The following is a 56,809-nucleotide window of genomic DNA, read 5'->3' on the forward strand; positions in this document are numbered from 1 at the left end:
GTCGAATTCCGCGGCAATGTGCAGACGCGGCTGAAAAAGCTCGCCGATGGTGTGGCCGAATGTACCTTCCTCGCCGTGGCCGGTCTGAACCGTTTGGGCATGCAACACGTCCCCGCCACGCCGATCGACGATACGCTGATGCTGCCCGCGGTGGCGCAAGGGGCCATTGGCATCGAACGCCGCGCCGGTGACCTTGATACCGAAGCCATGCTCGCCGCGATCCACGACACCCCCACGGGCCAACGTCTGGCCGCCGAGCGCGCCTTTCTGCTCACGCTTGACGGATCCTGCGAGACACCGATCGCCGGGCTGGCCACGCTGGACGGCGACACGCTCCACCTGCGCGGCCAGGTCCTGCGCCCCGACGGGTCAGAGGCGATTGCCGGCGACCGCAGCGGCCCTATTGCGCAAGGCGGCCAGATGGGCGTCGATCTGGCGCAGGACCTGCTGGCCCAGGCAGGCCCCGGCTTCTTCGACTGGCACGTCAAAGGATAACATCCAAAATATATTCGCGCTCTGTTTGAAACTAAGCGCAGCATGGCCCCGTTGCTTCGGCATGATCACCAAATGATCACGATATAAACCGAGGAGACCACCATGACTTTCGCTAAAAAGATGATGACCGCAACCGCAGCTCTGGCCCTGACTGCTGGTGCGGCTTTCGCCGACGAGATGAAGAACCCCATGGTCGGTGGTGCTGAAATGTTCGCCGACAAGAACATCGTTGAAAACGCCGTGAACTCTGCCGACCACACCACATTGGTTGCTGCTGTGAAAGCGGCCGGTCTGGTTGATACCCTCGCAGGCGAAGGCCCCTTCACCGTGTTCGCCCCCACCAACGCCGGTTTCGACCGTCTTGAGCCAGGCACCGTCGAAATGCTGGTCAAGCCCGAGAACAAAGAGCGTCTGACCGAAATCCTCACCTGCCACGTGGTCGGCAAGGCCGTGATGGCTGACGCGCTGCAGGGCATGATCAAGGACGACGGCGGCGAGCACCCCGTGCCGACACTGGGCGGCTGCACGCTGCAAGCCTCCTACGCCGATGATGGCCGCGTGATCCTGACGGACGAGAACGGCAATACGGCCTTCATCGAAATCGCGGATGTCAAACAGTCCAACGGTGTGATCCACGTTATCGACGGCGTGATGCTGCCAAAGCAATAAGCTGATACCGGTTTAGACGAAAAGGCCCCCGACCTGCACGGTCGGGGGCCTTCTTCATTCCAAATGGCAGCTATCCCGGGGGAGCCCGCAGGGCGGGGGCTGGCCCCCTAGATCCACTTCGCTAAAGGCGGCAGGCTCATGAGAACCGCATTGGCGTCATGGCCCGTTTCCAGCCCGAATTTCGTACCGCGGTCATAGACAAGGTTATATTCCGCATAAAGCCCGCGATGTACCAGCTGCGCTTCTTTGTCTGCCTCTGACCAGTCTTGCGTGATCCGCTTTTGCACCAGCGGCAGATAGGCGGGCAGGAAGGCGCGGCCGATATCCTGTGTCAGGGCAAAATCCGCCTCCCAATCGCCTGTCGCGTGATCATCCATAAAAATACCGCCGACCCCGCGCGCGCGGTGACGGTGCGGGATATAGAAATACTCATCCGCCCAGGCCTTCAGCCGCGGGTAGAGATCGCTGCCATGAGGGTCCAGATGCGCCTTTTGCACGGCGTGGAAATGCGCGGTGTCTTCGTCATATTCGATGCAGGGGTTCAGATCGGACCCGCCCCCGAACCAGCTGGCATGGGGGGTCCAGAACAGGCGGGTGTTCATATGGACCGCCGGGGCATGCGGGTTCTGCATATGCGCGACCAGACTGATGCCCGACGCCCAGAACCGCGGGTCTTCGGCCATACCGGGGATGCCCTTGCGCGCCGCCATCGCGACTTGCGCACGCTCTCCCAAGGTGCCGAACACCGTAGAGACGTTGACGCCGACCTTTTCGAACACACGCCCGCCGCGCATCACACTCATCAGACCACCGCCCGCGTCACTGCCGTCGTCGCTGCTGCGTTTGGTCGGGGTCACCTCGAACGTGCCGGGCGCGGCATCAGACAGCGGGCCCTCGGCGTGGTCACGCTCCAGCGTCTCGAATGCCTCCACGATCTGGTCGCGCAGGCTGCGGAACCACTCAGCGGCGCGGGTCTTCTCCGCCTCGAAATCAACGGTCATGCGCAAAGCCTTTCGTTACTGCGTATTTTAGTGTGCCGGCGCGTCCACCGCGTCCAGCAAGGACCGCCCCCCGTCCACAACGATCACTTCGCCGGTCAAGAAACTGGAGCTGTCGGCGGCAAGATACTGGATCGTGTCGGCCAGCTCTGACGGCGATGCGATGCGCCCCAGAGGCGTGTGGTTGCGGATGTCGTCGCGCCACTCGCGGTTCTCGGCGCAGGACGCTTTCAGCGACCCGCTCATCACCGACCCGAAAGCCACGGCGTTCACCCGGATGCGATGCGGGGCCAGCGTCAGCGCCATCGACCGTGTCATCTGCTCAAGCGCGGCCGCCGCCATGGAATAGGCCATCAACTCGGGCCGTGTGTGCCGCGAGGTGGTCGAGCTGAGGTTGACGATGCTGCCCACGCTGCCGTCTTCCTTGCCCTCGGATTGTTTGATCATGCGTTTGGCGACCTGCTGCGTCAGCTGCATCGCGGTCATCACGTTTTCCTGCCACAGGGTTTCAACGCTGGTGTCATCATTGTCCAGCGCATCCGTCGGCAGGAACTGCCGCGAGGCATTGACCAACACGTCGACCTCGTCAAAGGCGTCAATGGTGGCAGAGACGAGGTTCGCAATCGTCAGCCGTTGCCGCAGATCGCCCGCGAAAAAGCGGATGTTGCCGTCGTCCTTGGCATCGCCCAGCTGTTCGACCAGCGCTTTCTCGTCGATGTCGGCACACATCACATTTGCGCCCTTGTCGGCGAATTGCCGGGCAATCGCCAAACCGATGCCGTTCGCGGCCCCGGTGACGATGACGCTTTTGCCAGAGATTGAGAATGACATAAATCGTTCCTTAATCAGGCGCGGCCCGCCTATCGGCGTTTGCGCAAAGGCCGTGCCGCGTGAAACAGTTTGAACCGCGCATCGCCGCCGATTTCCTCGACATGGGCGAAACGGGTTTTCAGCTCTGCCTCATAGGGCAGATGACGGTTCGCGACCATCCACAGCTTGCCTTGCGGCGACAGGATGCGTGCTGCCGTGGCAACAAACGCCTGCCCGATCTGCGGTTCAGCCGCGCGACCGATGTGGAAGGGCGGGTTCATGATCACGCTGTCCATGCGGTGGGGCGGCTCCCAGCTTGTGGCATCCTCCCATGCAAAGGACGCGCGATCATCGGTGACATTGCGGCGCGCACATTCCAGCGCCATATGTCCCGCTTCAACAAGGTAAAGGTTCTTGATGTCAGGCCGTGTCAGCGCGTGGGCCGACAAAAAGCCCCAACCGGCCCCCAGATCGGCAACCTCGGACCCGAGCTTCTCGGGCAAGGCGTCCACCAGCAGCGCCGAGGCCAGATCGACACCATCGGCGGAAAAGACCCCCGGCGCAGTCCAGAACCCGCCTTCGGTCAGCTCCGGCCCCTGACGCCAGTCGGAAAAGAACTCCGCCGCCGGTTCCGAGATCCAGAACATCTTGCCGTGGGCCTTCGAGATCGGGCCCTGCACGGTCACACGGTCGCGCATCTCGCGCAGGACACTATCGGCACCGTCGGTCTTTTGCCCGTCGATCACAACGATCCCGTCGCAGACCTCGCAGGCGGCGGCAATCACGGCGCGGGCTTCGGCCTTGGCGCGTGGCAGGCAGACGATACAGGCCGCATAGCGGTCCTTGATGGTGCGCACGACATCATAACCGCGCGCGGCCCATGCGTCATAATCCGGTTTGAAATCATGGATAATCTGCACGCGGTCCTTGTCCAGACCTGGCAAATCACTGTCACGGGGGGGCTGAAAGACGGCAATCGTCCCTTCAGCTGGCAACTCAAGACCACCGCCGTCAAGCGCCAGTTGCAGACGTGCATCAATCACGTGTTATTCTTCTTTTTCCATGGTGCATTGCAGCGGGTGCTGGTGACGCCGGGCGAAGTCCATCACCTGCGCGACTTTGGTTTCCGCGATCTCGTGGCTGAACACGCCCACGACCGCCAGCCCTTTTTTATGCACGGTCAACATGATCTCGAAGGCTTGGGCATGGTTCAGCCCGAAGAAGCGTTCAAGCACGATCACCACAAATTCCATCGGGGTGAAATCGTCGTTCAACAGCATCACCTTGTACAAAGGCGGCCGCTTGGTCTTTGGTTTGGTCTTGGTCAACAGATCGGTTTCGTCGTCGTCCCGGTCTTTGCCCGCCATCATAAGATCATCAAGGCGCATTGCTGCTCCTGCCTGAGAAGTCGTTTCAAGTGAGTCGTGTAGGCGTCTATATAACCCTAAAGCAGAATTAGAAAAGAGGGCGCGCCAAAGATGGGCAATCCGCTAACGACCATCGGTTTTGATGCCGATGACACTTTATGGCACAACGAACGCTTCTTTGCTTTGACACAGGTCAAATTCGCGGAACTTCTTGCCGATTACACCGACCGCGACAGCCTGATGGACCGGCTGCTGGAGGCAGAGCGGCGCAACATCCCCCACTATGGCTTTGGCATCAAGGGGTTCACCCTCTCGATGATCGAAACCGCGATAGAGGTCACCGAAGGCCGCGTGCCGGCCGATGTCATCTCCGAACTGCTGGCGGCGGGGCGGGATATGCTGGCCCATCCGGTCGAACTGCTGCCCGATGTGCGCGAAACCCTCGAAATCCTGCAAGACGACTATCGGCTGGTGCTGGTGACCAAGGGCGATCTGCTGGATCAGGAACGCAAGCTCGCTGAATCCGGGCTGCGTGATATGTTCACCGCGATTGAAATCGTGTCGGACAAGACCCCGCAAACCTACCAGCGCATCTTTGATACCCACGGCGACGGTCCGGCCCGCGGCATGATGATCGGGAACTCCATGAAATCGGACGTGGTGCCGATGATCCACGCGGGCGGGCATGGCGTCTATATCCCCCACGGCGTCACCTGGGCCCTAGAGCACGCCCCCGCCCCGAGTGATTCGCCCCGCTTCCACCAGATCACGCGCCTGTCCGAAGTGGCAGAACTGCTGCCCTGATCGCCGCTGTATTCTCGCCTTACCTTCGCTGCGTTGTCGCCCAACTCTTGCCACATTCCCGCCACAATCGCCCCTATAGTGGCGGAGTTTTGGGCACACGCTAAATGTGCTGCGCGGAAATCGCCGCTTTTCCGGGCTGCACCACATCGAACGCCTTTATCGAAAACACGTCCTATGGTAACCTTACCTTAATAATAATGGTCAGTTGAAAAATCGACGGCCGAGGCAGAGCAAAGGCAGTTATGATGAGAGTGCGGCGTGTGCAGCCAGCCCGGTATGGGCTATTTATTCTTGCGGCTATATGGATCTTGCTGATCCTGCCGCTCAGCGCAATGGCGGCCCCCTACGCTGCCTATGTGATCGACGCCCGAACCGGCGAAGTGTTGCACTCCCGAAACGCGGATACCCGTCTGCACCCGGCCTCCCTCACCAAAATGATGACACTTTATATCGCATTCGAGGCGATTAAACGTGGTGAGATCTCGCTCGACAGTAAGGTCAAGATCACCAGCCACGCGGCGTCCGAACCGCCCAGCAAATTGGGGCTGAAATCGGGCCAGACCATCGCCCTGCGCTACCTGATCCGCGCTGCGGCCGTCAAATCTGCCAATGACGCCGCCACCGCCATCGGGGAAGCCATCGAAGGGTCCGAAGCCAAGTTCGCCCGCCGCATGAACCGCACTGCCAAGGCGCTTGGCATGACCAACACCACCTTCAAGAACGCCCACGGCCTGACCGAATCCGGTCACATGTCGACCGCACATGACATGACCATCATGGGCCGCCACCTGCTGTATGATCACCCCGAATACTACAACCTGTTCTCGCGCATCACTGCCGATGCGGGCGTGCGCAAGGTCAGCCACACCAACCGTCGCTTCCTGTCGTCCTACAAAGGCGCCGACGGGATCAAGACCGGCTACACCCGCGCCGCTGGCTTCAACCTCACCGCCTCGGCCGAACGGGGCAATGAACGCATTATCGTGACCGTCTTCGGCGGCACCTCCACCAGCGCGCGGAACGCCAAAGTGGCCGAGCTGATGGATCTGGGCTTCCGCCGCGCCCCCTCCAGCGCACCGCTGAAAAAACCCTCCAAACCCGCTTACGCCGATGTCGAAGATACGCCCGTCGCGTCTGACGGGGCCGCGGGCAAGGTCATCCGCCTCGTGGGGGCCGTCACCACTTCCAAACGTCCCACATTGCGTCCGGGCCACCAGCCTCAGGTCGTGGTTGCCACCGCCGAGGTGCCCCAAGCGACCTCGCCGATCCTGAACTCGGACATCACCGCCGCGCTGAAAGAGGCGCAGAAAACCGCGCCGCCCGTCGTCGCAGAGGCCCCTGCCCCGACACCGGAACCCGCAGCAGAGGCGGAAACCCTGCTCGCCTCGGTCTCGGTCCGGCCCACGCTGCGCCCCTCGGCTGCCGCATCGCTGGTTGAAACCGCCGCGGTCAAACAGGTCACCCCCAAAGCGCCCCCCGCCCCCGAAGTCATCACCCGCGTGTCGACATCTGGCGGGCGTCACTGGGGCGTGAATGTGGGCCGCTACCCCAGCCGCTATGCCGCCGAGAAAGTGTTGCTGAAAACCGCATTGTCCGAAATCTCGACCCTCGACGGCAGCCTGCGCAAAGTCGTGCGTCGCCCGCAAGGGTTCGACGCCAACTTCCTTGGCATGACCCGCGAGACAGCCGATCTAGCCTGTCGCCGTCTGGTCGCCCGCAATGTGAACTGCTTTATGATCGGGCCAAGCTCTTAAGCTTGGCCTGCTCAGGTCGTCGCCTGTAACAAGGTGCGCGTATAGTCTGACTGCGGATTGTCATACAGCGTATCGACATCGCCGTATTCGACCACATCCCCCCGCTTCATCACCATCACCTTATGCGACATCGCGCGCACGACCTTCAGGTCGTGGCTGATGAACAGGTAGGCCAGCCCGTATTTGCGCTGCAGATTGCGCAGCAGGTCCACGATCTGCACCTGCACGGTCATATCCAGCGCCGAGGTCGGCTCGTCCAGCACCAGCAGCTTGGGCCGCAGCACCATCGCCCGCGCAATCGCGATCCGCTGACGTTGCCCGCCGGAAAACTCGTGCGGATAGCGGTCCATCGTGGCCGGGTCCAAACCCACCTCGATCATCACATCGCGTACCAGTTCGCGCGGATTGCGGTCGGGGTCCACCTTATGCACGCTTAGCCCTTCGGCGATGATCTGCATACAGGTCATCCGCGGCGACAGGCTGCCGAACGGATCCTGAAACACGATCTGCATATCCTTGCGCAACCGCCGCAACTGCCGCGTGGACCAACTGCGCACGTCCTGCCCCATAAAGCTGATCCCCCCTTCAGAGGAGATCAACCGCATGATCGCCAACGCCAGCGTCGTCTTGCCCGACCCGGATTCACCCACGATACCAAGGGTTTCCCCCGCGCGCACCGACAGCGACGCGTCGTTTACCGCCTTCACGTGGTCCACCGTCTTGCGCATGAACCCCTTCTGGATCGGGAACCAGACCTTCAGATGATCGGTGCTGGCGATCACCTCGGCATCGGGGGCAACCGGGTCCGGTCGGCCCGACGGCTCCGCCCCCAAAAGCTTGATCGTGTAGGGGTGCTGCGGGTTGTCAAAAATCTCGTGCGTGGGGCCGTGTTCGACAATCTCGCCCTGTTTCATCACGCAGACGCGGTCGGCAATGCGGCGCACGATGCCCAGATCATGGGTGATGAACAGCAGGCCCATGCCCTCGCTGTCTTTCAGCTCTTTCAGCAGGTCCAGTATCTGCGCCTGAATGGTCACGTCCAAGGCCGTCGTCGGCTCATCCGCGATCAGCACATCGGGCTTGTTGGCCAACGCCATCGCGATCATCACCCGTTGCCGTTGCCCACCCGACAGCTGATGCGGGTACGCACCCAACCGGCTTTCCGCATCCACGATCCCGACCTTGTCCAGCAGTTCAAGGATACGCGCCCGCGCCTCGGCCCCTGCTACGCCCTGATGCAGCGCCAGCGATTCCGCCAGCTGCTTTTCGATCGTATGCAGCGGGTTCAGCGAGGTCATCGGCTCTTGAAAGATAAAGCTGATGTCATTGCCACGCACCTTGCGCAGCAGCTTGTCGCTCGCCCCGACCATCTGCTGCCCGTCATACAGCACCGACCCCGACACCTCGGCACTGTCGCCCAACAGCGATACGGTGCTCAGGGCCGATACGGATTTACCCGAGCCGGACTCCCCCACCAGCGCCACGGTCTCCCCGCGCTGCACGGCAAAGCTCACGCCCTTGACCGCATGGGTCAACGCGCCTTCCTGACGGAAGGAGACGCGCAGGTCATCCACTTGCAGCACCGCGGCGTTCTGGGTCGAAGGCGTCATGAGAACGTCTTTCTCGGGTCAAAGGCGTCGCGGATCCCTTCAAAGATAAAGATCAGCAGCGACAGCATGATGGCAAAGGTGAAGAACGCGGTGAACGCCAGCCAAGGCGCTTGCAGGTTCTGCTTGGCTTGCAACGTCAGCTCGCCCAGGGACGGGGCCGACGACGGCAGGCCGAAGCCCAGAAAATCAAGGATCGCAAGCGTGCTGATCGTGCCGGTGATGATAAACGGCAGCATCGTCAGCATCGCGACCATCGCATTGGGCAGCATGTGGCGGAACATGATCGTCATATTCCCCACCCCAAGCGCGCGCGCCGCACGCACATATTCAAGGTTCCGCGCGCGCAGGAATTCGGCCCGCACCACACCCACCAGCGACGTCCAACTGAACAGCACCAGCAAGAACACCAGTAGCCAGAAACTGCGTCCCAGAATGGCAAACATGATGATGATCACATAAAGCGACGGGGTCGAGGTCCAGATCTCGATCACGCGCTGGAAGATCAGATCCGTCCAGCCGCCAAAGAACCCCTGCACCGCCCCCGCGATGATCCCGATCAACGATGCGGCCCCCGTCACAATCAGGGTAAAGATGATCGACAGCCGGAAGCCATGAATGACCCGCGCCAGCACGTCGCGTTTGGTGCCATCGGTGCCCAGCAGGTTCTGCCCGTTCGGCGGCAGCGGGGCCGCGCCGGGCCGGTCCACGGCGGTGTCAAAGCTATAGGGGATGGGCGGCCAGATCGACCAGCCCGCCGCAATCGCCTCGCCCGCGACCTCGCCATCCTGCGCATCCTCGATGATCCCCTCGGGGTCGTCCAGACAGTCGATCAGCCCGCCCGAGGCGATCAGACATTGCACTTCGGGGTCGCGGTACACCGCTTCGGTCAGGAAATCGCCGCCGAAGGCCGTCTCGGGGTAGAACTTGAAGATCGGCATGTAATAGTCGCCGCGATAGTTCACGAGGATCGGTTTGTCGTTGGCCACAAATTCAGCGAACAGCGAGATGCCAAACAGGATCGCGAATATCCAAAGGCTCCAATAGGCGCGACGGTTACGGGTAAAGTTACGCCAGCGGCGTTGGTTCAGCGGGGATAGCGCCATCGGGTTCAGCCCTCGCGTTTTTCAAAGTCGATGCGCGGGTCGACGACCACATACATCAGGTCAGACAGGATACCGACCAGCAGACCGATAAGGCCAAAGATGAACAGCGTCCCGAAGACGATCGGATAATCCCGCGCAACCGCCGCCTCGAACCCCAGACGGCCCAGCCCATCAAGGCTAAAGATCGTCTCGATGATCAGCGAGCCGCCAAAGAACACACCGATGAACACCGCTGGAAAGCCCGCGATCACGATCAGCATCGCGTTGCGGAAGACGTGGCCGTACAACACCTTACGCTCCGACAGGCCCTTGGCCCGCGCCGTGACGACATATTGCTTCTTGATCTCGTCCAGAAAGCTGTTCTTGGTCAGCAAGGTCAGCGTCGCAAAGGCCGAGATGGTCGAGGCCAGCACCGGCAGCGTGATGTGCCAGAAGTAATCCGCGACCTTGCCCAAGGGGCTCAGCTGGTCAAAGTTATCCGAGGTCAGCCCCCGCAGCGGAAATATCTGCCAGTAGGACCCGCCCGCGAACAGCACCAGCAGCAGGATCGCGAACAGAAAGCCCGGGATCGCATAGGCGGCGATAATCGCGCCCGATGTCCATGTATCAAAGGCCGTGCCATCCTTGACCGCCTTGCGGATGCCAAGGGGGATCGACACCAGATAGGCAATCAACGTGGACCACAGCCCCAGCGTGATCGACACGGGCAGCTTTTCCTTGATCAACTCGATCACGCTGATCGACCGGAAATAGCTGTCGCCGAAATCGAACCGCATGTAGTTCCACAGCATGTTCACGAACCGCTCTACCGGCGGTTTGTCAAAGCCGAATTCTTTCTCGAGCTCTGCGATGAATTCGGGCGGCAGGCCCCGTGCGCCAACGTAATTCTCGTTGCCGCCGGTATCTGCGGCATTCCCCGCATCCGATCCCCCGCCAGAGAACCCTTCGAACACGTCACCACCGCCCTGAATACGCGCGATCGCCTGCTCAACAGGGCCACCCGGCACAAACTGCACCAGTGCAAAGTTGATCAGCATGATCCCAAGCAACGTCGGTATGATCAGCAACAGCCGTCGAAGAATATATGCGCCCATGGCCGGCGTTTACCTCAGTGCGCCCGCAGCGCGCAAGGCGTCTGCTTTATCTGCATTGTACCACCAGAAATCGAGGTAACCCAAAGCGTAAGGCGGCTGCGTCTCGGGGTGTTCGTACTGGTCGTAATAGGCGGTCCAGAAACTGTCGTTATACCAGGTCGGGATCATGAAAAATTCATAGCGCAGTGCCCGATCCAGCGCCATCAGGCTGGCGTCCTCTTCCTCTTTCGTGTCGGCCGCCAGCGACGCGGTCACAATCGCGTCCACCAGCGGGCTGGCAAGCCCTGCAGGGTTGAACAGCGAATAGGCCGCCGCCTCTGACCCATAGCGTTGTTCCAGCCCGGTGCCTGTGCCCAGAAATGCCCCGTAGCTGTCATAGACCATGTCGTAATCGCGGTCCCGTTCGCGGGCCGTGTATTGGGAACTGTCGACTTTCTCGAGCACGGCATCAATGCCCATGTTCTGCAAATTCGACATAAAGTTTTCAATCACCGCCGACAGCGTCGCCGACCCCGAGGAGTTCAGCAAGAACCGCAACTGCAAGGGTTTGCCCTGCGCATTATAGCGTTTCCCGTCATCGCCCACGGCCCAACCGGCCTCGTCCAGCAGCTTCATCGCGCGGCGCAGGTTGCGACGGTCCGACAGGCGGCTCGCGTCCGACGTATGCGGCATCACCGCATCTTCCGTCAGCAGTTCGGGCGGCACGACATCGCCAAGGCTTTCCAGCAGTGCCAGTTCCGCCCCTTGGGGCGTGCCCGTGGCCATCAGCGGGGTATCCTGCGTAAACGACGCACGCGGCTTAAACAGCCCGTATTGCAGCGATTCATTGGTCCATTCAAAGTTGAACCCCAGGGCCACGGCCTCGCGCACGCGCTTGTCCTGCAAGACCTCGCGGCCAAGGTTGAACACGATGCCCGAGGGCGTGGGAGGCGACCCGTCGGGGATATCCTCTTTGACCACCTGCCCTGCGGTCACCTTGGGGAAGTCATAGGATGATGCCCATTGTTTCGAGCTGCCCTCGGTGCGGAAGGTATATTCACCCGCCTTGAAGGCCTCGAACGCGGAATTCTCGTCGCCGAAGTATTCGACGCGGATTTTATCGAAATTGTTGCGGCCCACATTGAACGGCAAGTCCTTGCCCCAGTAATCGGGGTTGCGTTTATACACGATGCGACGGTTCACATCGATGCTGTCGATCATATAGGGGCCGGACCCGGGCGAAGTTTCCAGCCGCGATTCGTCAAGCCGCGCGCCGGTTTCCTCGTACCATTTTTTCGACCACGCCGGCACGCCGCCGACCTGTTCGATCAGGCTGCGCCGGGACACGCCGGGGCTGAAATAGAATTTAATGGTGTAATCGTCGATCACCTCGACCTTGGGGATCAGCTTGCGCACTGCATCGGCATAGGATTTCAGCCCCTGATCCAGCAGCAGGTTGTGGCTAAAGGCGATGTCATGGGCCGTCACCGGGTCACCGGTCGAGAATTTCGCGTCTTTACGCATGTGGAACACCACCCAGTCCTTGCTCTCGGGGTATTCAAGGCTCTCGCACAGCAGGCAATAGGCTTCGCCGTAAACATCCGCGGGCACGATCTCTCCGCCGACGCCCTCGCCAAGCAGGCTTTCATACATCACCGTGCTCAACGCACCGCCACGGCCCTTGCGCGAATAGGGGTTCATCGAATCAAACGTCCCGAGGGTAGAGATTGAAATCTCGCCGCCTTTGGGGGCGTCGGGGTTCACATAGTCGAAATGGGTGTAATCGGCGGGGTATTTCAGATCCCCGTAAAAGGAATAGCCATGCGCGGTGATGATCTTGTTACTGCCCTGCGCGGCGTCATCCTGCCCCCAAGCGGCACCGCCCAGCATCGCGGCCCCGAAAACAAGCAAGGCCGCGCCAGCGACGCGCAGCATGGGGGTTTGCGATTTTGTGTCAGCACGGGCATGGGTCCGGGGCATCGGGCGTATCCTTTATAACAACAGGCGATAGACAAGGGTCGTCGCGGCAGATCACTGCCGGATACACGCTAACGGCCCGACCGCCCAAGTTACAAGTTGCGAATATGTTACCTGACTGAAAACAGGGCACTTCACAGCAAAAGGCCGCCCACGAGGGGGCGGCCTTGCAATCGGAATATGGGGTGGATCAGTTGTCCAGGCTGTCGAGATAGGCGATCACATTCGCCCGGTCTTCGATCTTGGGCAGACCCGCGAAGCCCATCGTGGTGCCTGGCGCGAAACCGGCAGGCTTGGTCAGGAAGGCGTTCAGGTTCTCGGGGGTCCATGTCTCTGCCGATTTCTCAAGCGCGCCGGAGTAGGACGCATACCCGTCAGCGGAATCAACCGGACGCCCGACAACACCGTAGAGGTAGGGACCAACCGCATTCGCACCGTCTTCAGCCTTGTGACAGGCGGAACATTTGCGGAAAACCTTTTCACCCTTGGCCGGATCAGCGGCCGCCATGATCTCGGCGAAATCGACTTCTTCAGCGGGCTCACCGCCACCAGAGGCGTCTGCCACTTCAATGACATAGCCTTGTTCGCCATGCGCTTCGGCATGATAAAGCTCTTCGCCCGCGAATTTGCCAAGCAGAAGGACAAGCCAAGCGCCAAACAGGCCGGCAGCGATTTTGGTAACGGTCATTGTATCGAACATGCGTGAAGGTCCATCGTTGGTATTCGGGCATCGTATTGCAGGCGTATCTATTGCTTTCCCTTCGTCGGGGCAAGGTGTAGTTACCGCGACCAAACGCCATAATTGGCAACGGCTTGAAGAAGGATGCCCCTGATGACCAGTAAAACCGCGCCGCGCATCGCTTTTCAAGGTGCTTTGGGGGCCTATAGCCACGAAGCCTGCCTGCAAGCCCGCCCCGACATGATCCCGGTGCCCTGCATGACCTTCGAAGGGGTGATCCGCGCCGTGCGCGAAGGCCGCGCCGATCTGGCGATGCTGCCGGTCGAAAACTCGACTTACGGGCGGGTTGCGGACATCCACCGGCTGTTACCGCAAAGCGGGCTGCGCATCATTGCAGAGGCCTTCGTGCGCGTGCGCATCAGCCTGATGGCCCATGACGGCGTGAAGCTCGAAGACATCAAACATGTGCGCGCGCATATGGTGCTGATCCCGCAGGCGCGCAGCTGGCTCGACGCCCATGGCATCACCTCAGAGGCAGCGGCAGACAGCGCAGGGGCTGCGGCGGATCTTGCAGTGTCGGAGGAACGCGATGTCGGTGTGCTGGCAAGCGAGGTCGCGGCGGATATTCACGGGCTCAAGGTGCTGGCCCGCGACATCGAGGATCTGGACCATAACACAACCCGCTTCTTGCTGATGTCGCCCGATCTGGACCAGACCCGCCGTGCGGAAAACATGCTGACCACCTTTGTCTTTCAGGTGCGCAACATCCCGGCGGCGCTTTACAAGGCCATGGGCGGTTTCGCGACCAATGGCGTCAACATGACCAAGCTGGAAAGCTACATGGCGGGCGGGTCGTTCACGGCGACACAGTTCTATGCCGATATCGAAGGCCACCCCGAAGACCCCGCCGTCGCCCGCGCGCTGGAGGAGTTGGCGCATTTCACCAACTTCATCGATATTCTGGGCGTCTACCCCGCGCATCCTGACCGTCACGGCCAGTAAACACGGCAACCGCCACCCCCCCCCCTAGCGGGGTTTGTGGTAGCGGTCTTCCATGTCCTTGGCATAGTCGCCGACACGTTTCTTGAACTTCTTGGTCAGCGAATTCTTGGCCAGTTTCAACGACTGCACCAGCAGACGGGCCGACAGGTTTTGCGGCTTGAGCTCTAGCGCGACCATGATGCGGGTGCGGCTGCGTGACAGGGCGACGAGATCAAAGCTCATGTCGCCGGTCAGCCCCTGCGAACGGGTGTTCAGCTTCATTTCGGTCGGGCGGTCAAAACGGTCCATCTCGACCTGAAGCTCGCGCCGTTTGCCGCGCATGTCAAAGGCAGCTTCCCACTGCATCCCCGGCCCCGCTTCCGCCAGCCGGTCCACGCGCTGCACCTCTGCGCCGCGGCGCATGGCGGCGCGTTCGAACTGGTCAAATTCGCACAGCATGTCGAATACCGCATCAATCGGCGCGTCGATGTCTTCTTTGGTGGAAAATTTCATGTTCTGCCTTGTTCGTCGTCTTTCCCGAAGGTTGCCTTAATCCAGCGTATCCGCAAGCCAGTTTTCCAGCAGGAAATGCGCAATCGCCCCCTTTCGGGCCGGTTTGATCTTGGGGTGTTGCCCGGCAAAGACATCCATCATGTCCTCTTTCGACACCCATAGGGCCTCTTCGATCTCTTTGGGGTCGATGGTGATCTCGTGGCTTGTCGCCTCTCCGGCGCAGCCGAACATGAGCGACGCGGGAAACGGCCAAGGCTGGCTGGCAAGATAGCTGACCTGACCGACCTGCACGCCCGCCTCTTCAAATACCTCGCGGCGCACGGCGGCTTCGAGCGTTTCACCCGGTTCGACAAACCCCGCCAAAAGCGAGAACATCCCCTCGGGCCAGCCCGGCGACCGCCCCATCAGGACAGAGTTGCCGTGGGTAATCAGCATGATCACAACCGGATCGGTGCGCGGAAAATGCGACGCGCGACACGCGGGGCAGTTGCGTTGCCAGCCTGCGTCATTCACCACGGTTTCAAAGCCGCAGCGGGCGCAGTAGCCGTGATTTTCGTGCCACGCCAGAATGGCCTTGCCGGTCGCCGCCAGTTCGGCGTCACGCGGACTGAGCCACGTCATCACGCGGCGCATTTCGACGAAAGCATAGTCGGGCGGCAACATCGGGTGGCGCTGTTCGCTTTGATCCACGAAAGACCCCAGCTGGCGCGGGTCGAAGTCATCGGGCATCCACGGCGACAGGTCATAGGCAAACCGCGCGGCCCCCTCTTCGCGCCCCAGCAAGATCGGGGCAGAGCCGGCATCCGCCAGAACGGGGTGATCCAGCGGCAAACGCACAACAGACGCGGGGCGCGCGGGGTCGATCAGAATCTTGCCCCGCCAGAACAGAATGGCGCGGGCGGCGTCATCGGCGCGCAATGCGGCCACGGCCTCCTTGTCGGCGCGAACCTCTCCGGCGCGGTCAAGCGCTGACCCTCCGAAAGTGACCGTCTCGGCGTGCTTCATGCGTATCCTCCCGTTTGCGTGCACCATGCCTATTGGCCAAACCGCGCGATGCCAAGGCTGCATGGCGCCGTGCCCGATAAAAACGCCCGGGACAAAAACGCCTTTGGGCCCGTCTTGCATCCCATCCGGCCCTATACTATATGGGCGGTGAGAGGTTGGTGCGGGCAGGTGCCTCGCCAACCCGGTCAGATCCGGAAGGAAGCAGCCGTAACGAGACCCACTTGGGTCGTTATCAGCCTCTCACCCCAGCGTATTTTGCCCCGCAAAATACGCGTCGCCCCGCAGGGTCATCCAAAGGATGGCCTGAGAGGGGCAGCCCACCCCGCCATAATATAGATGCTTATCGTCCCTGCCCCGCAGCGCCTCCATGCGTTTGGTTATCGGCATTTCGGCACGGCCACAGACAACAGGTCAGGTTACCCATGGGTAACTTAACCTGTTGTTTATACTAATTATTTTTACGTTATAGCACCGGACGCTGTTACAGCTGCTCTGCCGCGAAAGTGTCGCATTGGCCGACCTGACCGCTGTCGAACCCGCGCTGGAACCAGCTTGAACGCTGCTCGGACGTGCCGTGGGTAAAGGTGTGCGGCTGGGGGACGCGACCGGCCTGACGTTGCAGGTGGTCATCGCCGATCTTGCGCGCGGCGTTCAATGCCTCGTCCAGATCGCCCCGCTCCATCAGACCTTTGACGTTCTTGGCCCAGATGCCCGAAAAACAATCGGCCATCAGCTCGAGCCGCACGGTCAGGGCGTTCGCCTCGGCCGTAGAGGATTGGCGGCGCAGCGCGTCGACCTTGGGCAGGATGCCCAGTTCGTTCTGGACGTGGTGGGCGACCTCGTGGGCAATCACATAGGCGGCGGCGAAATCCCCGCCTGCCCCCATGCGCTGCGCCAGAAGATCAAAGAATTGCGTGTCGATATAAGCTTTTTCGTCCGCAGGGCAGTAGAACGGCCCCGTCGCGCCAGAGGCCCCGCCACAGGCACTTTGCGTGACGTTGGAAAAGACAACGAGCTTGGGCGGCACGTATTCGCGACCCAACTGCTGTGGGAAAATCTCGCCCCAGACATCTTCGGTGGTGGCCAGCACCTGCGCGGTGAACTGCGTGGCCTGCGCGTCAGAGTCAGAGACCGGCGCGCCCTGCTGGGTTTGCGGCGCGCCGCCCCCGTTCAGCAAGGGCGATACGTCGATGCCGGTGAAATAGCCGATCGCCAGCACCGCCAAGACGCCGACGATCCCCAGACCGCCCGCACGCCCGGCACCGCCCCCGCGCCCGCCGCGGCGGACCTCAACGTTTTTGCTTCTTCTGATGCCGCGCAACCGCATAAATTTGTCCCCGCTATGTCAAATATTATTGTCAGCGTAACGCGCGACGCGCAGAATAGTTCAATGAATAAAAGCAATGAACTGGCCGAGAACCGCACCGACTGGGCCGAAGACCGCACGATTTTGGCGAACGAGCGCACCTTTGCAGGATGGATGCGCACGGGGATGGCGTCGCTTGCGGTGGCGATCGGGCTTAAGGCGGTGTTCGGTGATTTTGACCCGACATGGGCCGCGAAAGGCGTGGCGACGATCTTTGTCGTCGCGGCGGTCTATATCTTCTGGGCGGCCCATGATGCGGCGACCAAGACGCTGGACCGGCTGAACGACCACCATGCCAATGCGCAACCCAATGCGCGGATTAAGACGCTGGCGGTGATTTTCAGCTTTGCCTCGGTTGCGGTTGGCGGCATCCTTTGGATGCTCTAGGTTCAGGGCTTCAATCGAATCTTGCAGGATCGTCATGACAGCACCCTCTGCCTATCGCGTATTGGCCCGCAAATACCGGCCTGAAACCTTTGCCGATCTGGTCGGGCAGGACGCGATGGTGCGCACGCTGAAAAACGCGTTCGAGGCGGATCGCATTGCGCAGGCGTTTATCATGACCGGCATCCGCGGGACCGGTAAAACGACGACAGCACGGATCATCGCCAAGGGGATGAACTGCATCGGGCCGGACGGGAATGGCGGGCCGACGACGGAACCCTGCGGGGTCTGCGAACATTGCGTCGCCATCATGGAGGGCCGCCACGTCGACGTGATGGAGATGGACGCCGCATCGAACACCGGCGTCGGCAATATCCGCGAGATTATCGACAGCGTGCATTACCGCGCGGCCTCGGCCCGGTACAAAGTCTACATCATCGATGAGGTGCACATGCTGTCGACCGGCGCGTTCAACGCGTTGCTCAAGACGCTTGAGGAACCGCCCGAGCACGTCAAATTCATCTTCGCCACGACCGAGATCCGCAAGGTGCCCGTGACCGTTCTGTCGCGCTGCCAACGGTTCGACCTGCGTCGGATCGAACCCGAGGTGATGATCGCGCTGATGCGCAAGATCGCCACCGCCGAAGGGGCCGAGATTGCGGACGATGCGCTGGCGCTGATCACCCGTGCCGCCGAAGGGTCCGCGCGCGATGCCACGTCCTTGCTGGATCAGGCGATCAGCCACGGGGCGGGCGAAACAACGGCGGTGCAGGTGCGTGCGATGCTGGGGCTGGCGGATCGCGGGCGGGTGCTGGACCTGTTCGATATGATCCTGCGCGGCGATGCAGCCGGCGCGCTGGACGAGCTGGGCAACCAGTATTCCGACGGGGCCGACCCGATGGCCGTGCTGCGCGATCTGGCCGAGATCACCCATTGGGTATCGGTGGTCAAGATCACCCCCGATGCCGCCGAAGATCCCACCGTCTCGCCCGAGGAACGCAGCCGTGGCGTCACCATGGCGGAAACCCTGCCGATGCGCGTGCTGACCCGTCTGTGGCAGATGTTGCTGAAAGCGCTGGACGAGGTGGCAAGCGCGCCCAATGCGATGATGGCCGCCGAGATGGCGGTGATCCGCCTGACCCATGTCGCCGATCTGCCCAGCCCTGAAGAGCTTGCCCGCAAGCTGGCCAATACCACGCCTCCTCCCGCCCCGCCGCAGGGTCCGGGGGGCGGGGCCGCCGTGCCCGCCGGGGGTGGATCGACCAGCGCTATGGGCAGCCAGCAGATGTCGGGCGGGCCTGCGGGCGGCGCAACGATGGCGGCACTTGCCCCGGCGGTGGCGCAGGCTTTGGCGCACTACCCGACGTTTGAACATGTGGTCGAGCTCATCCGAAGCAACCGCGACGTGAAGCTGTTGGTGGAGGTCGAGACCTCGGTCCGGCTGGCGGCCTATCAACCGGGGCGGATCGAATTCACCCCGACCGACAGCGCCCCCCGCGATCTGGCGCAGCGCCTTGGCACGCGGCTGCAACTGTGGACCGGCAACCGCTGGGCCGTGACCATCGTGGGCGACAGCAGCGCCAAAACCATCGCCGAGGTCCGCGACGCCAAGGAAAACGCGCTGAAATCGCAGGCGGAAAACCACCCGCTGATGCAGGCCGTCATGGCGAGCTTTCCGGGGGCCAAGATCCTGTCGATCCGCACGCCCGAGGAAATCGCCGCCGCCGCCGTGTCCGAAGCGCTGCCCGAGGTCGAGGATGAATGGGATCCTTTCGAGGACGACTGACCCCGCCTGCCCCTGCTCTGCCCGCGACCTGTCCACGCCGGGGCACCCCTTGTCGGGGGGCGGCAAAGACCGCATATACATAAGCAAATAAAGCTACAGGAGACGACCACATGCTTAAAGGTTTGGGTGCCATGGGTGACATGGCCAAGATGATGAAGACGGCGCAGCAGATGCAGGGCAAAATGGCGCAGCTGCAAGAAGACATGCATAATATCATCGTCGAAGGGGAATCCGGTGCCGGTCTGGTCAAGGCGACCTGCACTGCCAAGGGCGAGCTGAAGTCGCTGGATATCGATCCGTCGATCTTCAACGGCGACGAGAAAGAAGTCGTCGAGGACCTGATCCTCGCCGCGATCAAGGACGCGCAGACCAAAGCCACCGACCGCGCCCAGTCCGAGATGAGCAAGCTGACCGAAGGCATGGGTCTGCCCGCGGATATGAAGCTGCCGTTCTGATCCTTCCAAATGGGGTTAAATCCTCGCCGAAGGCATTAAAACTCTTTCACACCAACGCCATGGGGGTCCACAGATGAGCAGCACACGCGACATTGATGCGCTCATCGACCTGATGGCGCGGCTGCCCGGATTGGGGCCACGCTCGGCCCGTCGGGCGGTGCTGCATCTGATCCGCAAGCGCGCGCTGTTGCTGACCCCTTTGGCCGATATGATGCAGACCGTGGCGGCGACGGCGCGCGAATGCATCAACTGCGGCAATGTGGGCACCGCCGATATCTGCGACATCTGCACGTCGGAAAAACGCGCCAATGGCGAGATTTGCGTGGTCGAGGATGTCGCCGATCTGTGGGCGATGGAACGGTCGGGCGTGTTCAAGGGGCGTTATCATGTGCTGGGTGGCACGCTGTCGGCGCTGGATGCCATCGGCCCGCAGGAATTGCGCATCCCGCGGCTGCTGGACCGCGTGCGCGACGAGGCCGTGTCAGAGGTTATTCTGGCGCTGAACGCCACCATCGACGGGCAGACCACGGCGCATTACATCGCGGACCAGCTTGAGGGTCAGGTGCGGTTGACCTCTCTGGCCCAGGGTGTGCCGATCGGCGGGGAGCTTGATTACCTTGACGATGGGACGATCACCGCAGCGATGCGCGCGCGCAAGTCGATCTAGGGCCGCGTGGCCTCAAGCTTTCCGATCCGCCAGCCGTTTGCGCATCTGTGCAAGTTCGATCAGGGCGGCATCGCGTTCGGCCTCTAGCTGGGCGATGCTGCGGCCTGCGGTCTCAATGTTTACCCCGTCGACCAGACGCGCGCAGGTATCGGCGTCGAGCCTTGGCGCGCCGAGATTATCCCAACGTTTCTGCTGGCTTGGCCCGAGATGCGCCAGATAGCCCGCCATGCCTCCGGCGCCCCCGCCAAGGTGATAGGCCATATGCGCCCCCAGCACCGACCAGCGCAGCCCCGGGCCGTTGACCAGCGCCTGATCCACCGCGTCGACATCGGCGATGCCCTCGGCGACGATATGCACCGCCTCGCGCCAGAGCGCCGAGGACAGCCGGTTGGCGATATGCCCCACCGCATCTTTTTTCAGCCGCACGGGCACAGAGCCGAGGCTGCGGTAGAACCCTTCGGCCCAGTCGAGCACGTTCGTGTCAGGGCCGTAGACTTCGACCAGCGGCACCAGATGGGGCGGATTGAAGGGATGTGCGGTGATCAGCCGGTCGGGGTGCTGCATCCCCGGCACAAGATCCGACCACGGGTGCGCCGAGGTGCTGGAGGCGATGATCACATCCGGCGCGACGATGCTTTCGATCTGCGCGTAAAGCTGGTGTTTCAGCGGCACGTTCTCGGGCGCGTTTTCCTGGATCAGCACCACGTCTTGTAGGGCGTCTTGCAAACTCTCGTGGGTTGAAAGCGCGCCTTGGGGGGCCGCCCCCGCCGAGATTTCCTGCAGTTGCGCCAAGGGCCCCGCCACGCGGGCGGCGAAACCGTCGCGGGCACCTGTGTCAGGGTCCCACGCGCGGACGGTGTGGCCTGCGTGCTGGAACAGCGCGGCCCAGCTTGCGCCGATCAAGCCGCAGCCGATGACGGCCACGGTGCAGGGGGGCATCATCGAGGTCGTGTCAGTCAACCGACAGCACCGTTTCCTGCCCGTTTTCAAGCACATAGACGCAGCCCTGCCGGTTTGACAACTGGCCCAGCTCGGCGCGGTTCAACCCGCAGAGCGCACCGCGCAAAAGCTGGCCGCTGAGCCCGTGAGCGACCACGACGGTGGGTTCGGTCAGCGTGTCGACAAAGGCATTCACCCGCGCCTGAAACACGTCAAAGCCTTCGCCACCGGGAGCGGCGCAATAGAATTCCATGTGGGGGCTTTGCGCCGTGATGCCTGCGGGCAGGTTCTTGAAGATATCGGCGCGCAGGTGGCCTTCCCAATCGCCGGCGAAAATCTCTTTCAGGCGGTCGTCGGTCTGGTAGTCCCGCCCGCCAAGGGCGATATCCGCGGTCTGGCGCGTGCGTTTGAGCGGCGACACGATGCAGGGCGGGTTATGCGCAAGGATCGGGGCCATCAGCTCGGCCTGCTGCTGCGCATGGACCCTGCCCCGTTCGGAGAGCACGGATTCGGTCTGGCCCTGCACCCTCCCTTCTGCGTTCCATTCGGTTTCACCGTGCCGCAGGAACCAGACTTTGGGATAGGATTTCATGACGTGGGGCCTTTTATCGCGTTGAGTTGCCTAGCACTTTGGCTCAAGCGCGCGCAGAACGCCACCCACACAAAAATCAAGCAAGAGCGGGCGATACACCATAGGGCTTTCGCGCCGATCACTTTGCGACAGGCCCGCAATGCGGATGCCGCTTGCGACGATAGACACCATCGAGGACACGGTCAGCGACAGCACCGCGGCAAGCTGTTCACGGTCGGCATCAGGACGCAGACGCTCCATTTCGTCAAGGTAGATAGAGGCGACGCGATCATAAAGCGGCCCTGCCTCGCGGTAATAACGTTCGTCAGACATGATCCGCGCCACCAGCTGCGCATAGGCCCGCCATTGCGGATCCCCGCGCGAGGCGATTTCGAGGTACGGGGTGACATAGGCGTCGATCAGCGTCTCCAGCGTGAGCCGCTCTGTCGATTTCAGCGCATCAAGCCGTGCCATGCGCATGGCGTTGAGCGTTTCGACCCGCCGTTTCAGCACGGTCACGAAAAGCTCTTGCTTTGTACCCCCGTGAAAGCCGACCACACCCAGCGTGACTTCGGCTTCGCGCGCGATCCGGCGGATGCTGACCGCATCAAAGCCAAGCTCGGCGAAGCAACGCTCTGCCGCGTCGAGCACGCGTTCGCGGGTGATCTCGCCGCGTGCAACGCGACCATCCTTGCTTGTGCCGTCTTCCTTGCGGTCCGTCATGACACCCCGGTCCCTCTGATCAGGCCATTATGGTGCATGACCTGCGCGTTGCGCGGTCCGGCAGTGGTCACACATGCCCCGCGACTGTTATTATTGCGGCGCTTCAGCATTTTTCGCAAACTTTATCAAAAATCAAAGTAAACCAGTTCGTTGCCTCGGGATTTGGGTGCGCTTAGCGACATCGGCTTTGGTTTGCGACCAAGAATTGCACCGAATCACCTGTTACCAGAGGGCACACCCCCCTGATGGTTGAACAAATGGGCAGCGTGACACGGTATGGGTTTATTGCCCGCACTTACCGCGTGTGTGAGCGTCAACGGCATCAACCCCGCTTGGCCCAAGGAGAGGTGAGTGATTCGTTTTGCAATGCTGCGGGGGGCGCTATGTGGTGGCTTGGGCATCGCCCTGCGCGTTTCGCCGCCGCTGGTCGCAGTTTCGCGGCCTTCGCGACGCGGGGGAGGTGGATATTTCAAACTAAGTGTACTATCGCATACCAAACTTCAGGAAAGGCTGGATACCATGGCTGAGACACAGACACCCGACATCATTTACACGCAGGTCGATGAGGCCCCCGAACTGGCAAGCTATTCGCTGCTGCCGATCATCCGCAGCTTTGCCGATGCGGCAGGGGTTTCTGTGGGCACCCGTGATATCTCTTTGTCGGGGCGTATTCTGGCGGCCTTCCCCGACGCGCTGACCGAGGCGCAAAAACAGTCCGACGATCTGGCGATCCTGGGCGATCTGGTGAAAACGCCCGACGCCAATGTGATCAAGCTGCCGAACATCTCTGCCTCGGTGCCGCAGCTGGTGGCCGCGATCAAGGAATTGCAGGGTCAGGGCTATGCGCTGCCCGACTATCCCGAAGCGCCAAGCACCGACGCGGAAAAGAAAGCCCGCGCGGCCTATGACGCGATCAAGGGCTCTGCGGTGAACCCCGTTCTGCGCGAAGGCAACTCTGACCGTCGCGCGGCCAATGCGGTCAAGAAATACGCGATGGCGAACCCCCATTCGATGGGCACATGGTCCAAGGACAGCAAAACCAAAGTATCGTCGATGTCGGGCGGTGATTTCTTCTCGAACGAGAAATCCCTGACACTGACCGAGGCGCAGGCCGGTGCGGCCAAGATCGTGCATGTTGCCGCCGACGGGACCGAGACCGTGTTGAAGGATGGCGTTTCTTTCCCCGCGGGCACTGTCGTCGACACGACCTTCATGTCTGCCAAGGCGCTGGACACATTCCTGGCCGAGCAGATCGAAGAGACCAAGAAAGACGGCACGCTGTTCTCGTTGCACATGAAAGCGACGATGATGAAAGTGTCGGACCCGATCATCTTTGGCCACGCGGTGCGGGAATATCTGAAGCCCGTCTTCGACACATACGGTGACGAGCTGAAGGCGGCGGGTGTGAACCCGAACGCAGGCATCGGCGACATGATGGAGCGGATCAAGGACAACGCCGAGATCACCCAAGCCGTCAAAGACGCGATGGCGGCACGCCCACCGATGTATATGGTGAATTCGGACAAAGGGATCACCAACCTGCACGTGCCATCCGACGTGATCATCGACGCGTCCATGCCCGCGCTGATCCGCGCTGGCGGCAAGGGCTGGGGCCCCGACAACAAGGAACACGACACCAACTGCGTGATCCCCGACAACTCATATGCCCCTGTCTATGAAGAAAGCATTAATTACTTCAAGGAAACCGGCGCGCTGGACCCGACGACCTCGGGCACAGTGCAGAACATCGGTTTGATGGCGCAGAAGGCCGAGGAATACGGATCGCACCCCACCACCTTCGAGATCCCCGCGGATGGCACCGTGAAAATGATCGCCGCCAATGGCGACGTGATTTCCGAGCACAGCGTCGAGGCAAACGACATCTGGCGCGCGGCCTCGGCCCGCAAGGCCCCGATCGAGGATTGGGTGCAGCTGGCCATCGACCGTCAGAAAGCCGAAGGCTGCGAGGCGATCTTCTGGCTGGACGAGAACCGCGCCCATGACGCAGAGCTGATCGCCTATGTGAAGCCGATCCTTGAAGCCAAGGGCGTGGCCGACAAGTTCCAGATCATGTCCCCCGCCAAGGCCACGCGCCAGACGCTTGAGACAATCCGCAAGGGCGAGAATTCGATCGCGATCACCGGCAACGTGCTGCGCGACTATCTGACCGACCTGTTCCCCATTCTGGAACTGGGCACCTCGGCCAAGATGCTGTCGATCGTCAAGCTGATGCAGGGCGGTGGCCTGTTTGAAACCGGCGCGGGCGGGTCTGCCCCCAAGCACGTGCAGCAGCTGGTTGAAGAAAATCACCTGCGGTGGGACAGCCTGGGCGAGTTCTGTGCGCTTGGAGAAAGCCTCAAGTTCCTCGCGGACCAGAAGGACAATGCCAAGGCCGCCGTCCTGGGCAAAGCCGTAGATGCCGCGACCCAAGGCATCCTGGACAACAACAAATCGCCATCGCGCAAAGTGGGCGAGCCGGACAACCGCGCCAGCCACTATTACTTTGCCCTTTACTGGGCACAGGCGCTGGCCAGCCAGAGCGACGACGCCGCATTGGCCGAACATTTTGCCCCCATCGCCGAAAAACTGGCGGCGAATGAGGACAAGATCATGGCCGAGCTGGCAGAGGTTCAGGGCAAGCCTGTCGATCTGGGCGGGTACTTCCATTCGGACCCCGCCAAGACCGAAGCGGTGATGCGCCCCTCGGCCACGTTGAACGCCATCATCGGCTAAGGCACCACAGCATCGCGACCTATCCGCCCCGTCCTTTTGCAAAAGGGCGGGGCGTTTTCTTCGGGAACCATTCGCAGGCACTGCCGGTTGTTTGACCGGCAGCTTGCCGCCCCGTCGGCAACAAACCGTCCCGCGCCCTTGCTGTCAGTTGATCCCTGCACGCATTCCTTCTATCGAAGAGGGCAGTATTTTAACGCTGATAGATCAGGATATTTCATGACCAAGCCGTTGCCCAAAGTCACGCCGAACACATGGGAATTTCTGCGCGACCCCATGATCGCCCCCACCGGTTTTCGCGAATATGACGCGCGCTGGCAGTACCCCGAAGCGATCAACCTGCCGGGGATCACCGCGCTTGGCCTTGGTCTGGGCACGCAGATGCAACAGCGCGGGATCGAGCCCGTTATCGCTGTGGGCAATGATTACCGCGACTATTCCCTATCGATTAAAAATGCGCTGATTTTGGGCCTGATGCAGGCGGGTATTCACGTCAAGGATATCGGCCCCTGCCTGTCGCCCATGGCCTATTTCGCGCAGTTCCATCTGGATGCGCCCGCGGTGGCGATGGTCACCGCCTCGCACAACCCCAATGGCTGGACCGGCGTGAAGATGGGCTTTGAACGCCCGCTGACCCACGGCCCCGACGAGATGGCCGAACTGCGCGATATCGTTCTGGAAGGGCGTGGCGAACAGCGCGAAGGCGGCAAGTATGAATTTGTCGATGGCGTGCGCGAAGCCTATCTGGATGATCTGGTGGGTGACTTCAAAATGACTCGCAAGCTCAAGGTCGTCTGCGCCACGGGGAACGGCACCGCCGCCGCCTTTGCACCCGAACTGTTCCGCCGTCTGGGGGTCGAGGTGGTCGATAGCCATAACACGCTGGATTACACGTTCCCGCATTACAACCCGAACCCCGAAGCGATGGAAATGCTGCATGATATGTCCGACAGCGTGAAAGCCTCGGGCGCGGATTTCGCGCTTGGGTTTGACGGCGACGGCGACCGCTGCGGCGTGGTGGATGACGAGGGCGAAGAGATTTTCGCCGACAAGATGGGCGTCATCATGGCGCGCGATCTGTCCGCGATTTACCCCAACAGCACCTTTGTCGCTGATGTGAAATCGACCGGGCTTTATGCCTCTGACCCTGTTTTGCAGGCCAATGGGGTTACGGCGGACTATTGGAAAACCGGCCACAGCCACATGAAACGGCGGGTCAAACAGTTGGGCGCGCTGGCGGGGTTCGAGAAATCGGGCCACTACTTCCTGGCTGAACCCATCGGGCGTGGCTATGACTGCGGCATGCGCGTCGCGGTCGAGGTCTGCAAACTGATGGACCGCAATCCCGACATGAAGATGTCGGACCTGCGCCGCGCCCTGCCCCACACATATTCCACCCCCACCATGTCGCCCTATGCGTCGGACGAGGACAAATACGATATCCTCGACCGGATCGTCGCCAAGTTGAAAGACGTGACCGAGTTGGGCGGCCGCCCCGTGAAAGAGGTCGTGGCCGTGAATGGCGCGCGGGTGATCCTGGACAACGGCAGCTGGGGGCTGGTGCGCGCCTCTTCGAACACGCCGAACCTTGTGGTGGTCTGCGAAAGCTCTGAATCCGAGGAAGAATTGCGCGCGATCTTTGCCGATCTGGACGCGGTGATCCGGACAGAGCCGGAGGTTGGCGACTACGACCAAACCTTCTGATTGCATCAAGACTCGCCAGAATCCTCTAAGTTGAGTAAATGTTGATGTGTCTGCCCCCTCGGGCAGGCACATTTTTCGTTTAGGGGCCCTGATGGTAAAACGCGCGCTGATCACCGGTATCACCGGTCAAGACGGGTCCTATCTGGCGGAGTTGTTGCTGGACAAAGGATACGAGGTGCACGGGATCAAGCGGCGGTCGTCATCTCTTAATACGCAGCGGATTGATCATATTTATCAAGACCCTCACGAGGATGACCCCGATCTGATCCTGCATTATGGCGATCTTACCGACAGTTCGAACCTGACACGGATCATGCGCGAGGTGCAGCCGGACGAGGTCTATAACCTTGGCGCGCAAAGCCATGTCGCGGTCAGTTTCGAGACGCCCGAATATACGACAGAGGCGAACGCCAACGGGGCCCTGCGGTTGCTAGAGGCGATCCGGTTTCTGGGGTTCGAAAAAAAGACCCGCTTTTACCAAGCATCAACTTCTGAGCTGTATGGCTTGGTGCAAGAGACACCACAGACGGAGGAAACACCCTTTCACCCGCGCAGCCCCTATGCGGTTGCCAAGATGTACGCCTATTGGATCACGGTTAATTATCGCGAGGCCTATGGAATCTATGCCTGCAACGGCATCCTTTTTAACCATGAGAGCGCCCGCCGTGGCGAAACCTTTGTCACGCGCAAGATCACGCGCGGCTTGGCCAATATCGCGCAGGGGTTGGAGGGGTGTCTTTATATGGGCAATATCGACGCGCTGCGCGATTGGGGGCACGCCAAGGATTACGTGCGCATGCAGTGGATGATGCTGCAGCAGGACGTGGCAGAGGATTTCGTGATCGCCACCGGCGTGCAGTATTCCGTGCGCCAGTTCATCACGTGGTCGGCGGCAGAGCTGGGGATCACCCTGCGGTTTGAAGGGGCGGGCGTGGATGAATATGCTGTTGTCGATAGCGTCATTGGGGAGGATGCCCCCGCGGTCAGCCCCGGCGATGTGGTGATGCGCATTGATCCGCAGTATTTCCGCCCCGCCGAGGTGGAGACGCTGCTGGGGTCGCCCGCCAAGGCGAAGAAGAAACTCGGGTGGGAACCGCAAATCACCGCGCAAGAGATGTGTGCAGAGATGGTGGCGAATGACCTGCAGGTCGCGCGGCGGCATGCGTTGTTGAAAGAGCACGGGTTGGATCTGCCGATCCCGCTCGAGAACGGGTAGGCCCATGCGGAAATTCTATATCGCAGGGCATCGCGGCATGGTCGGCGGGGCGATCTTGCGGCAGCTGCAGGCGCGCAAGGATGCTGGGGAGGCGTTGGAACTGGTGACGCGGACCCGTGCGGAACTGGACCTGACCGATCAGGCAGCGGTGCGCGACTTTATGCGTTCTGAGGCACCGGATGTGGTTATCCTCGCCGCGGCCAAGGTTGGCGGGATCATGGCGAACAACACATATCCTGCTGAGTTTATTTACGAAAACCTGATGATCGAATGTAATGTGATCCATCAGGCGTTCGCGGCGGGGGTTCAACAGCTGCTACAACTGGGCAGCTCTTGCATCTATCCGCGTGACGCGGCGCAGCCGATGGCCGAAAATGCCCTGCTGACCGGCCCGCTTGAGCCCACGAACGAGCCCTACGCCATCGCCAAGATCGCCGGCATTAAACTTTGCGAAAGTTATAACCGGCAATATGGCGTGGATTATCGCAGTGTGATGCCAACGAATCTCTATGGGCCGGGGGATAATTTTCATCCGCAGAACAGCCATGTTTTGCCCGCCCTGATCCGTCGTTTCCACCAGGCCACGCGCGACGGGGCGGCGGAGGTCGTGATTTGGAGCAGCGGCAAACCGATGCGGGAATTCCTGCATGTGGACGATATGGCGGAAGCGTCGCTGTTTGTGCTCGACCTGCCGCGTGATGTTTACGCTGCGCAGACGCACCCGATGCAAAGCCATATCAACGTGGGCACGGGCCGCGACATCAGCATCGCGGCGCTGGCGCCGATGGTGGCGGAGGTGACGGGGTTCAAAGGGCGGCTGGTGTTCGATACGTCGAAGCCAGACGGGACGATGCGCAAGCTGATGGATGTCTCGCGTTTGGCGGATATGGGCTGGCGCGCGCGGATCGATCTGAAAGACGGGCTTCGGGAGACATATGATTGGTTTTTGCGACAGGATCACCTGCGCACCTAAATCTAAAGCATTTGATTAATCTCTCGTTAGAATTTTTCAGATTAACTGCCTCTCATGATGCACGCTATTCTCCTTTGCGGCGGGTCGGGCACACGCCTTTGGCCCCTGTCGCGCAAATGCTACCCCAAACAGTTTGCCAAGCTGATGGGGGATGAAAGCCTGTTCCAGATTTCGGCCAAGCGTCTGACCGGCCCCGGATTCGCCCCCCCGATTGTGGTGACTGGCGACCCGTTCCGGTTCATCGTGACCGAACAACTGGCGCAGGTGGAACGGGCGGCGCAGGCGATCCTGATCGAACCCGAGGGGCGCAATACCGCCCCTGCGATCCTTGCCGCGGCGCTGTATATTGCGCGCACTGACGCGCAAGCGCTGATGCTGGTCGCGCCGTCGGACCATGTGATTCCCGACGGCGATGCTTTTGCCCAGACCGTGCAAGCCGCGGTGCCGCGCGCGCAGGCCGGTGATCTGGTCACCTTTGGCATCACGCCTACGCGGGCCGAAACGGGCTATGGCTATCTTGAGTTGGCCGAGGGCGCGGACGCGCGCGCCAATACCCCGCAACCCCTTGCGCGCTTTGTCGAAAAGCCGGATCGCGCACAGGCGCAGGGGATGCTGCAGGCGGGGAATTTTCTGTGGAATGCCGGGATCTTCCTGTTCACGGCGCAGACGATTATTGACGCCTATCAGACCCACGCGCCCGAGATGCTGCACGCGGTGCGCGCATCGCTTGACGGGGCGACCTCTGATCTGGGGCTGACCCGTCTCGCGCCCGAGGCTTGGGCGCAAGCCGATGAAATCTCTATCGATTATGCGATCATGGAGAAGGCGGATAACCTCGCGGTGATGCCTTTCGCCGCCGGATGGTCCGACTTGGGCGGTTGGGATGCGGTCTGGCTGGAAAGCGGGCCGGACGCGGCGGGAAATGTCTGTTCTGACAATGCCACGGCGATTGATTGTGCGGGCACGCTGCTGCGGTCCGAAACCGACGGATTGCAGCTGGTCGGCATCGGTTTGGACAATATCATCGCCGTCGCCATGGGCGATGCGGTGCTGGTGGCGGATAAATCGCAAGCGCAGCGGGTGAAGGAAGCGGTTGAGGCGCTCAAAAGGCGGGATGCCAGTCAAGCGGTCCAACTGCCGCGCGATTACCGCCCGTGGGGCTGGTATGAAAGCCTTGTGATCGGCGGGCGGTTTCAGGTGAAACGCATCGTGGTAAACCCCGGTGCAGCCCTGAGCCTACAAAGCCATCACCACCGGTCGGAACATTGGATCGTGGTCGAAGGCACCGCGAAAGTGACCGTGGACGACACCGTGAAACTGATCAGCGAGAACCAGTCGGTCTACATCCCGCTTGGCTCCGTGCACCGGATGGAGAACCCCGGCAAACTGCCCATGGTGCTGATCGAGGTGCAGACCGGCAGCTATTTTGGCGAGGATGATATTATCCGCTACGAGGATGTCTATGCGCGGGGGTAAGGCTTCGTCTGTCCTGGCAACGAAAAAAGCGCCCCCCTTCAGGGGCGCTTTCGCTGTTTCAGGCTTTGCGTCGGATCAGCTGCGCGACAGGACGCTGGCGGGGCGCGCTTTGGCCAGACCGCTGGTGATAAACCCTGCAAGCACTGCTTTGATCAAGTCACCGGGGATGAACACGGTCACCAGCGCGGCGGATTCCAGCAGCGATTTATCCAGCGCGATCGACAGGCCGATGATCCCGAAGATATAAAGCACGACGATCCCGCCGATGACCGAGGCAACCGCCGCAACGATGGTCAGCGAGGGCCCGTACCATTTTTCGACGATCAGGCCGGTGACAAAGGCCGCCACGGGGAAGCCGATCAAAAAGCCGGAGGACGGCAGCATGAAGGCACCCAGCCCACCGTTGCCACCGGCCAGAAGCGGCAGCCCCAAAGCGACCAGCAGCAAGAAGAGCAGCACGGCCAGCGCGCCGCGTTTGGCCCCCAGCACGGTCCCGCAAAGCATGATGCCCAAGCTTTGCGCCGTGATTGGTACGCCAAAGCCAAGCGAGAATTTCGGGATCAACGCAAGTGCTGCAATCAGGGCAGCGAACAGCGCAACGAGGGTCAGGTTACGTTCCATAACAAAGGGTCCTTTGCGTAAATTTGACGGCATGTATCCCCGCGATCACAAAATTAAGCAAGCGTCGTGATCGTGACCAAAGGTCAGCGCTGGCGTTATGCAACCGGTGCGGCACGGGCCAGCAGGGCGGACACGTCCAGATGGGTTTCCATATGGTCGGCCAGCGCGTCGAGCGTGTCTTCCACGGTCTGACTGTAGGAGGTCGGCCCTGCCCCCAGCCCCAGTTGTGCCAACCAGGCACTGCGGAAACTGTCGTTGGTAAAGAGCCCGTGCAGATAGGTGCCGGTGATCTTGCCATCGCGCGACCCTGCCCCGTCGGGGGTGCCGTTGATATGCGCAAAGGGCGTGGCGCAATCGGCCCCCACCGTCTGCCCGATGTGGATTTCATAGCCGTCGATCTGGGTGCCCGTGGCGGCATGGTCGGCAGTGACGCGGGTCAGCGTCTTGTCCGGGGCCATGCGGGTTTCGACATCCAGCAGGCCCAGCCCCTCTTCGCGGCCCGCGGGCCCCTCGAAGCCCTGCGGATCCTCGATAAACCGGCCCAGCATCTGGTAGCCGCCGCAGATCCCCAGCACCGCGCCGCCGCGCCGCACATGAGCATAAAGGTCGATGTCCCAGCCTTGGGCGCGCAGGAAAGCCAGATCGCCGCGGGTGGATTTCGTGCCCGGCAGGATCACCAGATCGGCGTCGGCGGGCAGCGGCGTGCCGGGGGGGACCATGGTCAGCCGCACCGAAGCCTCCGCCGCCAGCGGGTCGAGGTCGTCGAAGTTCGAGATGCGCGAGAGCATGGGGCAGACGATGTGGAACCCCCCGTCGGAGGGCGCGCGCGACAGGTCCACCGCGTCTTCGGCGGGCAGCAGATGTGCGTTGGCAAACCAAGGCAATGTGCCGAACCCCGTCCAGCCGGTGCGGCGTTCAATCTCGCGGTAGCCGTCGTCAAAAAGGCTGACATCGCCGCGGAACTTGTTGACCAGAAAACCGGTGATCATCGCCGCGTCCTTTGGGTCCATCACCACTTGGGTGCCCACGATCTGGGCGATGACGCCGCCACGGTTGATGTCTCCGGCCAAGACAACGGGTACACCTGCGGCGCGGGCAAAGCCCATATTGGCAAGGTCGTTCTGGCGCAGGTTCACCTCTGCCGGGCTGCCGGCGCCTTCGACGATGATCAGATCGGCGCTTTGCCCGAGGATTCCGAAGCTTTGAAGCACGGGGGCCATCAGCCCTGCGCGGGCCTTGCTGAAGTCACGCGCTTGCAGGGTGCTATGGCGCTGCCCCTGCACGATCACCTGTGATCCGCTGTCGGTTTCGGGCTTCAGCAGGATGGGGTTCATATGCACCGACAGGGGCCGCCCGCAGGCGATCGCTTGCAGAGCTTGGGCGCGGCCGATCTCTCCGCCGTCCTCGGTGACGGCGGCGTTGTTCGACATGTTCTGCGGCTTGAACGGCGCGACGGAAAGCCCCCGACGCGTGGCCGCGCGGCACAGGCCCGCCACCAGCATCGATTTCCCCACATTCGATCCGGTGCCCTGGATCATGATGGCGCGGGTGGGCATGGCGGGACCTCGTGTTTTTTGTGCAGCCCTTGGTGTCAGCCTGCGGTGATCCCGTCAAGCATCCGCGGGCAGCCCTGCGCTTTGGCCGCCCGCGGGAAAATCCGCGCAAAGCGGATTTGGCCCCTGCGTTATGACAGGCGCAGCTTGACAGGGGCGGGCAAATGACCAATGCAGGGCGTATGTTGGTTCCTGTCCCAGACAGGCGAAGAGGGAACGCGATACGCATTGATCCAACCTTGGGTCAGCGCCAAGCGCAGCCGCCCCCGCGACCGTGACCGGAGAGAGCTTTCAACCACTGGCCCCTAGGCTGGGAAGGTGAAGGTTCGCAAGGCAAGCTGCCTTAGATCCGCAAGCCGGGAGACCTGCCAGCATAGTTTGTAACGGGCGAACGGGGTGTTTCGCGACTGGCCTAGAACGCTGTTCGCATGTCGTTCGCTGCTGGCGATCCCCCTTGGCCCATCGACGTATGAGGCAAGATATGACCACCACGGATCAACCGGTCACCGTCACCATCTGCACCACCTGTCGCGCAGGTCAGATCACCGCCGAGGACGCGCCGCGCCCCGGGCAACAGCTGTTTGACGCGCTGTCGGGGCATCTGCCCGACGGTGTGCAGCTGCGCGGAGCCGAATGTCTGTCGGCCTGTTCGCGGGGCTGTTCGATGGTCCTGTCGGGTGGGCCGTCGCGCTGGACTTATGTGTATGGCGATCTCGACACTGACGCGCATTTGTCCGATATCGTGAAGGGCGTCTCTGCCTATGCCCAGACCTCTGATGGCGTGGTGCCCTGGCGCGAACGCCCCGTGGTCTTCCGCAAACAATCCATCGCCCGCATTCCCCCACAGGAGCCTACCGAATGACCAACCTTACCAAAATCCCCGTTACCGTGATCACCGGCTTTCTGGGCGCTGGCAAAACCACCTTTATCCGTCACCTGATGGAGAACGCGGGCTCCAAGCGTCTGGCCGTGCTGGTCAATGAATTCGGCACCGCCGGTGTGGATGGCGACATCCTGAAATCCTGCGCGATTGACAATTGCCCCGCCGAGAACATCGTCGAGCTGGCGAACGGCTGTATCTGCTGCACCGTGGCCGATGACTTTATCCCCACCATCGAAGCGCTAATGGCCCTGCCTGAAACGCCTGATCACATCCTGATCGAGACGTCGGGGCTGGCGCTGCCGAAACCCTTGCTCAAGGCGTTTGACTGGCCAGCGATCCGGTCGCGCATCACCGTGGACGGCGTGATCACCCTGGCCGATGCCGAAGCCGTGGTCAGCGGGCAGTTCGCCCCCGATCTGGAGGCCGTGGCCGCGCAGCGCGATGCCGACGACAGTCTGGACCACGAAACGCCTTTGTCCGAGGTGTTTGAAGACCAAATCGCCTGCGCCGACATCGTGCTGCTGTCCAAGGCCGATCTGGCGGGCCCCGACGGCGTCGAGGCTGCGCGCAAGGTGATCGAGGCGCATGCGCCGCGCAAGCTGCCGATCATTCCGATGACCGAAGGCGTGATCGACCCCCGCGTTGTGCTGGGTCTGGAAGCCGCCGCCGAAGATGACATCGACGCGCGCCCCAGCCACCACGACGGGCATGACGATCACGAGCATGACGACTTTGAAAGCGTGGTGATCGACATGGGCGAGGTCGCCGATGTCGCCACGCTTGAGGCCGCCGTGTTGCGCTTGGCGCGCGAGCAGAAAATCCTGCGCGTCAAAGGCTATATCGCCGTTCAGGACAAACCGATGCGTCTGCTTGTGCAGGCCGTGGGCGAGCGCGTGCGCAGCCAGTTCGACCGCCCTTGGGGGGACATGCCGCGCCGCAGCCAGCTGGTTGTGATCGCGGAACATGATCACGTGAACGAAGCCGCGATCCGCGCGGTGCTGGAGGGCTAAGCCGCCATGCATGTCGTCTTTCGCGAAAGCCACGGACTGGACCAAAGCGATCTGCCCCAAGATCTGGGGCAGACGCCGGCGGATCTGGTGGTGCTGTCCTTTTCGGACAGTGATCTGGGGGCTTTCGCGGCGGGCTGGCATCGTGCGGAAGGGGGCTTGCCGTCGTTGCGGCTGGCCAATCTGGTCGCGCTGAAACATCCGTTGTCGGTCGATACCTATGCCGAACAGACCCTTACAGGGGCCAAGGCGGTATTGGTGCGGCTGATCGGGGGCGAAAGCTATTGGCCTTACGGGCTGGCGACCTTGCAGGATATGGCGCGCAAACAGCAGATCGCGCTGGCGGTACTGCCTGCGGACGGCCAACCGGACCCGCGGCTCGACGCGCTTTCGACGCTGCCGCATTCGACGTTAAGACGCTTGCAACATCTGTGCGATACGGGCGGCGCGGTGGCTGCGCAGGCGGCACTTGCGCAGCTGTCGCTGGCCGCAGGGCTTTACGCGGGGCCGGCCAAAGGGGCCAAGACCGTGCCCGAGGCGGGGTTCTACCGCCCCCACACTGGCGTGATCCCTGCGCCGGAACCCTCCGACAAGCCGCGCGCGATTGTGACCTTCTACCGGTCCTATCTGACGGCTGCCGATACCGATCCTGTGGATGCGCTGATCACCGCGCTTGAGGCCCGTGGCTTTGACGCCGTGGGGCTCTTCGCGCCCAGCCTCAAGGGGGACACCGCGCCGTGGATCGCGCAGCAGATCGCCCGGCTTGATCCGGCGGTGATCGTGAACGCCACCGCTTTCTCCGCCCAGCGCGGGCCGGATGAACCATTTGTTCTGGGCGCATCAGATTGCCCCGTGGTGCAGGTCGCCTTATCGACCGCGCGTCGGCGCGACTGGGCCGGGTCAGAGCGCGGGTTATCCCCCACCGATCTGGCGATGCATGTCGTGTTGCCTGAGGTGGATGGCCGTCTGTTCGGAGGAGTCGTAAGCTTCAAGCAGCCCGGCAAACGGGACGAGGCGCTGCAATACAGCCGTTTCGCCCATCGCGCCGATGCGAACCGCGTGGATTTCATCGCCGATCGGGTGCTGCGTTTGCACCAACTACGCGTGCAGGACAATGCGGCAAAATCTGTGGGTGTGGTGCTGTCCACCTACCCCGGCAAAGATTGGAACATGGCCCATGCGCTGGGGTTGGATGCGCTGGCTTCGTTGCGGGTGATGACAGCGCAACTGGCGGCACAGGGCTATGACGTGGATGCGGGGGACTTTAACGATACGCAAACGGTTGCCAGCCGTCTTGGCACCGAAACGCTCCGCTGGCCGCTGGCAGAGTATGAGGCCGCGCTTGCAAAGCTGCCACAGGCGTTGCGCGATGACCTGACCGAAAGCTGGGGCGCGCCGCAGGATGATCCGCTGTTTCACGACGGGGCGTTCTGTTTTCCGGCGCTGCGCAGTGGCAAGCTGCTGATCGCCTTGCAACCCGAACGCGGGGCGCTGGCCGAACGGGATGATGACTATCACGACCTGAGCCGCACGCCGCGCCCGGGCTATGTCGCCTTCTATCTGTGGCTGCAACAGCAGGCGGATGCGATGGTGCATATCGGGGCCCATGGCACGCTGGAATGGCTGCCGGGCAAATCCGTCGCCCTATCTGACGCCTGCTGGCCCGAGGCGCTGATCGGCCCGATGCCGGTGATCTATCCCTTTATCGTCAATGACCCCGGTGAGGCCGCGCAGGCCAAACGCCGTATCGGGGCCGTGACCGTGGGCCATATGCCGCCCCCTTTGGTAACATCGAAACTGCCCGATGCATTCGGACGGTTGGAACGGCTGCTGGATGAATACTCGACCGCGGACGGGCTGGACCCGGCGCGGCGCGACCGGCTGATCGCCGACATCCGGGCCGAGGCGCAGGGCCGCGGGGTTGAGCAGGACCTCGGCCTTGATGCCAGCGCCAGCGCGGCAGAGGCGCTGACCCGCATCGACCGCTTTGTTTGCGACATCAAGGAAACGCAATACGGTGACGGGCTGCATGTCTTTGGCGCGGGCGATCATGGGGCGGGCGAGATCGACGGGCTGATCGCGGCGCTGTCTGCGCGGTTTGTGCCCCCCGGCCCGTCGGGGTCCCCCTATCGCGGGCGCAGCGATGTGCGGCCCACGGGGCGCAACCTGTTTACCACCGATCCACGGGCTGTGCCCTCGCGCGCGGCCTATACCCAAGGGGTGAAGCTGGCCGAGGAACTGCTGCGCAAGCATTTGCAGGATCACGGCGACTGGCCCAAGGGGTTGGTCATGGACATGTGGGGCTCTGCCACCATCCGCACGGCGGGCGAGGAGTTTGCCATGGCGTTGCATCTGGCGGGTCTGTCCCCCCGCTGGGATGACGGCAGCGACCGTGTGAGCGGGTTCGACATTCTGCCGCTTGCGCTGTTGAACCGTCCGCGCATTGACGTGACCCTGCGGGTATCCGGCCTGTTCCGCGATATGTTCCCCGGTCTGGCGCAGCTGTTCGAGACGGCAATTGCCAAGCTGGCCGAGCGTCCCGAAACGGCTGCTGATAACCCCTATCTGGTGCAGACCCCCCGTGTCTTTGGCCCGCGCCCCGGCTCTTACGGCTTGGGGATCGGCACCGCGATGGACGACTATTCCGACGAGGCGCGCACGGCGGCGGGCGAGGCATGGTTGGCTGCGTCATCCTACGCGATCGACGCGCGCGGAGAGATTACCTATGCCCGCGACGCGCTTGAGACGCAGCTGACGCGGGCCGATAGTTTCGTCCACCTGCAAGACCTGCCCGAGACCGATCTGCTGATGGCAGAGGACTACGCCGCCCATGAAGCCGGCTTTGCCGCCGCGATGCAGCGTTTGGGCAAGGGCGGGGCCGCCGCGCTGTATCATCTGGACGCCACCCGCCCCGACCAGCCCCGTGCCCGCACCCTGACCGAGGAGCTCGCCCGTGTGGTGCGCGCCCGTGCCGCCAACCCCGATTGGGCCACTGGTATGATGGCGCATGGTTTCCGCGGTGCCGCCGAGATTGCCGCGACGCTGGATCACCTTGCCGCCTTTGCGCATCTGGCGGGCGTCGTGCCGGACCATCTGTTCGACGCCATGTTCGATGCCACGCTGGGGCGCGATGATCTGGTCGACTTTATGCAGGACGCCAACCCGCAAGCGCTTGCTGCATTGCGCGCGCGGTTTGATGCGCTGCACCGGGCGGGGCTTTGGACATCGCGCCGCAACTCTGTCCTTGCCGAATTGGGCAACCCCGCATGAGCGCGCCGCAGGTCTTTGGCTGGTGCCCCGGTGCGCTGCGGCCGATGATGTCCGGTGACGGGCTGGTGGTGCGGCTGCGTGTGCCGATGGGGCGGCTGAGCCCTGACCAGATCCGCCGCGTTGCCACGCTGGCGCGCACCCATGGCAACGGCATGATCGATATGTCGGCCCGAGCGAACCTGCAGCTGCGAGGGGTGACAACCGATAGCCATGCTGTGCTGATCGACGGGCTGCGCGCGATTGGCCTTGTCGATGCCGATCTGGCGGCAGAGGCGCGGCGCAATATCACCGTGACGCCGTTCTGGCAGGATGGCGACGACAGCCACCGCGTGGCGCAAGCGCTGGCCCGTGCGCTTTCCAATGATGGCGCACCCGACCTGCCCAGCAAGTTCGGCTTTGCGATCGATTGCGGAGAGCGGCCTGTGCTGACGCACACCTCCGCCGATATCCGGATCGAACGCAGCGCCGCTGGCCTGATCTGCCGTGCGGACGGGGCAGAGGTGGGGCAACCGGTGTGCGTCGAGACTGCCGCAGATGCCGTACTGACGCTGGCCCGTTGGTTTCTGGAATCCGGTGGCGTGACCGGCGGTCGGGGGCGGATGGCGGCGCATATCGCGACGCGGGGTGCTCCGGGGGGCGCTGACACCGCCCCCCTGCCCGCTGCGCCCGTCCCTAAGCCGGGTGTGAACCCGCAAGGCACGCTTCTCGGGTTTGCGTTTGGCCAGACCACGGCGGATAGCTTTGCGCAGCTGGCGGAGCTCGGCGCGCTGCGTCTGACCCCTTGGCGCATGGTGTTGATGGAAGGGGCCGCCCCCTCGGCTCCGCTGCCCGATTTCATCACCGACGGGCGCATGGTGTTGATGGAAGGGGCCGCCCCCTCGGCTCCGCTGCCCGATTTCATCACCGACGCCCGCGATCCGCGCCGCCGTGTGCAGGTCTGCACCGGTGCCCCCGGTTGCCGTCAGGCTTTGTCGGACACACGCGATGCCGCCCGCGCCATTGCCGCGCATCTGTCGCCAGACAGCGACGACACGATCCATATCTCGGGCTGTGCCAAAGGCTGCGCCCATCCCGCCCCTGCCCCCGTTACGCTGACCGCCAGCCATGACGGGCATTTCACCCTCATCCGCCACGGGCGCGCGGGCGACCCGCCGCAAAGCGCGCCCCTGACAGTGACCCAAATTCAAGACAGGAGGCTTTGAGTGCCCCACACCTACGAGACCAACGGTGCCGCGATCTATCTGGAAAGCTTTGCCACCATCCGCGCCGAGGCCGATCTGGCGCGGTTCACCCCCGATGAAGAACGTGTCGCCGTACGGATGATCCACGCCGCCGGTCTGGTCGGGCTGGAAAAGCACGTACAGTTTTCTGAAAACATGGCGCAGATTGCGCGGGCGGCGCTGGCGGACGGTGCGCCGATCCTGTGTGACGCGCATATGGTGTCCGAAGGGATCACCCGCACGCGCCTGCCCGCTGACAATCAGATCATCTGCACCCTGCGCGACCCCAAGGTGCCAGACATGGCGCAGCAGATGGGCAACACACGCTCTGCCGCAGCGCTTGAACTGTGGCGGCCGCATCTGGCGGGGGCCTTGGTGGCCATCGGCAACGCGCCCACGGCGCTGTTCCACCTGCTCAATATGCTCGAAGATCCCGACTGTCCGCGCCCTGCGGCCATCATCGGCTGCCCCGTCGGCTTTGTCGGCGCGGCTGAATCGAAAGAGGCGCTGATGCAGGATTTGCCGGTGCCCTCGATGATCGTGCAGGGGCGTTTGGGCGGTTCGGCGATTACAGTGGCGGCGGTGAACGCGCTGGCCACGTGGAAGGAATAACGATGGGCAAGGTCATTTGCATCGGGCTTGGCCCCGGCGATCCCGAATTGATGAGCGTCAAGGCGCATCGCTTGCTAACTGGCGCGCAGCACGTCGCGTTTTTCCGCAAGCCCGGACGGCGCGGACAGGCCCGCACCATCGTGGACGGCATCATGGCCGAGACAGCGGTGGAACATGCGATGGAATACCCCGTCACAACAGAAATCCACTTTAGCGATCCCGAGTATAACCGTCTACTGTCGGCCTTCTACGACGATTGGGCTGACCGTTTGACCGACCTTGCGCAGACCGAAGATGTGATCGTGCTGTGTGAAGGGGATCCGTTCTTTTACGGGTCGTTCATGCATCTGCACAGTCGCCTTCAAGGTCGCGCCGAGGTCGAGATCGTGCCCGGCATCACCGGCATGTCAGGCTGCTGGACCGCGACGGGGCATCCGATCACCTGGGGCGATGATGTGCTGACCGTGCTCATGGCGACGCTGGACGAGGAAGAGCTGGCCACGCGGGCCGCCAATACCGATGCGCTGGTGGTGATGAAGATCGGGCGCAACCTTGATAAGTTGAAGCGCGCTTTGACCAAGGCGGGCCGCTTGCAAGACGCATGGCTGGTCGAGAAAGGCACGATGGCGGGGCAGACGGTGCAAAAGCTGACGGAAGTCCCGGCCGAAGTGCCCTATTTCTCGATCGCGATCGTGCATGGTCAGGGGCGGCGACCATGACCGGCTGGGTGCGCGTTGTCGGCCTTGGCCCCGGGGATGAGGCGCTGGTCACGCCAGAGGTGCGCGCCACCGTGGACGCGGCGACCGATATTGTCGGCTACATCCCCTATGTGCGCCGGATTGCTCCGCGCGACGGGCTGACCCTGCATGAAAGCGACAACCGGGTAGAGCTGGACCGCGCCGCACATGCGCTTGAAATGGCGGCAACGGGGCGGCGTGTTGTGGTGGTGTCTTCGGGCGATCCGGGGGTCTTTGCCATGGCCTCTGCCCTGTTCGAGGCGTTGGAGAAAGGCCCGAAAGACTGGCTGGCAATCGATATTCGCGTCCTGCCCGGCATCACCGCGATGCTCGCGGCGGCGGCACGGCTCGGGGCACCGCTGGGGCATGATTTCTGCGCGATTAACCTGTCGGACAATCTGAAGCCTTGGTCGCTGATCGAAAAGCGGTTGCGGCTGGCGGGGGAAGCGGGCTTTGCCATGGCGTTCTACAACCCGCGCTCGGCCTCGCGGCCGCATCAGTTCCCCACCGCGCTTGATATTCTGCGCGAGGCTTGCGGGCCGGAGACCTTGATCTCTTTCGCGCGCAACGTCAGCCATCCGGACGAGACATTGCGCACCGTCACGCTGGCCGAAGCGACGCCGGAGATGGCCGATATGCGCACGGTTGTGATTGTCGGTAACGCAGACACCCGCCGTGTCGGGCCCCATATCTACACGCCACGGTCCGTCGTATGATCAAGCCACGCCAGGATATCGTCGAGCCGCGCAAATGTGGTGCGAGGCGGCACCGCGGGGCGCTGGATCATCAGCACCCGCAGCCCCAGTTCGCGCGCGGCGATAAGCTTGGCCTCGGCCCCCGTGCCGCCGGCGTTCTTGGCGATGATCAACTTGGTCCCGTGGTCGCGCAGCAGGGCGATGTCTCCGGCCACGTCGAACGGTCCGCGGGCGAGGGTCACGGTCGTATGCGGCAAGGGCAGCGGCGCGGCGGGCTGGTCCACCAACCGCAACAGATAGTGGTGTTGGGGATGGTCGGCAAAGACGGACAGCGCCTGCTTGCCGATGGCCAGAAAGACCCGCGTCGGCACCTGCGGCAGCGCGGCGGCGGCGGCTTCGATACTTGGCAGATGGGTCCAATTGTCACCGGCAGTCTCGGACCACGGGGCACGCTCAAAAGCGGCCAGCGGGATGCCTGCCTGCGTACAGGCGGCATGGGCGTTACGGCTCATCAGCGCGGCGAAAGGATGGGTCGCGTCGATCACGCGGGTGATGTGGTTCTGCGCAATAAACGCCAGCAATCCGGCCACGCCGCCAAAGCCGCCTACGCGGGTGGGCAAGGGCTGCGCCACAGGGGCCGCTGTGCGTCCGGCATAGCTGAACAGCGCATCATCGCCACGGTCGGCCAGCGCGCGCGCGAGGTTCGACGCCTCTGTCGTGCCGCCAAGAATGAGGGTGCGCGTCATGGCTGATCCTGTTGCTGCCTGGGTGACCCTGATTGGTCTGGGCGAAGATGGCCTTGCTGGGCTGACCGATGCAAGCCGAAAGGCGCTGGCAGAGGCCGAAGTAATCTTTGGCGGGCCGCGGCATCTGGCCCTTTGTGACGCGGGCGCGCGGGGGCGGGAATGGCCGTTGCCGTTCAGTGTAGAGCCGGTGTTGGAACATCGCGGGCGTGCGGTTGTGGTGCTCGCCTCGGGTGATCCGTTCTGGCACGGCGTGGGCGGTTCGCTGGCGCAGGTGCTGGACCCGTCGGAATGGCGCTGCTTTCCCGCGCCGTCTTGCATGACGCTGGCGGCTGCGCGGCTTGGCTGGCGGTTGGAGGAGGTCACGACCCTTGGCCTGCATGCTGCCCCGTTTGAAGTATTAGTGCCCCATCTGGCGGCAGGTGCGCGGCTGATCTGCACGTTGCGCGATGGTGCGGCCCCTGCGGCGCTGGCAGACTATCTGACCGCGCAGGGTTTCGGCGCGTCCCGCCTGACGGTGATGGAGGCGCTTGGCGGTCCGCGTGAAATCGCGCGCGCGGCCGATGCTGCGACGTTTGACCTGGACGGCATCGCCGCCCCTGTGGTGGTGGCGATTGCGGTGTCGGGGGGGGCTGGGATCAGCCACGCGCCCGGACGGCCCGAGGCGCTTTTTGCCCATGACAGCCAGATCACCAAATCACCCATGCGCGCGTTGACGCTGGCCGCGCTGGCCCCCCGCGCGGGGGAGCTGCTGTGGGATGTAGGGGGCGGATCGGGCTCTGTCTCTGTTGAATGGTGTCTGGCCGCGCCGCAAGCGCAGTCCATCGCAATCGAGCCGCGCGAAAGCCGCTGCGATAATATCATTGAAAACGCCCGCCGCTTTGGTCTGGCGGGACGAATGCGCTGCGTGCAGGGGACGGCCCCCGAGGCGCTGGCCGATCTGCCCTCGCCCGCTGCGGTCTTTCTAGGCGGCGGCGCGACCGAGGATGTGTTGCAGGCGATCTGGCACAGGATCACGCCGGGCACGCGGCTGGTGGCGAATGCGGTGGCGCTTGAAACCCAAGCCTTGCTGATCCGCTGGCACGGGATGCACGGCGGGCAGCTGCTGCGGATCGACTTGGCGCAGGCGGCCCCCTTGGGGACCATGCAAGGCTGGCATCCCAGCCGTCCGCAACTGCAATGGAGCGTGACCCGATGATCGTCGCGGGCATAGGATTGCGCGCTGAAGCGACCGAGGCGGATTTACACGCGGCTCTTGCGTTGACGCGGCGCAGGCCGGACACGCTCGCGACCCTCGCGATCAAGGTAACACCGGCGCTGCGGCGTTTTGCCGATAGTCTGGGATTGCCGCTGATCGAACTGTCGGAAGCCGATATCGCAGACATCCCGACGCGTACCGTGTCGCCGCGTGTGCAAGCGCGCTTCGGGACCGGATCACTTGCCGAAGCCGCCGCATTGCGCGTTGCCGGTCGCGGTGCCAAATTGACGACCTTGCGTGTGACCAGCCCCAATGGCATGGCCACCGTAGCTATCGCGGAAGGAATTGCCCCATGACTGTTCACTTTATCGGCGCGGGCCCCGGTGCCCCTGATCTGCTGACCCTGCGGGGGCGCGACCTGATCGCCGCCTGCCCTGTGTGTCTGTATGCCGGATCGCTGGTCCCGTCAGAGCTGCTGTCCTACTGCCCTGCGGATGCGAAGATCGTGAACACCGCGTCGCTGTCGCTGGACGAGATCATGGCAGAGATCAAGGCCGCCGATGATGCGGGGCAGGATGTGGCGCGGCTTCATTCGGGTGATCTATCGGTCTGGTCCGCCATGGGCGAGCAACTGCGCCGCTTGCGCGAGTTGGACATCGAGTATGACATCACCCCCGGCGTGCCCGCCTTTGCTGCTGCCGCCGCCGCTTTGGGGAACGAGCTGACGCTGCCCGGTGTGGCGCAGTCGCTGGTGTTGACGCGGACCTCGGGGCGGGCGTCGGCCATGCCCGAGGGTGAAACGCTCGAGAATTTTGCCGCCACGGGTGCCACGCTGGCGATCCACCTGTCGGTGCATGTGCTGGATGATGTGGTCGCGCGGCTCACCCCTCATTACGGAGAGGACTGCCCCGTCGCCATCGTCTGGCGCGCCAGCTGGCCGGATCAACGGGTGGTGCGGGCGACTTTGGGCAGCGTGATTGACGCCACCGACGGCGAACGCGGGCGCACGGCGCTGATCCTTGTGGGCCGCGCGCTGACGGCTGAGGAGTTCCGCGAAAGCTGTCTTTATGCTGGCGACTATGACCGCCGGTTCCGCCCCGTCGGCACAGAGCCACGCTTTCCCGAGGACACAGAATGATAGAGACAACGCAACTGCCCAAGGGCCTGATGATCTCGGCCCCGGCGTCGGGAACGGGCAAGACCACGTTGATGCTGGGCCTGCTCAACGCGCTCAGCCGGCGCGGCGTCGACGTGCGCCCGTTCAAGAGCGGGCCGGATTATATTGACCCTGGCTTCCACCGCGCGGCTTGCGGGCGGTCGTCCTATAATATCGATAGCTGGGCCATGGGGTCGGGCGTGTTGTGCAATCTGATCGGCACCGCCCATGGCGGTGATCTGGCGTTGATCGAAGGGTCAATGGGGCTGTTTGATGGTGTGGCGCAACCGGGGGAAACCTCGAACGGGGCGAGCGCGGATATCTCTGCCATGACGGGCTGGCCGGTGGTTTTGCTGCTGGATGTATCGGGTCAGGCGCAATCGGCTGCGGCCACCGCCCTTGGGTTCAAGACGATGCGCCCGGATGTGCATGTCGCGGGTGTGGTGCTGAACAAGGTCGCCAGCCCCCGTCACGAGGCGCTGCTGCGTCTCGGGATGGAGCAGGTCGGCATCCCCGTTCTGGGCGCACTGCCCCGTCAAGGGTCAGTCACGCTGCCGGAACGCCACTTGGGTCTGGTGCAGGCCGAGGAACAGCCCGAGCTGATGAAGCTGCTGGATGCGGCAGGTGATTTCATCGCGCAGCATATCGACCTTGATCTGATCGTCTCTGCCGCCCAAGGGCGCAGTATCCCCGACGGGCCAGATGTCTTGCCTCCGCCCCCCGGTCAACGGATCGCTTTGGCCAAGGATGCCGCGTTTTCGTTCATCTATCCGCATTTGCTGGACCACTGGATCGCCGCGGGTGCGCAGGTGTTGCCCTTCTCGCCGCTGGCGGATGAGGCACCGGACGACAGCGCCGACATCTGCTGGCTGCCCGGTGGCTATCCCGAACTGCATGCCGGACGCCTTGCCGCTGCCGCGCAGTTCCGCGACAGCCTGCAACAATTCGCCACGACGCGCCCGGTGCATGGGGAATGCGGGGGCTATATGGCGATGGGGGCCGGATTGGTCGACAAGGAAGGCGTGCGGCATCAGATGGCGGGGCTGCTGGGGCTGGAAACCAGCTATGAGAAGCGCAAGATGCATCTGGGCTACCGGCTTGCCACGCTGAACGAACCCGGCCCCGGCTATGACGCGGGCGCGCGGTTGCGGGGACATGAATTCCACTATTCTACCATCCTGTCGCAACCAGACACGCCGCTGGCGCGGGTGGTCGATGCCAATGGGGCCGAAGTGCCCGAGACAGGCTCGCGCCGGGGCCATGCAACGGGCACGTTCTTTCACCTGATTGCGGGGGCGTCATGAGCGGTTTTGTCTCTTTCGTCTCCTCCGGACCGGGTGATCCCGAACTGCTGACCGTGAAAGCGGTAAAGCGGTTGCAAGAGGCCGAAGTCGTTCTGTTCGACGATCTGTCGGCGGGTCCGATCCTTGAGCATGTCTCGCCCGAGGCGGATCTGATCGGGGTGGGCAAACGCGCCGGACGGCTGTCTCCGAAGCAGGATCACGTGAGCCGTTTGCTGGTCGAACACGCATTGACCGGCGCGCGGGTGGTGCGGCTGAAAAGCGGGGACGCGGGCGTGTTTGGCCGGCTTGAAGAAGAGCTGACCGCGCTGAAAGCGGCAGGCGTCGCCTTCGAGATCATCCCCGGTGTGACGGCAGCGTCTTCGGCGGCGGCGGCAGCGATGATCCCACTGACCCGGCGGCTGACCGCGCGGCGGGTGCAATTCATCACCGGCCACGGCGAATCGGGTGCCTTGCCCGAAGATCTGAACATGGCGGCGCTGGCCGACCCTACGGCGACCACGGTCGTCTACATGGGCCGCCGCACCTTTGCGGGATTCGCCGCGCGGCTGATCGAGGCGGGCTTGCCCCCCTCGACCCCAGCCCTGCTGGCAGAGGCGGTATCGACCCCCGATCAAAAGCTGAGCCGCCACACCGTGGAAAGCCTTGCCCATCTGCCGCTGGATCCCGCAACGTCAGCGCCTGCGCTGATCCTTTACGGGCCGTTGACCGAATAGATGACTTGACAAAACCAGCCCGAAAATGACCACCTATTCCGGACGGTTCCCCGTGCGCCTTCGGGCAATCGGGGTGAAAAGGGAATACGGTGCGGTGCCAAAGCAAAGGTGCCAAATCCGGAACTGCCCCCGCACCTGTAAGTGAAGAGCAACCCGCATTGCCACTGGGCCACACCGCCTGGGAAGGCGCGGCACGCATGGACGCACAAAGTCAGGAGACCTGCCGTCATGGGGGTGATCCCCGATCCAACTGGCTGCCCCCCGGGGCGGCTTTCACATTATGCCGTCGGGGAAGACGGTAAGGAGACCTGAATATGCATATCGAACCCGAAGTCGTGACCGGCGCCAAGCTGGTCCTGTCCTATGGCACCGCCGCCGGTGCTGCGGCCTATACCGCGAAAACCGCAATGGACTCTGTCCGTGAAAAAGGCGTCGTGCCTTTTGCGGGCGGGGCCATGGTGGCCACCGCGCTGACCTTTGTCTTTTTTCAGGTCTTCCCGCATTTCCCCGTGGGCGTGAGCGAAGTGCACCTGATCCTCGGGTCGACCCTGTTCCTGCTGTTCGGCGTGGCCCCTGCGGCTGCCGGTCTGGCGCTTGGTCTGCTGGCGCAGGGCGTGTTCTTTGCCCCCATCGACCTGCCGCAATACACGATGAACGTCACCACGCTGCTGGTGCCCTTGTTCATGGTCTCGGCGCTGGCCAAACGCATCATCGCGCCCAACACCGCCTATGTTGATCTGACCTATGTTCAAGCGCTCAAGCTGTCGACCGCGTTTCAGGCGGGCGTTGTAGGCTGGGTGGCGTTCTGGGCCATCTACGGTCAGGGCTTTGCCGCCAGCAACATCGCCGCTGTGGCGAGCTTTGGCGGGGCCTATATGATGGTCATCCTGATCGAGCCGCTGGTGGATCTGGCCGTGCTCGCCGCCGCGAAAACCCTGCGCGATTTCGCGGGCAGCGCGCTGTTCACCAAGCGTCTGACACAGACTGCCGCTGAATAATCCAAGACCCGACGCGGCCCCTACTCTGCGGGCCGCGTCACCCCCTGCCGGAGCCTCAAGATGTTTACGCTTTCACTGATCGGCATCGGGTCCGGCAATCCCAAACACCTGACATTACAAGCCATCGACGCGCTGAATGCCTGCGATGTGATCCTGATCCCGTCCAAGGGCGCGGGCAAGGATGATCTGGCTGGCCTGCGGCACGAGATCTGCGCCCAGGTGCTGCGGTCGGACGGGCCTGATATTCACGAATTCACCCTGCCCAAACGCGACGCCGCCAACCCTGATTATCACGCGGGCGTCCACGATTGGCACGACGCCATTGCACAGGTCTGGCTGGCCGAGATGCAGCGCACCCTGCCCCAAGGCGGCCGTGTCGGTTTCCTCGTCTGGGGGGATCCGTCGCTGTATGACAGCACCCTGCGCATTGCGGAGCGGTTGCAAAAGGCCGTCACACTCACCGTCGATGTCGTGCCGGGGATCACCTCTCTTCAGGTACTGACGGCGGGCCATGCGATCCCGCTGAACACCATCGGCAATCCCGTCACGATCACCACCGGTCGGCAGCTGCGCGATCATGGCTGGCCACAGGGAGTGGATACGATTGCCGTCATGCTGGACGGCACCTGCGCCTTCGAGGTGTTGCGGCAGCACAGTGACGTACACATCTGGTGGACCGCCTATGCCGGCATGCCGAACGAGCGTCGCATCGCAGGCCCGCTGGATCAGGTCTGCGACCGCATCATCGCAACACGGGCAGAGGCACGCGCCGCCCATGGCTGGATCATGGATATCTACCTGCTGCGCCGGTAGACACGCGCGCTACAGCTTTTCGAGCCGTTGCAAGATCGGGCAATCGGGGCGGTCATCGCCAGCGCATTCATGCACCAGATGGGTCAAGGTCTGACGAATATCTTGCAAGTCCGCGATCTTGCTTTCGATCTGCGCCAAATGTTGCTGGGCGATGGCACGGACATCGGCGCTGGCGCGATCCTGATTATCCCAAAGCGCTAACAGGTCGCGGCAATTCTCGATCGTGAAGCCCAAGGCCCGCGCACGGCCCAGAAACGTCAGCTTGTGCACGTCGCTGTCGCAAAAGCTGCGATACCCGTTGGTGTCACGCGCGGGCGTGATCAGACCGATGTCTTCGTAGTAGCGGATGGTCTTGGCAGGCAGACCTGCGCTTTTCGACACGTCACCGATGTTCATGGACGTCTCCTTTCGTTGAATTAGGCGGTTGCTGCGGCGGCGATCCACCGCAGGCGCAGGGCGTTGAACAGGACAAAGACGCTCGACAAAGCCATGGCGGCGGCGGCAAGAACGGGCGACAGCAGCACGCCGAACAGCGGATAGAGCACACCGGCTGCAACGGGGATCAGCAGCGCGTTATAGCCAAAGGCCCAGAAGAGGTTCTGCCGGATATTGCGCATGGTTTGCTGGCTGATGTGCAGGGCGTTCACCACCCCTTGCAGATCGCCCGACATCAGCACCACGTCAGCCGCTTCGATGGCGACATCCGTTCCGGTACCGATGGCGATACCCACGTCGACCCCCGCCAGCGCGGGCGCATCATTGATCCCGTCCCCGACAAAGGCGACCTTGTGGCCCGCTTGTTGCAGGTCCTCCAGCGCGGCGACCTTGCCATCGGGCAGCACTTCGGCGACCACGGTATCGATCCCCAAACGGTCGGCAATCGCCTGTGCCGTCGCCTTGTTGTCACCGGTGATCATGGCGATTTTCAGCCCCGCTTCGTGCAGCGCCTCCAGCGCTTGGGGCGTCGTTTCCTTGATCGGGTCGGCGACGCCGATCATCGCGACAAGCTCCCCATCCACGGCGGCGAAAAGCGGTGTCTTGCCCTCAGCCCCCCATGCTGCCGACCGCCCCTCTGCCGCGGCGAGAGAGACCCCTTCGGCGTCCATGAAACGGTCCGCCCCGACAAGCACGCGACGCCCCTCGACCTCGGCGTGTACACCGTGGCCGGTTTGCGAGGCAAAAGAGGTCACCGCTGCCAGCGACAGCCCCTGTGTTTCGGCATGGCGCAGGATGGCGCTGGCAATCGGGTGCTCTGACTGCGCCTCGACCGACGCGACGAGCCGCAACGCATCGGCCTGCGACCAGCCGTTGAAGACATCCAGATCCGTCACCTCGGGCCGACCGGCGGTCAGCGTGCCGGTTTTATCAAGCGCGATGGTATCGACCTCGGCCAAGACCTGCAGCGCGTCCCCCTTGCGGAACAGCACGCCCATCTCGGCCCCTCGCCCTGTGCCCACCATGATAGAGGTCGGCGTGGCCAGCCCCATCGCACAGGGGCAGGCGATGATCAGCACCGCGACGCTTGCCACCAGAGCGTGCCCCAAGGACGGCTGCGGCCCGAACGCCAGCCAGACAAGGAAGGTGGCCGCGGCAATCGCCATGACGACGGGCACGAACCACATGGTGATGCGGTTGACCATATCCTGCACCGGCAGCTTTGCGCCTTGGGCGTCCTCGACCATGCGCACGATCTGCGACAGGGTCGTGTCCGCGCCCACATGGGTCGCGCGGTAGACCAGCGCGCCGGTGCCATTCACCGTCCCCCCGACCACACGCGTGTCGGGCAGTTTTTCGACGGGCACGGGTTCGCCGGTGATCATGCTTTCATCGACATAGGAACTGCCACGTGTCACGGTCCCGTCGACCGCGATCTTTTCACCGGGGCGCGCATGGATCAGATCGCCGACGGTGATCGCGTCGATCGCAACCTCTGACACGTTGCCCTCTCGCTCTACCCGCGCGGTTTTGGGGCGCAGCCCGACCAGCTTGCGGATCGCTTGCCCTGTCTGGCCCTTGGCTCGCGCCTCTAGCGTGCGCCCCAGCAGGATCAGCGTGACGATCATCGCGGCGGCTTCGAAATAGACCGCTTGCGCACCGGCGGGCAGCAACTGTGGCAAGAACAGCGCCACGGTGGAAAAGCCCCATGCCGCCGTGGCCCCCAGAAACACCAGAGAGTTCATGTCAGGCGTGCGTTTCAACAGCGCTGGCACGCCGGTGACAAAAAAGCGCCGCCCGGGCCATGCCAGAACGATGGTGGTCAGTACGAACTGGATCGACCAGCTCAGCTGCTGCCCCAGCGTCGACATCACCCAATGGTGGAACGCGGGGATCATATGACCGCCCATCTCAAGCACAAACACCGGCAGGGTCAGCGCCGCGGCGAGCAGCGTCATACGTTTAAGATGCGCGGCTTCTTCAACCTTGCGGTCCGGCGCGGGGGAAGATGCGGTGTCTGTCACAGGGGTGGCGGGGTAGCCCGCGGCTTGCGCAGCCTGCACAATGGCGGCATCCGGCTCTGCGGTAAGCGACTGCACCACGGCCTCTTCCCGGGCGAGGTTGACGCTGACATCGACCACACCCGGCACGGCCGCCAAGGCGCGTTCGACCCGCCCGACGCAGGATGCACAGGACATGTTTTCAATGGCATAGCGCCGCGTTTGCACGGTGGCGGGGTAGCCTGCGGTCGCAAGCGCGGCGACGGCGTCCTTGGGGTCGAAACCCGGTGCCACCTGCAGCGACGCCGTTTCCGAGGCGAGGTTCACGCGGGCGTCCTGCACACCCTCCACGCGTCCAAGCGCGGTCTCGACCCGCCCCACGCAAGAGGCGCAATTCATACCGCCAATGCCAAAATTTATCGCAACTACATCGCCCATCAGCCGTCTCCTTGGGGTGTCTTGCCCCTCAGATAGAGCTTCTAGTTAATGGAAGGTCAAGCGGTGATATGGATTTTATTCTATTTCGCTGCAGATTCCGGTGTCTGCCACAGGCCGGTTAAGACTTTGGAAAGACATCTGCGCGATGGTGAGCGTCAAACGATGAGCGGAGGGTGTGTATCGACGGATGCAGTCAAAAACACTGGTGATCAAGGGGAAAGGCGGATTGGGCAACCGCATCCTGTCTGCTATCTCTGGTCTGGTTTACGCCGACCTATCCGGCCGCAAGCCAGTGATCGACTGGCGCGACGGCAGCTATGCGCCGCTTGGCGAAAATGCTTATCCGCTGCTATTCCAGTCTCCGATCGGGGGCGAAGCGATTGGGGGTGCCAGAATGGATGACGGGGCCGATGTTTGCCCGGCGATCTGGGCTGGCAATCTGCATCGCCAGCCCCAAAACATGATCGACACCTATATGCCGCGGTCGCATTCAAACCCTTGGGGCTATCGGCGGCTTTGCGTGGACCTCAAGCGGTTGGACCAGTCTCAGGCGGTGGCGGTCTTTTGGTCTTACCTGCCAAAGCTGAGCCGCATACGACAACACCTGCGCCGGGATGCACGCTTTGCCAAACGGGGGGAGCGCGAGGTTTTCGCCGATTATCTTGGCCGCTATTTTACCCCCAACGCACGGGTCCGCCATGCGCTATCGCACATGCGCCCCACGGCAGAACTGCCAAGCATCGGGGTTCATATCAGGTTCACCGATCGAAAAATCCCGCTCCGCCCGGTGTTGAAGACCCTGGAACAGCTAAAGGCCCGCCATCCGAACGCGACTATCTTCCTTGCGACGGACAGTGCCGAGATCGAGGATCGTTTGAAGCGTGCGTTCGACAGGGTCATAACCCATCCCAAACGGCTAGGCCCTGCCGGCGCACGTTTGCATGGGCCGGATACAACATGCAACCCGCTGCAAGAGGCGGAAAATGCCCTGATCGACATGTGGCAATTGTCACGTTGTGATCACCTGATCTATTCCCGCCGCTCGACCTTCTCTGTCACCTCTGGCTACTTGGGGCGTTTTGCCCCTGCGCGTATCCACGATGTCGAACGGTATTCTCCGACGCTTTGGGCGAAGGAACTGTTGCAACGCTACGCTTGATCATACCCCCGCAACCATGTCTTACGGGCGGCCCAGACCGCTGCCCAATGCGCCGCCCGCGCCCGTCTTTGCGCATTGCGCGAAGCCACGAACGGCCGCGTGGCCAAATACCGAAGCGCCGACCAAAGCCACATCAGAAAGACCCCAGCCCCCTGCTGCCACGCCGGCCAGTGATCGCGGACCAATGACGCACGCGACGTCATCACCGCGATCGCCTTTGCTTCTGTCACCGTGGTAGAGGCCCCAACATGATGCACAATCTGCGCCTTCGGCGTGATCAGCGGCTGATACCCCAAACGAATCGCACGCAGGCAAAGATCGGCATCCTCGCCATACATAAAATATTTCTCCGAAAAGCCGCCCAGTTGATGCCACAAGGAACGGTCGATCAACAGAAAACACCCCACAACGATATCGACAGGGCGCACAGAATCCCGCGGCCAATGCCCGTAGGCTTCGGGGTTAAACACCGCGCTGCGCGGAAAAGCAGTGCTGAGCCCGATCGCTTTGAACAACAGGCTGGCCACGGTGGGCCGCGCCCAACAAGACGCGATATTAAGCGACCCGTCAGCATAAATGGTGCGCCCACCCCATATCCCCGCCTGCGGATTTTCGCGCGCAGAGGCGACGAGTTGATCGACCGCATCGGTATGAAGTTCGGTATCAGGGTTCAGCAACAGTAGATAATCGGAACAACACTGCTGCGCGGCAAGATTATTCGCGCGCGCGAAGCCCAGATTCTGCGCCGAGCGGACCAGACGAACCTGCGGAAACGCCACAGCTATCGCGTCTGCCGAACCGTCAGAGGAGGCGTTATCCCAAACAATACACTCAAATTGAGTCAACTGCGTGTGTTCATACAGCGTTTCTATCGCCCTAAGCGTCAATTCCCGCGTGTTGTAGCTGACGATCACGACACTAAGGGCAGGCCCGCGATCAACCGTCGCCAGCTTCAGCACCCCGTCGCCCGCAAGATGACACCCACGGTTGCCTTTAGTATTCGCAGATCCTCGGACAGTGACAGGGTGCTGAAGTATTGCGTGTCGAAAACTGCGCGCTCTGAAAACCTTGCTCTGTTCCGGGATGAAACCTGCCAGTTCCCACTGATCCCCGGCCGCAGGCTTTCGTAGTGGTCACCCTGATAAAGCCCCCTTTGAGACACCAACATGGGTCGGGGCCCGACGAGGCTCATCTCTCCTCTCAGCACGTTAAGGAACTGGGGTAGTTCATCCAGTGACGTGCACCGCAAGAACCGGCCCACCGTTGTGACACGGGGATCGTGGCGCAGCTTCTGGCTTTGTCGCCATTCATCCCTGGCCTTTGGATTTTGTGCTAAATAGTCTCTTAACGAGTGCGGATCGTGGGGGTGCATTGTTCGCAGCTTCCACATTTTGAAGACCCGCCCATCCTTGCCGACGCGTTCCTGGGTGAAGAACGGAGACTGCCCAGTTGCTGCCACAAGACAGGCAAGAAGGCAGATCACGAGAACCACGATCGGTGCAGATAAAATGCAAAAGACGATGTCAAAACAGCGCTTGCCATATAGATGATAAAGCTCCCGATGCAGATCGCTCCGCTGCAGGGTGTCCACGCGTGGATAGGCTTGGCGTTTAAAGACATTTGTATGATGCACCGGAAACTCCTTCTTCGGCTCAGGCCCGGGGGAAAGGTCGATGCATCAATGGTTATGGGGACAGGCTTACTGTGGGGTTAAGGAAAAACATCCAATTTGAATGACTGTGTAGAAAAGCCGTTCATCATGACGTGTTCCAACCACGAAGACGGCTATGAACCCGTTCCATTGCATGATGTAATTTACGGTAAACTATGGTTTGCGCCGGCCACTCAGCGCAGGCGCTTGTCGCCAAGTCGCGTATATGCCGCCAAGAGATGCGGTTCGGACGAAGACCATGCCAGCGCATTCACGACCCTCTCGCGCCCGGCCTTCCCCATCGCCGCTCTTAGTGACGGGTCGTCGATGAGCTGTTTAATGCAATCGGCAAATCGGATCGGATCATTTGAAGCCGCGTAGAGGGAGGCCGTTTCGGCGGTGCGCCGACCTTCGGTCAGGTCGAACTGAACGACAGGTTTGCCCAGCGCCATGTATTCAACCACCTTGTTCATTGATGATATGTCGTTCATCTCATTGCAGGGATCTGGGGCAAGACCAACATCTATCGTGTTCAAGGCGTCCACCAAAGCGCGTCCATAAAGTGCGCCGGTGAACGTAAAGTAACCCGTCAGCCCAAGGTCATCGACCTGACGTTTCATGTCAGGCAATGAGGGACCAAAGCCGATAATCAAAAAGTGGATATCGCGCGTGCCCGAGGTCACAAGGTGATGCGCCGCGGAAAGCAACAGATCCATTCCCTCCTGCTGTCCGATCACGCCGACATACCCAAGCAGCGTCTCTCCCTCGCGCCGGTATCTCTGCGACCCTGGCCCGGGCGTAAAATCTGTCAGATTCGGAGCGGAGCGCACAACGAATATGTCATCGTGGCATTTGCCGCCCCGTGTCATCGCGATTTCGCGAAAGCTTTCATTCGGCGATATCACCACCGATGCAGCACGGTAGCTGAGCAATTCACACTTTCGCATGACGTGGTAACCTACGCCTTGTTTGCCAAACTTGGCGACAAAAAGTTCTGGGCAGACATCGTGCTGGTCATACACATAAGAAACGCCCTTGCGTCGGTACCACATGGCAAGAAGGCAGATTAGATCAGGTGGATTGCACCCGTGGATCGCCTGAAAAGGATTTTGCCGCCAAATACGCCGCGCAAGCCGAAACCAATACCAGATTGCGCTAGCATATTCCCTTGCATATGAAACCGCGCCGCCCCCGGTTTCAGGAGTAGCGGGGTACCGGTAAATATCCACGCCTTCGCGCCGTTCAAATGGCGCAACCCATCCCTGACCCGTGGGCGAAATGATAGAGACTTGGTAGCCCGCGCGGACCAAAGTCGTCGCTTCCAGCCAGACCCGGCGATCGAGCGGCACTGGTAGGTTTTCAACCACGATCAAGATATGACGCACGGGCGGTTCGGGCATAGGTCCTTCAACATCAGAATCAGATTGGCGTCCGTTTTGGCAGCCACGGGTGAACATGAAGTTAATTCCGAAGCGCCGTCGCCCTAAGTTGTCTCCAATAGGAAACATCGCCGGTCGGTTCCGCCAATTACCCAGTATTTGCATCAATCTTGCTTGATTTGGGGGCTTGCCGCGCCCTTTCGCCCCGCGTATTCCGGCACGTGGGACACCCTTCCCCAACGAAGGGCGCTTATCTGAAAGGGTAGCTACATGGCTATTACGACACCGACCTCGCGGCCCACGAATCCGCGTTTTTCCTCTGGCCCGTGCGCCAAACCCCCCGTTTATGACCTGACCAAGCTTGCGAGCGCGCCTTTGGGGCGTAGCCACCGCGCGGCACCGGGCAAAGCGAAATTGCTTGAAGCAATTGAAACCACCCGCGAAATTCTGGGCGTGCCTGCCGACTATAAGATCGGCATCGTTCCGGCGTCTGACACTGGCGCTTATGAAATGGCGATGTGGTCGTTGCTGGGCGAACGCCCTGCGGAAATGGTCGCATGGGAATCCTTCGGCGCAGGCTGGGTGACCGACGCCGTGAAACAGCTCAAGATCGAGCACACGGTACATACCGCGGATTATGGTCAAATTGTCGACATGTCGGCGTTGAACTACGACAACGACGTGTGCTTCACTTGGAACGGGACAACCTCTGGCGTGCGCGTCCCAACGGGCGATGTTATCCCTGCCGACCGCAAGGGGCTGACACTATGCGATGCGACATCGGCTGCCTTCGCGATGGATCTGCCGTGGGACAAACTGGATGTGACGACATTCAGCTGGCAGAAAGTTCTGGGCGGCGAAGCAGCACACGGCATGCTGATCCTCAGCCCTCGTGCCGTCGAGCGGCTTGAAAACTATACGCCTGCTTGGCCCCTGCCCAAGATCTTCCGCCTGACCAAAGGTGGCAAGCTGATCGACGGGATTTTCAAGGGCGAGACGATCAACACGCCTTCGATGCTTTGCGTTGAAGATTACCTGCTGGCGCTTGATTGGGCGAAATCCGTCGGCGGCCTGCAAGGTCTGATCGCGCGCGCCGATGCGAATACGGCAGCGATCACGGATTTTGTGGACACGCATGACTGGATCGAGTTCCTCGCGGTTGATCCGGCGACACGGTCGAACACATCGGTCTGCCTGAAATTCAATGACGACCGGATCACAGACGGCGCAGCCTTCGCAAAAGCTGTCGCGAAACGTCTCGCGGACGAGGATGTCGCATTGGACATCGGTGCCTACCGCGATGCCCCTGCCGGTCTGCGGATCTGGTGCGGCGGCACCGTCGAAACCTCTGACATCCAGGCCATGCTGCCTTGGTTGGAATGGGCTTTCGAAGCCG

53 protein-coding genes, 1 other RNA gene and 2 riboswitches (2 of these 56 cut by a window edge) are annotated in these 56,809 nt (G+C 62.3%); of the genes, 31 read left to right on the forward strand and 23 right to left on the reverse strand.

Annotated elements, in window-relative coordinates:
• Together hemC and C1J04_RS14590 are read left to right on the forward strand one after the other, a co-directional pair.
• Positions 1-495: the 3' portion of a hydroxymethylbilane synthase gene (gene hemC, locus C1J04_RS14585; RefSeq protein ID WP_009825369.1), read on the forward strand. Its footprint begins 459 nt before the window's first position; 495 of the gene's 954 nt are visible here — the last part of the coding sequence; its start codon lies beyond the left edge, outside the window; the stop codon is at positions 493-495.
• A 102-nt stretch (positions 496-597) separates the two neighbouring features.
• Entirely contained in the window at positions 598-1,164 is a 567-nt protein-coding gene (locus C1J04_RS14590) for a fasciclin domain-containing protein (RefSeq protein ID WP_037953936.1), read from the forward strand.
• A 107-nt stretch (positions 1,165-1,271) separates the two neighbouring features.
• Here C1J04_RS14590 and hemF read toward each other — a convergent pair whose 3' ends face one another.
• The 4 genes from hemF to clpS are packed head-to-tail and all read right to left on the reverse strand — an operon-like array spanning position 1,272 to position 4,360.
• On the reverse strand, positions 1,272-2,165 hold the full coding sequence (hemF, locus tag C1J04_RS14595; RefSeq protein ID WP_009825371.1) for an oxygen-dependent coproporphyrinogen oxidase: 894 nt from the start codon (positions 2,163-2,165) through the stop codon (positions 1,272-1,274).
• A gap of 27 nt (positions 2,166-2,192) precedes the next feature.
• On the reverse strand, positions 2,193-2,993 hold the full coding sequence (locus C1J04_RS14600; protein WP_009825372.1) for an SDR family NAD(P)-dependent oxidoreductase: 801 nt from the start codon (positions 2,991-2,993) through the stop codon (positions 2,193-2,195).
• Between the two features lie 29 nt (positions 2,994-3,022).
• The gene (locus C1J04_RS14605; RefSeq protein WP_005850024.1) at positions 3,023-4,015 is read right to left on the reverse strand and encodes a class I SAM-dependent methyltransferase; all 993 of its coding nucleotides are present in this window, start codon (positions 4,013-4,015) and stop codon (positions 3,023-3,025) included.
• A gap of 3 nt (positions 4,016-4,018) precedes the next feature.
• Positions 4,019-4,360, reverse strand: coding sequence for an ATP-dependent Clp protease adapter ClpS (clpS, locus tag C1J04_RS14610; protein WP_005850026.1), 342 nt, complete (start codon positions 4,358-4,360; stop codon positions 4,019-4,021).
• A gap of 90 nt (positions 4,361-4,450) precedes the next feature.
• Here clpS and C1J04_RS14615 point away from each other — a divergent pair, with 90 nt between their 5' ends.
• Complete coding sequence (locus tag C1J04_RS14615; RefSeq protein WP_009825373.1) at positions 4,451-5,143, forward strand: HAD family hydrolase; 693 nt, start codon at positions 4,451-4,453, stop codon at positions 5,141-5,143.
• A gap of 245 nt (positions 5,144-5,388) precedes the next feature.
• Positions 5,389-6,897: a D-alanyl-D-alanine carboxypeptidase family protein gene (locus C1J04_RS14620; protein WP_037941210.1), complete on the forward strand. Its 1,509-nt coding sequence runs from the start codon at positions 5,389-5,391 to the stop codon at positions 6,895-6,897.
• Positions 6,898-6,908: 11 nt separating this feature from the next.
• Here the strand turns inward: C1J04_RS14620 and C1J04_RS14625 are convergent, their stop codons facing one another.
• The 5 genes from C1J04_RS14625 to C1J04_RS14645 all read right to left on the reverse strand — a co-directional run bounded on the left by C1J04_RS14625 (position 6,909) and on the right by C1J04_RS14645 (position 13,360).
• Positions 6,909-8,507, reverse strand: a complete 1,599-nt coding sequence (locus C1J04_RS14625) for an ABC transporter ATP-binding protein (protein ID WP_009825375.1) — start codon at positions 8,505-8,507, stop codon at positions 6,909-6,911.
• Positions 8,504-9,610 carry an ABC transporter permease gene (locus C1J04_RS14630; RefSeq protein WP_005850032.1) on the reverse strand — a complete coding sequence of 369 codons (1,107 nt, stop codon included), beginning with the start codon at positions 9,608-9,610 and terminating at the stop codon, positions 8,504-8,506. Before C1J04_RS14630 ends, C1J04_RS14625 begins: the two co-directional genes overlap by 4 nt.
• A gap of 5 nt (positions 9,611-9,615) precedes the next feature.
• Positions 9,616-10,704 carry a microcin C ABC transporter permease YejB gene (locus C1J04_RS14635; RefSeq protein WP_005850034.1) on the reverse strand — a complete coding sequence of 363 codons (1,089 nt, stop codon included), beginning with the start codon at positions 10,702-10,704 and terminating at the stop codon, positions 9,616-9,618.
• Positions 10,705-10,713: 9 nt separating this feature from the next.
• Positions 10,714-12,663, reverse strand: a complete 1,950-nt coding sequence (locus C1J04_RS14640; RefSeq protein WP_009825376.1) for an extracellular solute-binding protein — start codon at positions 12,661-12,663, stop codon at positions 10,714-10,716.
• 187 nt (positions 12,664-12,850) lie between these two features.
• Positions 12,851-13,360 (reverse strand): c-type cytochrome, encoded by a 510-nt coding sequence (locus C1J04_RS14645; RefSeq protein WP_009825377.1) that lies wholly within the window; start codon positions 13,358-13,360, stop codon positions 12,851-12,853.
• 132 nt (positions 13,361-13,492) lie between these two features.
• Here C1J04_RS14645 and C1J04_RS14650 point away from each other — a divergent pair, with 132 nt between their 5' ends.
• On the forward strand, positions 13,493-14,341 hold the full coding sequence (locus C1J04_RS14650) for a prephenate dehydratase (protein WP_037953939.1): 849 nt from the start codon (positions 13,493-13,495) through the stop codon (positions 14,339-14,341).
• Positions 14,342-14,365: 24 nt separating this feature from the next.
• Here the strand turns inward: C1J04_RS14650 and C1J04_RS14655 are convergent, their stop codons facing one another.
• Both C1J04_RS14655 and nudC read right to left on the reverse strand, forming a co-directional pair.
• Positions 14,366-14,833 carry an SRPBCC family protein gene (locus tag C1J04_RS14655; protein ID WP_005850040.1) on the reverse strand — a complete coding sequence of 156 codons (468 nt, stop codon included), beginning with the start codon at positions 14,831-14,833 and terminating at the stop codon, positions 14,366-14,368.
• 36 nt (positions 14,834-14,869) lie between these two features.
• Positions 14,870-15,838, reverse strand: coding sequence for an NAD(+) diphosphatase (gene nudC / locus C1J04_RS14660; protein ID WP_009825379.1), 969 nt, complete (start codon positions 15,836-15,838; stop codon positions 14,870-14,872).
• Positions 15,839-15,986: 148 nt separating this feature from the next.
• On the opposite strand from nudC, the gene ffs reads away from it, so the two are divergent.
• An RNA gene (ffs, locus tag C1J04_RS14665) (signal recognition particle sRNA small type) lies at positions 15,987-16,084 on the forward strand.
• A gap of 235 nt (positions 16,085-16,319) precedes the next feature.
• On the opposite strand, the gene ypfJ is transcribed toward ffs, so the two are convergent.
• Complete coding sequence (gene ypfJ, locus C1J04_RS14670) at positions 16,320-17,165, reverse strand: KPN_02809 family neutral zinc metallopeptidase (protein WP_005850043.1); 846 nt, start codon at positions 17,163-17,165, stop codon at positions 16,320-16,322.
• Between the two features lie 63 nt (positions 17,166-17,228).
• Between ypfJ and C1J04_RS14675 the strand changes: the two genes are divergently transcribed.
• From C1J04_RS14675 to recR, 4 genes are all read left to right on the forward strand, one after another.
• Complete coding sequence (locus C1J04_RS14675) at positions 17,229-17,591, forward strand: DUF202 domain-containing protein (protein WP_009825381.1); 363 nt, start codon at positions 17,229-17,231, stop codon at positions 17,589-17,591.
• Positions 17,592-17,625: 34 nt separating this feature from the next.
• Entirely contained in the window at positions 17,626-19,374 is a 1,749-nt protein-coding gene (locus C1J04_RS14680) for a DNA polymerase III subunit gamma/tau (protein WP_009825382.1), read from the forward strand.
• Between the two features lie 110 nt (positions 19,375-19,484).
• On the forward strand, positions 19,485-19,829 hold the full coding sequence (locus C1J04_RS14685) for a YbaB/EbfC family nucleoid-associated protein (RefSeq protein WP_005850050.1): 345 nt from the start codon (positions 19,485-19,487) through the stop codon (positions 19,827-19,829).
• Positions 19,830-19,902: 73 nt separating this feature from the next.
• Entirely contained in the window at positions 19,903-20,496 is a 594-nt protein-coding gene (gene recR / locus C1J04_RS14690; protein WP_009825384.1) for a recombination mediator RecR, read from the forward strand.
• Positions 20,497-20,508: 12 nt separating this feature from the next.
• On the opposite strand, the gene C1J04_RS14695 is transcribed toward recR, so the two are convergent.
• The 3 genes from C1J04_RS14695 to C1J04_RS14705 are packed head-to-tail and all read right to left on the reverse strand — an operon-like array spanning position 20,509 to position 22,729.
• Positions 20,509-21,456 (reverse strand): 3-hydroxyacyl-CoA dehydrogenase NAD-binding domain-containing protein, encoded by a 948-nt coding sequence (locus C1J04_RS14695; protein WP_254655122.1) that lies wholly within the window; start codon positions 21,454-21,456, stop codon positions 20,509-20,511.
• Positions 21,449-22,027, reverse strand: coding sequence for a histidine phosphatase family protein (locus tag C1J04_RS14700; RefSeq protein ID WP_009825386.1), 579 nt, complete (start codon positions 22,025-22,027; stop codon positions 21,449-21,451). Before C1J04_RS14700 ends, C1J04_RS14695 begins: the two co-directional genes overlap by 8 nt.
• Positions 22,028-22,057: 30 nt before the next feature.
• Positions 22,058-22,729, reverse strand: coding sequence for a TetR/AcrR family transcriptional regulator (locus C1J04_RS14705; protein WP_009825387.1), 672 nt, complete (start codon positions 22,727-22,729; stop codon positions 22,058-22,060).
• Between the two features lie 519 nt (positions 22,730-23,248).
• Between C1J04_RS14705 and C1J04_RS14710 the strand changes: the two genes are divergently transcribed.
• The 5 genes from C1J04_RS14710 (at position 23,249) to C1J04_RS14730 (ending at position 30,828) form a co-directional block, all read left to right on the forward strand.
• The gene (locus tag C1J04_RS14710; RefSeq protein ID WP_037953941.1) at positions 23,249-25,462 is read left to right on the forward strand and encodes an NADP-dependent isocitrate dehydrogenase; all 2,214 of its coding nucleotides are present in this window, start codon (positions 23,249-23,251) and stop codon (positions 25,460-25,462) included.
• A 216-nt stretch (positions 25,463-25,678) separates the two neighbouring features.
• Positions 25,679-27,163: a phosphomannomutase/phosphoglucomutase gene (locus tag C1J04_RS14715; RefSeq protein ID WP_009825389.1), complete on the forward strand. Its 1,485-nt coding sequence runs from the start codon at positions 25,679-25,681 to the stop codon at positions 27,161-27,163.
• Positions 27,164-27,254: 91 nt separating this feature from the next.
• A complete protein-coding gene (gmd, locus tag C1J04_RS14720; protein WP_009825390.1) occupies positions 27,255-28,379 on the forward strand; it encodes a GDP-mannose 4,6-dehydratase in 1,125 nt (374 codons plus the stop codon).
• 4 nt (positions 28,380-28,383) lie between these two features.
• Positions 28,384-29,352 (forward strand): GDP-L-fucose synthase, encoded by a 969-nt coding sequence (gene fcl / locus C1J04_RS14725; protein WP_009825391.1) that lies wholly within the window; start codon positions 28,384-28,386, stop codon positions 29,350-29,352.
• Positions 29,353-29,406: 54 nt separating this feature from the next.
• Positions 29,407-30,828, forward strand: coding sequence for a mannose-1-phosphate guanylyltransferase/mannose-6-phosphate isomerase (locus tag C1J04_RS14730; RefSeq protein ID WP_009825392.1), 1,422 nt, complete (start codon positions 29,407-29,409; stop codon positions 30,826-30,828).
• Positions 30,829-30,903: 75 nt separating this feature from the next.
• Here the strand turns inward: C1J04_RS14730 and C1J04_RS14735 are convergent, their stop codons facing one another.
• Positions 30,904-31,449 carry a biotin transporter BioY gene (locus tag C1J04_RS14735; protein ID WP_009825393.1) on the reverse strand — a complete coding sequence of 182 codons (546 nt, stop codon included), beginning with the start codon at positions 31,447-31,449 and terminating at the stop codon, positions 30,904-30,906.
• A gap of 95 nt (positions 31,450-31,544) precedes the next feature.
• Complete coding sequence (locus C1J04_RS14740; protein ID WP_009825394.1) at positions 31,545-33,005, reverse strand: cobyric acid synthase; 1,461 nt, start codon at positions 33,003-33,005, stop codon at positions 31,545-31,547.
• A gap of 166 nt (positions 33,006-33,171) precedes the next feature.
• A riboswitch (cobalamin riboswitch) is annotated at positions 33,172-33,389 on the forward strand.
• 94 nt (positions 33,390-33,483) lie between these two features.
• Between C1J04_RS14740 and C1J04_RS14745 the strand changes: the two genes are divergently transcribed.
• The 7 genes from C1J04_RS14745 to cobJ are packed head-to-tail and all read left to right on the forward strand — an operon-like array spanning position 33,484 to position 41,447.
• Positions 33,484-33,864, forward strand: a complete 381-nt coding sequence (locus C1J04_RS14745) for a DUF1636 family protein (protein ID WP_005850076.1) — start codon at positions 33,484-33,486, stop codon at positions 33,862-33,864.
• Positions 33,861-34,895 (forward strand): cobalamin biosynthesis protein CobW, encoded by a 1,035-nt coding sequence (gene cobW, locus C1J04_RS14750; RefSeq protein WP_009825395.1) that lies wholly within the window; start codon positions 33,861-33,863, stop codon positions 34,893-34,895. Before C1J04_RS14745 ends, cobW begins: the two co-directional genes overlap by 4 nt.
• 6 nt (positions 34,896-34,901) lie before the next feature.
• A complete protein-coding gene (cobN, locus tag C1J04_RS14755; protein WP_009825396.1) occupies positions 34,902-38,162 on the forward strand; it encodes a cobaltochelatase subunit CobN in 3,261 nt (1,086 codons plus the stop codon).
• On the forward strand, positions 38,159-39,364 hold the full coding sequence (gene cobG / locus C1J04_RS14760) for a precorrin-3B synthase (protein WP_009825397.1): 1,206 nt from the start codon (positions 38,159-38,161) through the stop codon (positions 39,362-39,364). The genes cobN and cobG overlap by 4 nt, the downstream gene beginning before the upstream one ends.
• A complete protein-coding gene (locus C1J04_RS14765) occupies positions 39,365-39,994 on the forward strand; it encodes a precorrin-8X methylmutase (protein WP_009825398.1) in 630 nt (209 codons plus the stop codon).
• Positions 39,995-39,996: 2 nt separating this feature from the next.
• On the forward strand, positions 39,997-40,713 hold the full coding sequence (locus C1J04_RS14770; RefSeq protein WP_009825399.1) for a precorrin-2 C(20)-methyltransferase: 717 nt from the start codon (positions 39,997-39,999) through the stop codon (positions 40,711-40,713).
• Positions 40,710-41,447, forward strand: coding sequence for a precorrin-3B C(17)-methyltransferase (gene cobJ / locus C1J04_RS14775; RefSeq protein WP_009825400.1), 738 nt, complete (start codon positions 40,710-40,712; stop codon positions 41,445-41,447). The genes C1J04_RS14770 and cobJ overlap by 4 nt, the downstream gene beginning before the upstream one ends.
• Here the strand turns inward: cobJ and C1J04_RS14780 are convergent.
• On the reverse strand, positions 41,423-42,172 hold the full coding sequence (locus tag C1J04_RS14780) for a cobalt-precorrin-6A reductase (protein ID WP_009825401.1): 750 nt from the start codon (positions 42,170-42,172) through the stop codon (positions 41,423-41,425). The two genes, cobJ and C1J04_RS14780, sit on opposite strands and share 25 nt — an antisense overlap.
• Between C1J04_RS14780 and C1J04_RS14785 the strand changes: the two genes are divergently transcribed.
• The 7 genes from C1J04_RS14785 (at position 42,171) to cobF (ending at position 48,351) form a co-directional block, all read left to right on the forward strand.
• The gene (locus C1J04_RS14785) at positions 42,171-43,367 is read left to right on the forward strand and encodes a bifunctional cobalt-precorrin-7 (C(5))-methyltransferase/cobalt-precorrin-6B (C(15))-methyltransferase (protein ID WP_009825402.1); all 1,197 of its coding nucleotides are present in this window, start codon (positions 42,171-42,173) and stop codon (positions 43,365-43,367) included. The two genes, C1J04_RS14780 and C1J04_RS14785, sit on opposite strands and share 2 nt — an antisense overlap.
• Positions 43,364-43,723, forward strand: coding sequence for a cobalamin biosynthesis protein (locus C1J04_RS14790; protein ID WP_037953943.1), 360 nt, complete (start codon positions 43,364-43,366; stop codon positions 43,721-43,723). The genes C1J04_RS14785 and C1J04_RS14790 overlap by 4 nt, the downstream gene beginning before the upstream one ends.
• Entirely contained in the window at positions 43,720-44,505 is a 786-nt protein-coding gene (gene cobM / locus C1J04_RS14795; RefSeq protein WP_009825404.1) for a precorrin-4 C(11)-methyltransferase, read from the forward strand. Before C1J04_RS14790 ends, cobM begins: the two co-directional genes overlap by 4 nt.
• Positions 44,502-45,827, forward strand: a complete 1,326-nt coding sequence (locus C1J04_RS14800; RefSeq protein WP_009825405.1) for a cobyrinate a,c-diamide synthase — start codon at positions 44,502-44,504, stop codon at positions 45,825-45,827. The genes cobM and C1J04_RS14800 overlap by 4 nt, the downstream gene beginning before the upstream one ends.
• On the forward strand, positions 45,824-46,540 hold the full coding sequence (gene cobA / locus C1J04_RS14805; RefSeq protein ID WP_009825406.1) for a uroporphyrinogen-III C-methyltransferase: 717 nt from the start codon (positions 45,824-45,826) through the stop codon (positions 46,538-46,540). The genes C1J04_RS14800 and cobA overlap by 4 nt, the downstream gene beginning before the upstream one ends.
• A 28-nt stretch (positions 46,541-46,568) precedes the next feature.
• A riboswitch (cobalamin riboswitch) is annotated at positions 46,569-46,782 on the forward strand.
• A 72-nt stretch (positions 46,783-46,854) separates the two neighbouring features.
• A complete protein-coding gene (locus C1J04_RS14810) occupies positions 46,855-47,538 on the forward strand; it encodes an energy-coupling factor ABC transporter permease (protein WP_009825407.1) in 684 nt (227 codons plus the stop codon).
• A gap of 60 nt (positions 47,539-47,598) precedes the next feature.
• Positions 47,599-48,351 carry a precorrin-6A synthase (deacetylating) gene (gene cobF, locus C1J04_RS14815; protein ID WP_009825408.1) on the forward strand — a complete coding sequence of 251 codons (753 nt, stop codon included), beginning with the start codon at positions 47,599-47,601 and terminating at the stop codon, positions 48,349-48,351.
• Between the two features lie 9 nt (positions 48,352-48,360).
• Here cobF and cueR read toward each other — a convergent pair whose 3' ends face one another.
• Both cueR and C1J04_RS14825 read right to left on the reverse strand, forming a co-directional pair.
• Positions 48,361-48,747, reverse strand: a complete 387-nt coding sequence (gene cueR, locus C1J04_RS14820) for a Cu(I)-responsive transcriptional regulator (RefSeq protein ID WP_009825409.1) — start codon at positions 48,745-48,747, stop codon at positions 48,361-48,363.
• Positions 48,748-48,767: 20 nt separating this feature from the next.
• A complete protein-coding gene (locus C1J04_RS14825) occupies positions 48,768-51,224 on the reverse strand; it encodes a heavy metal translocating P-type ATPase (protein WP_009825410.1) in 2,457 nt (818 codons plus the stop codon).
• 187 nt (positions 51,225-51,411) lie between these two features.
• Between C1J04_RS14825 and C1J04_RS14830 the strand changes: the two genes are divergently transcribed.
• A complete protein-coding gene (locus C1J04_RS14830; RefSeq protein WP_009825411.1) occupies positions 51,412-52,383 on the forward strand; it encodes a NodZ family protein in 972 nt (323 codons plus the stop codon).
• On the opposite strand, the gene C1J04_RS14835 is transcribed toward C1J04_RS14830, so the two are convergent.
• From C1J04_RS14835 to C1J04_RS14845, 3 genes are all read right to left on the reverse strand, one after another.
• Complete coding sequence (locus C1J04_RS14835) at positions 52,374-53,342, reverse strand: glycosyltransferase family 2 protein (RefSeq protein ID WP_009825412.1); 969 nt, start codon at positions 53,340-53,342, stop codon at positions 52,374-52,376. The genes C1J04_RS14830 and C1J04_RS14835 overlap by 10 nt on opposite strands.
• Positions 53,336-54,016: a sugar transferase gene (locus tag C1J04_RS14840; RefSeq protein ID WP_083779620.1), complete on the reverse strand. Its 681-nt coding sequence runs from the start codon at positions 54,014-54,016 to the stop codon at positions 53,336-53,338. The genes C1J04_RS14835 and C1J04_RS14840 overlap by 7 nt, the downstream gene beginning before the upstream one ends.
• A 212-nt stretch (positions 54,017-54,228) precedes the next feature.
• Positions 54,229-55,434: a glycosyltransferase family 4 protein gene (locus tag C1J04_RS14845; protein ID WP_037953945.1), complete on the reverse strand. Its 1,206-nt coding sequence runs from the start codon at positions 55,432-55,434 to the stop codon at positions 54,229-54,231.
• A gap of 249 nt (positions 55,435-55,683) precedes the next feature.
• Between C1J04_RS14845 and C1J04_RS14850 the strand changes: the two genes are divergently transcribed.
• Positions 55,684-56,809, forward strand: partial view of a phosphoserine transaminase gene (locus C1J04_RS14850; RefSeq protein WP_009825416.1) — the 5' portion only. It continues 14 nt past the right edge of the window; the window shows 1,126 of its 1,140 coding nt (coding positions 1-1,126); it begins with the start codon at positions 55,684-55,686; its stop codon lies off the right edge, out of view.

This window comes from Sulfitobacter sp. SK025 (assembly GCF_003352105.1).
GTDB classification, from domain to species: Bacteria; Pseudomonadota; Alphaproteobacteria; order Rhodobacterales; family Rhodobacteraceae; genus Sulfitobacter; species Sulfitobacter pontiacus.

Coding starts and splice junctions, on each gene's coding strand:
- C1J04_RS14590 (WP_037953936.1), top strand. CDS start 598: ATGACTTTCGCTAAAAAGATGATGACCGCAACCGCAGCTCTGGCCCTG.
- hemF (WP_009825371.1), bottom strand. CDS start 2,165: ATGACCGTTGATTTCGAGGCGGAGAAGACCCGCGCCGCTGAGTGGTTC.
- C1J04_RS14600 (WP_009825372.1), bottom strand. CDS start 2,993: ATGTCATTCTCAATCTCTGGCAAAAGCGTCATCGTCACCGGGGCCGCG.
- clpS (WP_005850026.1), bottom strand. CDS start 4,360: ATGCGCCTTGATGATCTTATGATGGCGGGCAAAGACCGGGACGACGAC.
- C1J04_RS14615 (WP_009825373.1), top strand. CDS start 4,451: ATGGGCAATCCGCTAACGACCATCGGTTTTGATGCCGATGACACTTTA.
- C1J04_RS14620 (WP_037941210.1), top strand. CDS start 5,389: ATGAGAGTGCGGCGTGTGCAGCCAGCCCGGTATGGGCTATTTATTCTT.
- C1J04_RS14625 (WP_009825375.1), bottom strand. CDS start 8,507: ATGACGCCTTCGACCCAGAACGCCGCGGTGCTGCAAGTGGATGACCTG.
- C1J04_RS14630 (WP_005850032.1), bottom strand. CDS start 9,610: ATGGCGCTATCCCCGCTGAACCAACGCCGCTGGCGTAACTTTACCCGT.
- C1J04_RS14635 (WP_005850034.1), bottom strand. CDS start 10,704: ATGGGCGCATATATTCTTCGACGGCTGTTGCTGATCATACCGACGTTG.
- C1J04_RS14640 (WP_009825376.1), bottom strand. CDS start 12,663: ATGCCCCGGACCCATGCCCGTGCTGACACAAAATCGCAAACCCCCATG.
- C1J04_RS14645 (WP_009825377.1), bottom strand. CDS start 13,360: ATGTTCGATACAATGACCGTTACCAAAATCGCTGCCGGCCTGTTTGGC.
- C1J04_RS14650 (WP_037953939.1), top strand. CDS start 13,493: ATGACCAGTAAAACCGCGCCGCGCATCGCTTTTCAAGGTGCTTTGGGG.
- C1J04_RS14655 (WP_005850040.1), bottom strand. CDS start 14,833: ATGAAATTTTCCACCAAAGAAGACATCGACGCGCCGATTGATGCGGTA.
- nudC (WP_009825379.1), bottom strand. CDS start 15,838: ATGAAGCACGCCGAGACGGTCACTTTCGGAGGGTCAGCGCTTGACCGC.
- ypfJ (WP_005850043.1), bottom strand. CDS start 17,165: ATGCGGTTGCGCGGCATCAGAAGAAGCAAAAACGTTGAGGTCCGCCGC.
- C1J04_RS14675 (WP_009825381.1), top strand. CDS start 17,229: ATGAATAAAAGCAATGAACTGGCCGAGAACCGCACCGACTGGGCCGAA.
- C1J04_RS14680 (WP_009825382.1), top strand. CDS start 17,626: ATGACAGCACCCTCTGCCTATCGCGTATTGGCCCGCAAATACCGGCCT.
- C1J04_RS14685 (WP_005850050.1), top strand. CDS start 19,485: ATGCTTAAAGGTTTGGGTGCCATGGGTGACATGGCCAAGATGATGAAG.
- recR (WP_009825384.1), top strand. CDS start 19,903: ATGAGCAGCACACGCGACATTGATGCGCTCATCGACCTGATGGCGCGG.
- C1J04_RS14700 (WP_009825386.1), bottom strand. CDS start 22,027: ATGAAATCCTATCCCAAAGTCTGGTTCCTGCGGCACGGTGAAACCGAA.
- C1J04_RS14705 (WP_009825387.1), bottom strand. CDS start 22,729: ATGACGGACCGCAAGGAAGACGGCACAAGCAAGGATGGTCGCGTTGCA.
- C1J04_RS14710 (WP_037953941.1), top strand. CDS start 23,249: ATGGCTGAGACACAGACACCCGACATCATTTACACGCAGGTCGATGAG.
- C1J04_RS14715 (WP_009825389.1), top strand. CDS start 25,679: ATGACCAAGCCGTTGCCCAAAGTCACGCCGAACACATGGGAATTTCTG.
- gmd (WP_009825390.1), top strand. CDS start 27,255: ATGGTAAAACGCGCGCTGATCACCGGTATCACCGGTCAAGACGGGTCC.
- fcl (WP_009825391.1), top strand. CDS start 28,384: ATGCGGAAATTCTATATCGCAGGGCATCGCGGCATGGTCGGCGGGGCG.
- C1J04_RS14730 (WP_009825392.1), top strand. CDS start 29,407: ATGATGCACGCTATTCTCCTTTGCGGCGGGTCGGGCACACGCCTTTGG.
- C1J04_RS14735 (WP_009825393.1), bottom strand. CDS start 31,449: ATGGAACGTAACCTGACCCTCGTTGCGCTGTTCGCTGCCCTGATTGCA.
- C1J04_RS14740 (WP_009825394.1), bottom strand. CDS start 33,005: ATGCCCACCCGCGCCATCATGATCCAGGGCACCGGATCGAATGTGGGG.
- C1J04_RS14745 (WP_005850076.1), top strand. CDS start 33,484: ATGACCACCACGGATCAACCGGTCACCGTCACCATCTGCACCACCTGT.
- cobW (WP_009825395.1), top strand. CDS start 33,861: ATGACCAACCTTACCAAAATCCCCGTTACCGTGATCACCGGCTTTCTG.
- cobN (WP_009825396.1), top strand. CDS start 34,902: ATGCATGTCGTCTTTCGCGAAAGCCACGGACTGGACCAAAGCGATCTG.
- cobG (WP_009825397.1), top strand. CDS start 38,159: ATGAGCGCGCCGCAGGTCTTTGGCTGGTGCCCCGGTGCGCTGCGGCCG.
- C1J04_RS14770 (WP_009825399.1), top strand. CDS start 39,997: ATGGGCAAGGTCATTTGCATCGGGCTTGGCCCCGGCGATCCCGAATTG.
- cobJ (WP_009825400.1), top strand. CDS start 40,710: ATGACCGGCTGGGTGCGCGTTGTCGGCCTTGGCCCCGGGGATGAGGCG.
- C1J04_RS14785 (WP_009825402.1), top strand. CDS start 42,171: ATGGCTGATCCTGTTGCTGCCTGGGTGACCCTGATTGGTCTGGGCGAA.
- C1J04_RS14780 (WP_009825401.1), bottom strand. CDS start 42,172: ATGACGCGCACCCTCATTCTTGGCGGCACGACAGAGGCGTCGAACCTC.
- C1J04_RS14790 (WP_037953943.1), top strand. CDS start 43,364: ATGATCGTCGCGGGCATAGGATTGCGCGCTGAAGCGACCGAGGCGGAT.
- cobM (WP_009825404.1), top strand. CDS start 43,720: ATGACTGTTCACTTTATCGGCGCGGGCCCCGGTGCCCCTGATCTGCTG.
- C1J04_RS14800 (WP_009825405.1), top strand. CDS start 44,502: ATGATAGAGACAACGCAACTGCCCAAGGGCCTGATGATCTCGGCCCCG.
- cobA (WP_009825406.1), top strand. CDS start 45,824: ATGAGCGGTTTTGTCTCTTTCGTCTCCTCCGGACCGGGTGATCCCGAA.
- C1J04_RS14810 (WP_009825407.1), top strand. CDS start 46,855: ATGCATATCGAACCCGAAGTCGTGACCGGCGCCAAGCTGGTCCTGTCC.
- cobF (WP_009825408.1), top strand. CDS start 47,599: ATGTTTACGCTTTCACTGATCGGCATCGGGTCCGGCAATCCCAAACAC.
- cueR (WP_009825409.1), bottom strand. CDS start 48,747: ATGAACATCGGTGACGTGTCGAAAAGCGCAGGTCTGCCTGCCAAGACC.
- C1J04_RS14825 (WP_009825410.1), bottom strand. CDS start 51,224: ATGGGCGATGTAGTTGCGATAAATTTTGGCATTGGCGGTATGAATTGC.
- C1J04_RS14830 (WP_009825411.1), top strand. CDS start 51,412: ATGCAGTCAAAAACACTGGTGATCAAGGGGAAAGGCGGATTGGGCAAC.
- C1J04_RS14845 (WP_037953945.1), bottom strand. CDS start 55,434: ATGCCCGAACCGCCCGTGCGTCATATCTTGATCGTGGTTGAAAACCTA.